The organism is Halorubrum sp. FL23 (genome assembly GCF_052439115.2).
Classification (GTDB): Archaea; Halobacteriota; Halobacteria; order Halobacteriales; family Haloferacaceae; genus Halorubrum; species Halorubrum persicum.
Map to the genome: position 1 here is coordinate 115344 of NZ_JBQVRO020000001.1, position 51950 is coordinate 167293.

Sequence of the window (51950 nt, forward strand, 5' to 3'; positions counted from 1 at the left end):
GAACTCGAAGATCGTCTCCATCGAGGACACCCGCGAGGTGGAGCTTCCCCAGCGAAACTGGATCGCCTCCGTCACGCGCCCCTCCTTCTCCGACGACGACAAGGGCGACATCGACGAGTTCGACCTGCTGGAGGCCGCGCTCCGCCAGCGCCCCGACTACATCGTGATGGGCGAGATCCGGGGCGAAGAGGGGCGCACGGCCTTCCAGGTGATGTCGACCGGCCACACCACCTACACGACGTTCCACGCCGACACGGTCGGCGAGGTGCTCAAGCGGTTCACCACCGACCCGATCAACGTCTCGAAGACGATGTTCACCGCGCTCGATCTGGTCTCGGTCCAGACCTCCACGCGGGTGCAGGGGAAGAAGGTGCGCCGGAACAAGTCGCTGACCGAGATCAACCACTACGACGCCGAGAACGACGAGATCAACGTCCAAGACGTGTTCCAGTGGCAGGCGGAAACCGACGAGTTCCTCCAGATGGGCGACTCGAACACCCTCGAAGACATCATGTTCGACCGCGGCTGGAGCCGCGAGACGCTGGACGAGGAGCTCCGGAAGCGCCGCGTCGTGTTAGCGTACCTCATCGACCGCGGGCTCAACAGCTACGCGCAGGTCGCGGCGACGTTCCAGGCGTTCATCAACGACCCGGAGACGGTGCTCGCGCTGATGGCGAACGAGGAGCTGGAGCGGTCGCTCGAGGACCTCCGCGAGATGGAGTCGGTGCTGATCAACGTCGACCGCGACAAAGAGGAGATGGTGCCGCGACCGGAGCCGGACGAGGCGGGCCGGGAGGAGGTCGAGGGGATCCTGGAGTCGGCCGAGGACCTGTTCGCGGAGTACCGCGGTCGGATGCCCGACTCCGTGGCCGACGCCCTCCTCGATGTCGCGCCGGCACCCGACGTCGAGGCGGAGCCCGGCTCCGAGCGCGAGGCGCTCGCGCAGGCGGCGGACGAGGCCGCGGCGGCGGACGCCGACGCGGACGAAAGGGACAGTCCGGACGACGCGGACGACAGCGCGGACGACGCGGACGACGCGGACGAAAGGGACAGTCCGGACGACGCGGACGACACGACCGACACGGACGGAGCGATCGACTTCGACGAGCCGTTCGACGGCGGGATCGACGTGCTCGATTCGGCTCCGGAGCGGGAGTCGGAGCCGGCTCCGGAGCCTGTTTTAAACGGCATCGACGCCGGCGACAAGACGGCTGTCGACGGCATCGATTCCGAGGAAGGTGGAAGCGCAGCACGCGGCGGTGAGGATGACGACGCCGAGAGCGCTGGTGAGAGTGAGGACGCCGAAGGTGACGGCGAGGAGAGGCAGGACGAGGAGGGGGAGGGCCGCGACGAAAGCATCGACGACTGGGGCTTCGGGTCCGTCGAATCCCCGGAGGAGCGGTAGTCCCGTGGTCCGAGCGAGGTGGGTCGCGTGAGTCTCGACACGGGGGTCGGCGACGGCTCCGTCGACGGCAACCTCCTCGCGGGACTGTTCTATCCCGTCTTCGAGCTGATATTCGACGAGGACGGCGACTTCGTCGGCGACGTGGAGCGGAAGCTCGCGGAGGCGCGGATGCCGGATCAGGTGGAGATGTACGTCTCGCGCGCGCTCGGCGTCGGTCTGATCGTCGGCGGAGCCCTCTGGGCGCTCGGGACGCTGACCGGCTACGGGGTGTTCTCGCTCGGGCTGATCGACCCCGAGGCGCTCTCGCTCGGCGTGCCCGCGCCCACGCCGGCGGTCCAGTCGTTCCTGCGTTCGCTCGTCGTCCCCGCCGCGGTCCTCGTCAGCGGACTCGTGTTCGGGGCGATCGGGTTCGCGATCGGGTTCGGCGGCGTGATCGCGATCCCCTACTCGCGGGCGTCGGCGCGGGAGCGCGAGATCAACCTCCTGCTCGCGGACTCGGTGTCGTTCATGTACGCGCTGTCGGTCGGGGGGCTCAATCAGCTGGAGATCCTCCGCGCGATGGCGACGGCGGAGGACACCTACGGCGAGGTGTCACGCGAGTTCCAGAGCATCGTCAACGAGACGGAGTACTTCGGCACCGACTACCGGAACGCGATCCGCCAGCAGTCGATGGAGACCCCCTCCGACGAGCTCTCGCAGTTCCTCGCCGACATGCTCTCCATCGTCAACTCCGGCGGCGACATGGAGAGCTTCCTGAAGGACAAAAAGGAGAAACACCTCCGCACGTCGAAACAGGAGCGCGAGATGACGCTGGAGACGCTGGAGCTGTTCGGCGAGATGTATATGACGCTGTCGCTGTTCCCCCTCCTCCTCATCATCATCCTCGTCATCATGGGGATGATGGGCGAGTCGGACGAACGCCTGCTGTACGCGACGGTGTACCTCCTCATCCCGCTGACGGGCGCGGGGTTCCTGGTGCTCGTCTCCACGGTGAAGCAGGACGAGCCGGGCGACGGCTATCTCCGCCCCGACGGCGGCAGCGAACGACTCCAACAGACCAGTCAAGAGGGGCTGCTCCACTTCGGACTGATCGAGGGGTTCGTCGGCCGGTTCGGCGTCTTCGATCGAATCCGCGACCGCGAGGGGACGTACAAGACCAAACAGATCATGTCGGCGCCGCACGTGTTCCTCCGGGACAACCCCCTCTACACGCTCGCGCTGACCGTGCCGGCCGCGCTCGTCGTCGTCGGCGTCGCGGTCGCCTCGGGGAACGCGCCGACGACCGTCGACGGCTGGATCGCCCGTCCGGTGTGGTCGACGTTCATCTGGGTGTACCTCCCCGCGTACCTCGTGATGGGACCGCTCGCGGTGTTCCACGAGTGGAGCCAGCGGTCCAAGCGGGCGATCACGGGGAAGCTCTCTGAGAGCCTCCGAAAGCTCTCCTCCGCGAACGACACCGGGCAGACGCTGCTCGAATCGGTCCAGACCGTGTCGGAAACGTCGACCGGAAAGCTCGCCGAGGAGTTCGAGGTGGTCCACGCGAAGGTGAACTACGGGATGAGCCTTCGGGACGCCCTAGTGGAGTTCAACAACTCCTACGCGGTCCCCCGGCTCGCCCGGACGGTGAAACTCATCTCGGAGGCGCAGGAGGCGTCCTCACAGATCACGGACGTGTTGACCACGGCGGCGCAGGCCTCGGAGAACCAGGACGACATCGAGCGCGAACGGATCTCCCGGACCCGGATGCAGGTGGCGATCATCGTGATGACGTACGTCACGCTGCTGGGCGTGATGGCCATCCTCCAGACCCAGTTCATCGACGTGATGGGCGGGCTCTCCTCGCAGGCGGACGGCGGGAGTACGGGCGGCGCGGGCTTCGGAGGTGGCGGCGGCGTTGACCCGGGGGTGCTCTCGCTGCTGTTCTTCCACGCCGTGACGCTGCAGGCGATCCTCTCCGGATTCATCAGCGGATACATCCGGAACGCAGACATCGTCTCCGGCGTCAAATTCGCCGTGGTCCTGATGACGCTCGCGCTGGGGGTGTGGATCTATGTGGGATGAGGGGCGCCGCGCGCAGACGCCGATCGATTTCGCGGTCGGTGCGAGCGTGTTCCTGCTGACGCTCGCGTTCGTGGTCGCCTTCGTCCCGACCGTCTTCGACCCCTTCTCGGGCGCGGCGACCGCGTCGCCGGTGGTGAGCGACCGCGTCGCGGCCGGTCTCGCGGGCGACCTGCTGGCCGCGTCGCCGACGGAGCCGGGCGTGCTGTCCCCCGCGTGCACCGCCGCCTTCTTCGAGGGCAACGCCACTCTCGGCAACGTCTCCGGCTGCCCGGACGGGGTCGACGACGACGCCGCGACGCAGTTCGGGCTCGACGAGGAGGTGTTGGTCGTGATCCACGCGCTGAACGAGTCGGCGCCGACCGGCAACGCCTCCTCGACGGTCGCAGTCGAGACCCGACACGCGAGCCGGGACGTGACGCTGAACCGAACCACCGACGACCCGAGCGGCCTCGCCCGGCGGGACGTCAGTGTCTCGCAGCGGGTCGTCTCGATCGACGGTGACCAGTACCGGCTCACCGTGCAGGTGTGGTGACGATGCCCCCGAGAGACGACCGTGGACAGGCCCACACGCTGGAGGCGTTCGCCGCCGCGATACTGATCGTCGCCGGGCTGACGTTCGCGCTGCAGGCGACCGCCGTCACGCCCCTCTCGGCAAGTACGTCGAACCAGCACTTGGAGAACCAGCAGCGCGCGGTCGCGACCGATCTGTTGGAGACGAGCGCCGCCAACGGCGACCTCGAGGCCGCGCTGCTCAGGTGGGACCCCGAAAGCGAGTCGTTCAGGGCGGACGGGAGTTCCGGACCCTTCACCGCGGGCGGACCGCCGAACGCGTTCGGCGAGGCGTTGAACCGGACGTTCGGCGAGAGACGGATCGCGTTCAACGTCGAGCTCCGGCACGGCCGGTGGTACAAGGAGTCGACCCGGCTGGTGTATATGGGCTCGCCGAGCGACAACGCCGTGACGGCGACGCGGACGGTCGTCCTCACCGACGACGCGAACCTCACCATGCCCGCCTACGAGGAGACGACGCTCCGCCAGGTCGCTGCGAACGCGAGCCAGAAGTTCTACTTAGAGGACCCCGACTCCCGGCCGATCTACCGCGTGGAGGTGCGGATGGCCGTCTGGCAACTATGATTCCGACATCCGAGAGCGACGGGGCCCGCGAACGCCTCCGCGACGCCGACCGCGGACAGCTGTTGTTGGTCTCCGGACTCGTCGTGGCCGTCTCGCTCGTCGCGCTCGTGGTCCTGCTGAACGCGAGCATCTACTCGGAGAACGTCGCGACCCGCGGCATCGAGGCCGCCGACGGGGAGGCGCTGGAAGTCCGCGCCGCCGTCGTCGAGGAGACGGGCGCGCGCATCGACACCGCAAACCGGAACGGGGCCACGACCGGTTCGGAGATCGAGACCGGGATCGAGGAACTCAACCAGAATCTGTCGGGGCGGTACGCGAGACGGGGCGGTATCGCCGTCGTCGAGCCCGTCGCCACCACGCCGGGATGGTACCTCTCCGGTCCCGTCGACGACTCGACGACCATCCCCGACGTCAACGGGGCCCGGTCGTTCTCGATCACCAACGAGAGCGCGCTGCCGCCGACGGACACGGGGAACGCGAGCAGCGAGGCGGTTGCCGTCGTCTTCAACGACTCCGCGACCGGGACCACTCACGAGCGGTACCTGTACGCAGAGGGGGACGATGTCGTGGTCGCCGGGGGGAAAAACGGTTCGACGCCGATCGAACGGTGTCGATCGCCGGCGACCGGCGACGCCGTCACGCTCGCTGTCACCGGCGACCGCTTCGACGGTGACCCGTGCCCCGGCGTCTGGCCGGCGGGGCTGAGCGACGGGTACGACGTCGAGTTCGAGAACGCCGGCGGCGCCGGCGTGGAGGCGACCGCGACCGTGGATACGGGAACGGATCCCACCAGCGCCACCGCGCTGACGGTGCGAGACGCCGTGTACGACGCGACGATCGATTTCCGGTACCGAACCGCCGATCTCCGGTTCAAGACCAGGATTCGGGTCGCTCCGGGTGAGCCCGATGCGTGACCGATGGCACGGCGGGCGACCCCGCTTCGCCCGCGACGAGCGCGCGGTGAGCGTCGTGGTCGGCTACGTGCTGACGCTGGCGATCGGCGCGGTGCTGCTCTCTGGCGTCGTCATCGGGATCGGCGGGGTCGTCGACTCGCAGACCGACCGGGTCGTGCGGGGGGACCTCGAAGTGACCGGCCAGACGACGGTCGCGAACCTCGAGAGCGCGGACCGCCTCGCGCGCGCGGCGGTCGTCGACCGTCCGCCCGGTGCCGCCGACTCCACGACCGTCTCGGTGGGCGTCGACCTCCCGAGGCGGCTGGCGGGGCGCTCGTACCGGATCGCGGTCGACGACGACGCCGTGACGCTGCAGACCGACGATCCGGAGATAACGGTCGAGATCCCCCACGCGGCGACGCTACCCGTCGCGGAGACGAGCGTGCGGGGCGGCCCCGTCCGGATCCGGTACGTCAGCGACGACGCCGGCGGTCCCGAACTGGAGGTGAGTGAGCGATGAGCGGGCGCCGGGATCGAACCGTCTCGGTCGGCGGCTCGTCCGCCGGGCGCTCCCTCGCGGGAGACGAGCGCGGCGTGAGCGACGTGGTCGGCTACATCCTCGTGTTCTCGCTCATCACGATCACGATCGGCACGGTGTTCGCGGTCGGGATCACCGGCGTCGAGGACCGGCGCGAGGCCGAGCGTATCGACAACGTCGAACGCGCGTTCGAGGTGTTCGACGACAACCTCCGGGACATCCAGCGGTACGGCGACCCCAACCGAGCGACGGAGCTCCGGTTGGCCAGCGGCACGCTCTCGGTCTCGGGGGAGACGCGCTTCGTGCTCGCGGACACCAACGACTCCGACGACGTCGCCAACGGGACCATCGCCGAGTGGACGTCGAGGCCCCTCACGTACCGGGACAGCGGGACGACGATCGCCTACGACGCCGGCGCGCTGGTTCGCGGCGACGGCGACGGCTCCGTGATGCTGTCCGACCCCCGCTTCGTCGCCGCCGACAACCGGACGACGATTCCCATCGTCGGCCTCGTCCGCGGCCCCGGCAGGGAGCGCGTCGCCGGCGAGGACACCGTGCAGATCACGGTGGTCGAGGACGCGACCGCCGACTCGGAGACGGAGCGTTTCGGCGGCGGCGGCGATCCCCTCTACCTCTGGGTCGAGACCGAGCAGCCGGACGCGTGGAGCCGGTACTTCGACGAGGCGGACGGCTTCGATAACGCGACGCCCGGTGGCACGGACGGGGTCGCCGTGGCGAAGCTGCGACACTCCGAGACCGTGTACGTCCGAGAGACCGTTCGGGTCGTCTCGCTGCGTCGGTGACAGGCCGTGTCGGAGTCGACGGGTCAGCGTCCGACCTACTCGCTCTCGACCTTTACTTGGTGTTTAGAGACGTGGAGGTGACTCACCACGGGCACCGCTTCGCCCTCGAACGGCTGGAGGTTCCGGAGCGACTCGTCGTAGTGGAGGTCGAGGTCGGCGTCGTTGAACGCGAAACTCCCCGAGGTGAACGAGCCGTTGAACGTCATGGCATCAGTGAGCGTCACGCTACTCTCCGGAGCGTACAGGACGCCGGTGAACGCGACCCCGTGGTCCCCCTCGCCGTCGATCGCGATGTCGTCCGCGCTCGAGTACACCCAGAGGTTGCGCGCGACGCCGCCGTCCGCCGCGAGACGCGCTTGGCCGGTGACGTTGATCGTGTCGGTGTTGTACAGTTCAAACCGTGTGTCCGTCGTGATCGGCGCGTCGTCCACGGAGATCGTGCCGTCAACGAGCAGTTCGTTCGGGTTCCCCGCTGCCGCTCCGTCGGTCGACCGGATCGCCCCCGAACCCTGAACGGTGAGGTCGCCCTCGACGAGGACCGTCGCGCCGTCCTCGATCTGGAGCGTGCCGTCCGAGACCGTGACGTCACCGGTGAACGTGGTGCTCGTGTCGATCACAACCGTGGAACCGTTGTCGAGATCGAACCCGCTCTCGCCCGAGCCGGTCGCGTCTCGCGCCTCGTTCATACGCGCCGTTATCGCCCCGGAGACGGGAGTGACACCGCCGAGGTCGCTACCGATCCGCCGTTCGCCCGTCACGGTCAGCTTGTCCGACTGCCCGTTCGGTATCTTGTACGACTCGGCGACGAGGTCCCCGCGGATCTCGATGGATTCGGTGTTCCCGCCCCCACCTGCGGTGAGGTGGAAATCGCTGGCCGCCTGGATCACCGCGTTATCGCTCGCGCTCCCCTTCCCGGGGTACGGCCCGTCGGCTGAGTCGTAACTGTCGGCGTACAGAGTGTTTATCCCGCCGAATTCGAGCCGCGGCGCACCGATCGCGGAGGCGCTCGCGCTGACCGCGGGGTGAACGGTCCGCGTCCGGAGCGCGACCTGGACCTCGGTCGGCGACAGCTGGGTGACGTTCGCCCGGGTCCGGGTCTCGAAGAACCGTCCCCACCCCTCCGCGTACTCGCTCTCGACGGTGATCGTGACGTTCCCGCCGAGCAGCGGGTTCGAGACGTTCTCCGACGGGAACAACCCCACCGGATGTCCCCCGGTCACGACCGCGGAGTCGTCAAGGAGCCCGTCCCCGTCGACCGTCACGAGCGGGAGCGTGAGCGTGTCGCCCCGGTAGTGGAACTCCGGCGGGGAGATCATCCACGACCCCTCGCCGTTCGAGCGCCAGACGCCGCCGCCCTGATACGCCACGCGATCGTCGCCGCGCTCGTAGACGACGGCCCCGAGCGTGACGTTCTTCGTCACCGTTTCCGTTCCCCCGGTCTCGGTTTCCGCCTCTACCTCGATCCGCATCACGCCCGCGTCGCCGTCGGCGCGCACGTCGGCGCTTCGACCGGGATCGAGCCGGACGCGCTGGCTCGTCGACCCGCCGTGAGCGACGAGGCTGGCCTTCGAGTCCACCTGCGTCATCGACCCCTCGATCCGTTCGATGTCGGCGGACGCCTGCGCGTCCGCGAGCGCGTTCGCCCCGATCCCGGCCGTAATACCGACCGCCGTGATCGTGAGCCCCAGCAGCAGGACGGCCCCGATCACCTCGCTCTGCGCGCGCTCGGGGCTGTTCATGGGGTGAGATACGTCTGGAGACGTAATAAACGTCGACGTCCGAGTATCGAAGTTGAGACCGATTCGTCCCCGAACGCACCACTGAAGCCCGCGGCACCGCACGGTTCGGGTATGACCGAGGAGCTGTATCTCGCGGACGACACGGTCACGACGTTTCGAGCCACCGTCGAGCGCGTTCTCTCGGACCCGAACCGGGTCGTCCTCGACCGGACGCAGTTCTACCCGACCGGCGGCGGCCAGCCGCACGACACGGGGACGCTCCGGGTTGCGGACGGTGACGCGGGCGGGGACGGTGACGCGGACGGCGACCCCGCCGACCGCCGCTGGCGCGTCGTCGACGTACAGAAGCGAGACACGATCTACCACACCCTCGAACCGGCGGCGGGCGCGGGCGACGCCGTCGACCTCCCCGATCCCGGAACGCCGGTCGTGGGAGAGATCGACGCGGCGCGGCGGCGGGTTCACTCTCGGTATCACACCGCACAACACCTGCTCTCGGCGCTGCTGCTGAACGAGTTCGTCGCGCAGACGACGGGGAATCAGCTCTACGACGACCACGCGCACCTCGACGCGGCTTACGAGCGCTTCGACGACGGCGACCTCGCCCGGATCGAAGCCCGGCTCAACGAGTTGGTGGCCGACGAACGCCCCGTGACCAGCTACACGATGGACCGCGAGGCGGCCGAGGCGACGCTCGACACCGACCGCACGCGGATCGACCTGCTCCCGGACTCGATCGCGGAGCTCCGGATCGTCGAGATCGGTGCAGCCGGGGGGACGGCTATCGACGGCGACGAGGAGCCCTACGACCGCACCGCCTGCGCGGGGACGCACGTCGGCAACACGGCCGAGATCGGGGAGATCGTCGTCACCGGTCGGGAGACGAAGGGCGGCGACGAGGAGCGCGTCCGGTTCGCGCTCGCCGAACACGTCGACGACGGGGAGTGAGGGGCAAAGCCGAGCGGAGACGACGGGGAGCGAGCGGCGGAACCAAACGGAGACGACGGGGAGCGAGCGGGACCGCGAGGGCGACGCACTGGCGCCAGCGATCCCGCCGTTTATATACGATCCGCGGCTGGTTCCGCCATGAAGTTCTGCGACGAATGCGGCTCGATGATGATGTCCGGCGAGGGCGAGGACCACTGGGTGTGTAGCTCCGAGGACTGCGACAACGAGCTCGGCCGCGAGGACGACGACGACGAGTGGACCACCGAATCGCAGGTCGAGTCCGAGGTCATCGACGTGAGCGACGCGGAGGACAAGGGGCTCCCGAAGACGACCGCCCACTGCCCGGAGTGCGGAAACGACCGCGCGTACTGGTACATGCAGCAGATCCGCTCGGCCGACGAGTCCGAGACGCGGTTCTTCGTCTGTACCGAGTGCGAGCACAAGTGGCGCGAAGACGACCACTGAGCGGCATTTCCTTTTAACTACCTCGGCGGAGAACGCCGCGCATGGACCCGCCCGTCGTTCCCCGCGAGCGCCTCGACGGCTGGCGGCGCGTCGACGAGGTCACGGAGCGGGCATTCGCCGCCGGTCCCGTCTCCGTCGACGCGAGCACGGTGCGGTACGAGCGCGACGCGAGCGAGCCGCCGCGCCCCTTCTGCTTCGCGAGTCGGCTGGAGATCCGGCCGCCGAGCGCGCCGAACTCGGCTCTCACCGCGCTCGTCGAGCGGCAGGCGCGCTCGGGATTCCGCGAGCGCCTCGCCGAGCGCGACATCGAGCGAGTCGAACACCGCGGCGACCGAGCGATCGCGATCGACGATCCGACCGCGTCGCGGGCGACCCTCTCCACGTTTCGCGGCGTCGCGCGCGTCGCCGACGGAGACGGCCAGCGCGTCCCGATCGAGGCGCTGCTCGCGGTCTGGACGGCCGGCGAGTATCTGCTCGGCGGGGGCGCGTATCCGCTCGGTGAGGCGTCGTACCCCGCCGGGGAGGGCCCGGCGGACGCGCGCCGGGAGCTGCTGGGGATCGTGCGCGGGGTCGAGCCGCCCGACGGCCGATGCGAGACGGACTAACAGGGCACCGCGCCCGCGCTCGATTCGATCGGCGACCCGTCGTCGCGGTACGCCGGCTCACCGACCGACCCGTCGAACATCGGGAGCCGCAGCTCGTAGGCGTACAACACGTCGAACGCCGCGAACGGATCCACGCCGTTCGCGATCGCCTCGCGCGCGGTCAGCCTGACGCCGGCGCCGAGCGTCACGATCGGGTCGCCGCCGATGGCCCCCGACGCCTCCATCCCGAACTCGTTGCCGGCGGCCGGATCGGTCACCACGGAGAGGTGGACGAGCGCCTCGATCGTCGCCCCCTCGTCGCCGATGGAGATCGGGTACCCCTCGCCGGCGAAACACTGCGTCGGCGGTGCGATGCGGTCGGCGTCCCCACCAGCCGAGCCGCTCGGCGGCGCGTCGCCACCGGTCGTTGCGGCCGCAGCGCCGACGGCCCCCGCGCTCGCGACGGTCGCCACGACGAGGAGCAGCGCGACCGAGATCGCGGCGCGGGCGGTGAGTCCGGACGGAGCGCGGCGCGTCATCGACGGGGGCTACGACCGACCGGATAAAAACGGCGCGCTCCCGGTTATCCGGTCTGATACTCGACGGAGAGGGCGCACCCGCGATCCGGGTCGCGTCGGTCTCGCGCTCACGCCGCTTCGAGGAGCCCGTCGACGAGCAGTTCCGCGGAGGCGACGTTCGTCGCGAGCGGCACGTCCTTCACGTCGCAGACCCGCAGGAGCGCGGAGATGTCGGGTTCGTGGGCCTGCGCCGTGAGCGGGTCGCGGAGGAAGACGACGCCGTCGATCAGGTCGTCGGCGATCATCCCCCCGATCTGGAGGTCGCCGCCGTACGGTCCCGAAGCCTGTCGGTTCACCGTCAGTCCCGTTTCGTCGGCGATGCGTTTGCCCGTCGTACCGGTGGTGACGAGCTCGCACTCGCCGAGCGCGTCGGTGTGTGCGGTGACGAACTCGACCATCTCGTCTTTCAGCTCGTCGTGGGCGATGAGCGCGATTCGCATACGTGACGTACTCGACCGGGGTTCTTAAAATATCACGCAGAGTCGGAAGCGAGACCGACCGCCGCCGCAGACCCGGCCCGCCGGACATCAGTCGTCCGGCGTGCGCGGTCGTCGAGGGCGTGACGGTGCCGCCAGACGTGACGGAGTCAGTCGCTGGGCATCTCGGAAAGGCCGACCGATGCGAACCGCCCGGTACGGCCTACTTGAACCGGAACGTCTCCAGGTTCTTCGGGGCGAACGTCCGCATGTTGTAGTCGTGGTACAGCGCGGACGAGAGGTCCTGGACGGACCGCTCGTCGCCGTGGACGCACAGCACCTTCTCGGGGCGGGGGTTCATCGTCTTCACGAAGTTCTCCAACCCCTGCCGGTCGGCGTGTCCGGAGAAGCCGTCGACGACCTCGGTCCCCATCTCCAGGGTGAGCGTGTCGCCGCGACCGCCGCCGCCCCAGCCGTCGACCGGAATCTCGTCCCAGCCGTTCTGGATCCGGCGACCGAGCGTCCCCTGCGCCTGGTACCCGACGAAGACGAGGTTCGAGTTCGGGTCGGAGCCGATGTGGCGCAGCCACGACATGATCGGCCCGCCCTCGATCATCCCCGACGTGGAGATGACGATACACTCGTCGCCGTCGGCGACCTCCTGTCGTTCGTCCTCGCCGCCGTCGATGTGGTTGAACTGGTCGGCGAGGAACGGGTTCTCGTCGTCGTGGAAGATCCGGTCGCGGAGGTCGTCGCGGAGGTACTCGGGGTACGTGGTGTGGATCGCGGTCGCCTCCCAGATCATCCCGTCGAGGTGGACGGGCATCTCCGGGATATCGCCGTTGCGCATCGCCTCCTCTAAGACGAGCATGATCTCCTGAGATCGCCCCACCGCGAACGCGGGGATGACGACCTTCCCGCCCTCCTCGTACGTCTCGTTGATGACCTCCTTGAGCGCCTCCTCGGAGTCGGCCTGATCGGTCTGGTAGTCGTCGCGGCCGCCGTAGGTGGACTCCAAGACGAGCGTCTCGACGCGCGGGAAGTCGTTGACGGCGCCGTTGAACAGGCGGGTGTCCTCGTAGTGGATGTCCCCGGAGAAGGCGACGTTGTAGAGGCCGTCGCCGATGTGGAAGTGGGTGACGGCGCTGCCGAGGATGTGGCCGGCGTTGTGGAACGTGAGCTTCACGTCCGGCGCGATGTCGGTCACGTCGCCGTACTCCAGCGGGATCGTGTGTTTGATCGCCTCGCGGACCTGCGACGACTCGTACGGGGGCGTTCGCCCGTCCTTGGCGGCGACGTCGAGGTAGTCGAGGGTGAGCAGCCCCATCAGGTCGCGGGTCGGCTCCGTCGCGTAGATCGGGCCGTCGTAGCCGTACTTATACAGGAGCGGGATGAGCGCCGAGTGGTCGAGGTGGGCGTGCGTGAGGATGACCGCGTCGAGGGTCGCGGCGCCCGCCCCGAGCGCCTCGGGGACCTGGAGGTACGGCACCTCGCCCTCGGCGCCGGGCTTGTCGCCGCAGTCGATGAGGATGCGCGTCTCGGGCGTCGAGAGGATGAAGGCCGCGCGGCCGACCTCGCGACAGCAGCCGAGCGTCGTGATCCGGACCCACTCGTCGTCGGACATCTCCTCGCGGTGGATCTGCCGACCCACGCGTTCGAGGATGTCGCGCCGCTCCTCGCGTTCGTTCTTCAGGAAGCCGCGCACGTTCGAGACGGTGGAGGACTCGATCGGGGGCGTGCGAACGACCTCGGGGGTCCAGCCGACCTCCTGCGTGATCTCTCGGAGCGTCGAGCCGCGGCGACCGATCACCATCCCGGGCTTTTCGGCCTCGATGACGACCTCGCCGGTGTCCTCGTGGAAGTCGAGGTCGGTCACGCCGGCCTCCTCCGGGATCACCGAGCGGACCTCTTCCTCGGCGCGTGCCGGGGGAGAGAGCGCGCTCGGGTCCGGACGGACGGTGATCCGCTTCCGGAGCTTGGAGGCGAGCCGGCGGATCAGATCGCCGTCGCCGGCGAACCGCTTCGGGTCGCGCGTGTACACGACCAGTTCCGGTCCCTCGTATTTCACGTCGGTGACCGTGATGTCGTTCGGAATCTCCTGTTCGATCTCTGATTTCAGGGTATCGAGTTGCTTATCGACTTGACTCATATCTCACCGCGGGTCGTCGCGATCGCCGTCGCCGTCGGGTCGTGTCGCGTTTCGGGACGCGGCTCGGCGCCGGACGGGCGACCGTGACGGGGTAGGCATAGTGGTAGTAGTACTGTCCGTAGGTGGTACCGTGCGGGAACAGCCAGCGAAAACCCGCTTGCCTGATGATAAGCCCGGTCGTTATAAAACCCTTCGCAAATGGCAAACCCCCCGCCTCCGAAGCCCCACACATGCACATCACGCCCGAGAGGGTCCGCGACGAACACGCGTGGGTCCGCGAGCGATCCCCGGTCGTCGTCCCGGTCATCAACGACACGCGCGAGCGGCTCGGCCGCCTCTTCGAGACCGACGTGGACTCCGTCACCCCCGAGGCGTACCGCCGCGAGGTCGACGCGGTGTTCGCGGACGGCGAAGTGGCGGTGAACGTCGCCGGCTGCGTCGCCGTGCTTCGCGACCTCGACGTGGCGGGGGATTACCCGGGGTTCGTCGTCGACGAGGTGCTCGGCCGCGAGCTGGCCGCGACCGTCGCCGGCGGGCGCCCGCTCTCGCTGCTCGCGCAGGCGACGTTCCACCTCGTCGACGTGCGGGTCACGGAGGACGCGACCGCCGACGCGGCGGGCGCAGCGGGCGCCGACGACCTCGACGCCGCGCTCGCGGCGGGGTTCCAGACGCGGCTCCCCGGCTGGGAGTGGCGGGAGGAAGAGAGCCCGTTCGCGGTCGCGGCGGACGGGGACGCGTAGGAGTCAGCTCGTGAACGTCCGGACGAACTCGTACCCCCGATCGAGGAGCGCGTCGGGGAGGAACCGCGCGAGCACGCCGACCCGGGCGGCGGTGCCGGGCTGGACGCGGGCGGGCGGCTGCGTCGCGCTCGCGGCGTTGACGATCGCGGCGGCGACGACCCCGGGCTCGACGGCACCGGGGCCGTCACCCCCGAGCAGCTGGGTGTCCTCGAAGATCGCGTAGAACTCCTCGTAGGCGCCGGAGCGGTCGATCCCCGACTCGTCGGATGCGATGCCGTCGGCGTCAGCCTCGCTCCCGCCGTCGGTCGCCCCGCCCGCCTCTCGCTCCGCGCGCTTCGAGAAGTTCGTTCGCACGGGGCCGGGTTCGACGACGACCACGTCGATCCCGTACTCCGACACCTCGTTGCGGAGGGCGTCCGACAGCGCCTCGATCGCGAACTTCGAGCCGCTGTACACGCCGCCGCCGGGGAACGACACCCGCCCGGCGACCGAGGAGACGTTGACGATCGTGCCGTCGCGCTCCCGGCGCATCCCGGGGAGGACGGCCTTGATGAGCCGGTGCGGGCCGTACACGTTCACGTCGAACTGCTCGTGGACCTTCGCGGTCGGCACGTCCTCGACCGGGCCGAACTGGCCGTAGCCGGCGTTGTTGATCAGCGCGTCGATCGCGCCCTCCTCGTCCAAGATACGGTCGACGACGCGGTCGACGTCGCTCTGGTCCGTGACGTCGAGCGTCGCCAGCTCGCAGCCCGCCTCGCCGAGCGTCTCGATGTCCGCGGGGTTCCGCGCGGTCGCGTACACGGTCCACCCCTCGTCGAGGAACGCGCGCGCCGCGGCGCGACCGATGCCCGAGGAACAGCCGGTGATGAGTACCGTCTTCTGCACGCGTCGTGGGTCGGTCCCCGACGGCATAACTCTCCCGACCGTCGACGGAAATCGGCTCCGAAAAACGAAACGCGCGACCGCGGACCGCCCGCCGTCGCGTTACTCCTCGTCGTCTGCGTCGTCTGCGTCGTCGCCCCCGGCGCCACCGGACTCGTCGTCTTCCGCCTCCTCGTCCGTCGCGAGCAGGTCGCGCTCGGCGAGGATCGCCTCGATCTCGTCGGGCGACCGCTCCGTGTACTGCTCGTCGTCGACCGCGATCGTGGCGACGCCGACGCCGTCGGGCGACAGTTCGCCGTCGTTCGACTGCGCGAGCGTGTCGAGCGCGAGCGCGATGGCCTCGTCGATCGAGAGCCCCTCCTCGTACTCCGCTTCGAGGTAGTCGCGGAGGTCGCTCCGGTCGGAGCCGATCGAGAGCGCCTGCCACTCGTAGGGGGTGCCGGAGGGATCGGTCTCGAACAGGCGCGGCTCGCCGTTCTCGATCCCGCCGACGATCAGCGCGACGCCGAAGGGGCGCGCGCCACCGACCTGCGTGTACTGCTGGATGTGGTCGGTGATGTTCTTCGTCAGGGTCTCGATGCCGATCGCCTCGCCGTAGCGCAGGCGGTTCACCTGCGCCTGCCGGCGCGCGAAGTCGATGAGCTGACGGGCGTCGGCCACGTGGCCCGCGCTCGCGACGCCGACGTGGTCGTCGGCCTTGTGCAGTTTCTCGATGCTTTCCGGCTCCATCAGCGGGGACCGCGCGCGCTTGTCCGCCGCGAGGACGACGCCGTCCTCGGCGCGGATGCCGACGCTCGCGGTCCCGCGTTTCACCGCCTCCCGGGCGTACTCGACCTGGTAGAGTCTGCCGTCGGGAGAGAAGATGGTAATTCCTCGGTCGTACGCCTGCTGTTGGGATTGGCCCTGCATGATATCACTCGGTGTCGAACGCCGCCGCGCCGACGTACCCCGACTCGGTCCGCACGTCGTACGCGTCGCCACGCACTATCGCGGACCGCTCGGCGCCTTCGAACGCGACGTCTCGCTGTGTCGAATTAGCGCTCGCGCGACCCATATATCTTTCCTCACAGGCACGCACCGTCCCCGAAATCCCGCGAACGCGGATCCCGACGGGGTCGCCGTCGACCTCGGCCACGCAGCCGATCGCCGCGCGCGCGTCGTCGACGTGGCCGTGGCGGGCCCGGACGATCGCCTCTCCCTCGCCGCCGTCGTGCGAGAATGACAGCAGCGTGAGGTCGGCGTCGGCGCTGCCGGCGTCGCCGAGGAGGTTGCCGGCGGCGTACCACAGCGCTCGCTGGAACCCGCGGCGGCCGATCTCGGCGTCGGGCCACGTCTCGATCCCGACCGCGAGGTACCGCCAGCGCGGCCGGAGGTGTTTGGGGAGGTGTTTCACGGCGGAGTCACGCCCCGCGTCCCTCGACCGAGCCCGTCTCCGCCGCGTCGGCCAGCGCCGCGCCGCGCTCCGCGACGATCACGGCCACCTGATCGTGGACGCGCTCGACCGCGGTCACCGCGAACCCCTCGACCGTGAACGCCTCGACGAGGGTGCCGACGGTCGCCGGGTCGTCGACCTCCGGCCCGTAGAAGGGCGCCTCAGGGTCCGGCTCCTCGAAGAAGGCCACGTCGCCGAGGACGATACGGCGGGCGCCCGTGGCGGCCATCTCGCGGATCGCCGCGCGCTTCTCGTCGTCCGCGAGGTGGTGGAGCGCGAAGTTCGAGGTGACGACGTCGACCCGCTGGTCGGGGTCGACCTCGGGATCGCGGAACTCGCCGTACGCGAACGCGACGTTCGCGAGGCCGCGCTCGTCGGCCTTGCGGCGGCCCTCCTCCATCATTCCCTCGCTGATGTCGCGGGCGAGCACGCGCTCGGCGTCGGGGGCGAGCGCGAGGGCGATGGCGCCCGTGCCGGCGCCCAGATCGAGGACGACGTCGTCGGCGTTCGGCGCGGCGTAGTCGACGACGAGGCTCGCGCAGGCGTGGTACTCGTCGCTCTTCGAGTCGTCGTACTCGGCCGCCTTCTCGGAGAAGCGCGCGGCGTGCTCCTCAACCGTCTTCTTCATACCTGCCCAGTCGGACCCCCGGCTCTATGAAGGCCCCGGAGCGACGGTCCCGGTTGCGCTCCGCGATCTCGCCCCACGCTCGGAGCCCCGCCTCGACCCACTCCGGGTCGAAGCCGACCGCCTCGGCGGCGGCGACGACCTCGCGCGGCGCCCGGAGCTCGAGGTGCGACCGCGGGTTCGCGCTGACGACGTGAGGCGCGTCGTAGTAGGTCACGATCTCGCGGAGCTTCCGGAGGTCCGCCAGCGCGCGGACCCGCTTCCCGCCCGTCGCGCGGAACAGGGGCCCGAGGTCGAACTCCACGTGGACGTCGTTGTCGCGGGCGGCCTTCGCGAGGACGTGGTTGAAGTCGCCCGAGCCGTCCATCGGGCGGACTAACACGTCGACGCGGGGCTCCTCGACCGCGAAGCGGTTGAGGCCGTCGTCGCCGCCGACGAGACAGACGACCGTGCGGCTCGACCGGTAGTTGCCCACCGCGCCCGAGGCGCTCGTGGCGTCGTCGGCGTCGATCTCGACCGCGTCGACGACGTCGACCCCGTTCGCCTCGCGGAGCGCGGCTGCCTCGCGTGACCGGTCTTCGGCGGCGTTGCCGCCGACCGGATCGAGCCCTTCCCGCGTGCGGACGACGACCCCGTCGTAGCCGTACCGCGCCGCGGTGGCGGCGTGGCGGGCGGCGGTCGCGTCGCCGTCGGGGCGGGCGTGGACGGCCTCGTACATGTCCGCCCGTTTCGGCTCCGGGGGTATCGAGGTTGCGCTTCGCCGACGGCTTTTTGAACCGCTCTCCGGAACGGCTCGCATGGCCGCGGAGTTAGAGGAAAAGACGGACCGCTACGAGGGGATGCTCGCCGACGCCCTGGAGGTCGCGGAGCCGCGCCCGCCCGCCGACACCCCGCTCGGCGAGGCCGCCGCCGACGTGCTGGAGATGGCCGAGTCGTACCTGGACGACGGGAGGCATTTCCGCGACGCCGGCGACCCGGTCAACGCGCTCGCGTCGTACTCGTACGGCTACGGCTGGCTCGACGCCGGCGTCCGGATGGGGCTGTTCGCCGTTCCCGACGACACCGAACTGTTCACCACGTGAGCCGCTCACCTCCCGGCCCCCCTTTGCGACGTATAAACCCCGCGACGCCCCTCGTCGCTTCCGGGCGCGGGCGCTTTTTACGTCGAGCGCGTCAACGGAGAGTCACACATGACTGACGCGCTGTTCGTCGTGAGCGAAGAGGGGTACTGGGCCGAGGAGTGTATCGAGCCGCTGACCACGCTCGAAGCCGAGGGCGTCGACGTGACGGTCGCGACCCCGTCCGGGTCGCCGCCGGCCGTCGACGAGCGGTCGCTCGACCCGGAGGCCGCGGGCGGCGAGGAGCGGGTCGCGGAGCTCCGTGAGGTCGACGAGGAGCACCCGAAACTGAACGATCCCGAGCCGATCGCGACCGTCGCGGCCGAGGAGTACGACGCGGTCGTGTTCCCCGGCGGTCACGGCACCGTCTGGGACGTGAACCAGGACCGGCACGCCCGGCAGCTCCTGCTCGACGCGGTCGCGGGCGAGGAGAGCGTCGCGCTCGTCGTCTGCCACGCGGTCGGCATCCTCGCGTTCACGCGCGAGGCAGACGGGACGCCCCTCGTCGAGGGACGCTCCGTCACCGGCTTTCCGAACGCGTGGGAGGAGGACATCGTCGACGACGACGACGTGATGCCGGACGGCCGAAAGCTCCCGTACTGGGTGGAAGACGAGGTCGTCCTCGCGGGCGCCGACTGGGACGCCGAGCTCGGCGCCGACACGAGCGTCACGGTCGACGGCGACCTGATCACCGCGCGCGGCCCGGGCTCGTCGGCCGACGCGGCGCAGACGCTGCTCGACGCGCTGTAGGGAGGGACGAACGCGGCGTACGCGTCAGCGAATCACGAACGCCGGCTCCTCGATCCGCTCGCTCTTACACTCCGGGCACCGCGAGGGCTCGTTGATCGGGTCGTCGAAGCCGTCGAAGCCGCAGTCGCGGCACGCGGGCGGCGCGACGAGGAGTTCCTCGTCGGCGCCGTCGTCCGCGACCGACCGCGAGACGTGTTCGACGTGGTCGTACACGACGGGCGTCGGCAGCGACAGCGCCTCCCCGAGGTCGCTCGCGGTCGCCGGTTCCTCGCGGAGCGTGTCGGCGATGCGCTGGCGGGTCGTCTCCATGGGTCGATTTTGGGGGGAGTAGATAAAACGTCGACGGCGATTTCGCCGGCGTCCCGCCTCACTCGTCCGTGGTCGGCGCCAGCACCACGAGCGCCGCGGCGTCCTCGGTCGCGGTCGGCTCGACCGCCGTCTCACCGTCGAATCGGACGATCTCGCCGGCCTCGACGGCGTGTTGTTCGCCGTCGAGTCGGAGCGCGAACGCCCCGCTCAACGCGTGGAACAGCACCGTCCGGTCGGGATGGGTGTGCTCGGGGACGCTCTCTCCGGCGTCCAGCGACAGCCGAACCGTCTTCGGCTCGCGTCCCGGGAAGACCGCCGCGTGCGGCTCGCCGTCGAGGCCCGCGAGCCGCACGGTCTCCGGACCGGACGCGGGCTCGACCTTCGGGAACTCGGCGACGAACCGAGACGCCTCCTCGCGCTCGACCGCGTAGCCGTCCGCGTCGAACGCGGGTTCCTCCGCCGCCAGCTCGCGGTAGAGCGGCGTCGGCTCGTGGTCGTTGACGACGGTGAGCGTCTCGCCGGGATCGAGGTCAGCAAACGCGGTGCGTATCCGGTCGTGTCGCTCGCTCGGCGGGAGCTGCCTGACATCGAGTTCGGACATCACGCGTCACTCGCCGTCCGGGGACGATGGGTCGTGTCGCGAACACGTTCGGCTCTCCCGCTCTCCGGCTCTCAGTCGTGGACGGCGGAGCTATCGCCGTCGTCGCCGTCACCGTCGACCAGCGCCGCGATCCGGTCGCCGATCCGCGCCATGGTCGCGTCCGAGAGCCCGTGGCCGTCGCCCTCGTCGATCCGGAGATCGACCGCCGCGCCGCCCCGGCGGAACGCCGCCGCGGTCGCGCGAACGCGCTCGGGCGGGACGTACGGGTCGCCCTCGCTGCTGTCGATCGCGACCGGCGTTCCCGCGAGCCCCCCGTTCTCCCCGTCGTCGGCCACCGAGCACGGGATCAGGTCGCCTCCCGGGAGCGCCGCGGAAACGACGAACGCGCCGCCGTACCGCCGCGGACGACGGCGGAGGAACTCGCTCGCGACGGCGCCGCCCTGCGAGACGCCGACGAGCACGACGCGCTCGGGCGGGATCCCGATCTCGGCGGCGGCGTCGACGGCCGCGGCGACGCAGTCGACCGCCGAGGTCAACGCCGGCTCGTTGGCGGCGATCGGTGCCTCATGGCCCGCCGGGAACCAGTTCGAGCGGACCGCGTTCGGGGCGATCAGCGCCGCGCCCGGCCGGTAGAACTCGTCGGCGAGGCGGAGCAGCCCGTCGGCGGTCCCGCCGCGACCGTGGACGAGCACGACCGCGACCGACGCGGCCGCGGCCGGGGCGCCGCCCGTCTCCAGCGTGGCGTCAGCGTGGGGGCCCTCGACGCCGGAGAGCGCCCGCGTCATCGTGGTCGGGAACGGTCGCCTTCGATGTCGAAGTCGGGGAGCTGGCTCTCGATGAGCTCGCGGTCGTCCTCGAACCGCGGCGGGAGGTACAGCTCCGTCGCGTGACCGGTCGCGTCGGGGTCGGCGAGCCCGGGAGCCCGCGGCCCGTCGGGCGTCGGCGCCTCCGTCGCGAGCTCGACGAGGAGCCCGCCGGGGCCGCGCACGTATAGCGAGCGGAAGAAGTGGCGGTCTTTCACCCGCGACACGTCGTAGCCGCGCTCGCGGAAGAGGTCGTGCCAGTCGAGCAGCGCCTCGCGGTCGGGGACGCGCACCGCGGCGTGATGGAGCGCGCCCGGCCCCTCGCGGAGGTACGGCGCGTCCCGGTCGAGGAGGTCGACGACCGTCGCGCGGTCGCCCGGGGCGCGGTAGCGGATCCGGTCGCCGGCCTCCACCTCGTACTCGAAGCCGAGCGTGTCGAGGACGCTCGCCGTCCCGTACGGGTCGGCGGGGAGCGCCGTGACGCCGTACAGCCCGCGGATCGCGGCCGATTCGGGGACCGAGTCGGCGTCCGCGGCCGCCTCCTCATCGCCGAGCCACGGGTCGCCGCCCGCGTCGCTCTCGACCAGTTCGACGCGGGTACCGGAAGGGTCGGCGACCGAGAGCGCGGCGTCGCCGAACCGATCGGACGCCGGGAGGTCCTCGACCGCGACACCCCGATCGGTCAGTCGGTCGCGCCAGTAGCCGAGCGAGTCGGGCGGGACCGCGAAGGCGACGGCGGCGTACCCGGGCTTCCCGGCGCGTCCGGAGTCGCCGTGAGGGTCCGGGAAGACGGTGAACACGGAGCCGGGCGAGCCCGTCGCGTCGCCGAAGTAGAGGTGGTGCTGGTGGATATCCTCGTAGTTCACGGTCCGGCGGAGCAGCCGGAGTCCGAGGGTCTCAGCGTAGAACGAGGCGTGAGCGCCGGCGTCGCCGACGATCCCCGTCACGTGGTGGAGGCCCGGGGTGTCCGAGAGCATGCCCGAACATGATCGCGCCGACGCAAACCGATGTCGGTGGGGACGGTCCGGGGTCGCGACGACTCACGCCATCAGCAGGAGCCGCATATTGCTCGCGGTGAGGTAGGTGCCGACGATCGTCAGCAGCACCGGCGGGAAGTAGTAGAGGAGACCGTCGCCATCGCGGGCGCCGCTGACGCTGATCCAGAGCATGACCAGGTAGACGGCGATCTTCAGGGCGACGAGGCCGCCGAGCCCGAACGAATCGAGCGCGAACGCGACCACCGGATTCGCCTCTTGAATCGTCGGCACGTACTCCAAGAAGGCGATCGTCGAGACCACGTCGCCGACGCCGTACGTCGCCGTCGCGGCGATCCACAGCCAGTAGAACTCCTGTGGCCGCTGGAGGTAGGCCGGGCGTCGGCGCCGTCGGTTTCGGGACCGGGACACGCCTCGTCATGTCGAGGAGACGACCTGAATCTATCGGTTCGAAACGGGGGCGCGGGCCGAGAAGCGCGTCGTTTCCGGATCGTTCAATGGCGCCCGCGCGGAGGGATCGCTATGGGCACGCCACTGGAGCCGCGGGAGGAGCAGGTCGAGGAGGTCCTCGACCGGCTCTACGAGGAGTACCCCGATTCGACCATCTCGCTGAACTACTCGAACCGGCTTGAGCTGCTCATCGCCGTGATCCTCTCCGCGCAGTGCACGGACGAGCGCGTGAACGAGGTGTGCGCCGACCTGTTCGAGACGTACGAGACGCCCGAGGAGTACGCGAACGCGCCACAGGAGGAGCTCGCGGAGGCGATCAACTCGATCACCTACTACAACAGCAAGGCGGAGTACATCCGGTCGTCCTGCGCCGACATCGCCGAGAAGCACGGCGGCGAGGTTCCGGACACGATGTCGGCGCTGACCGATCTGGCGGGCGTCGGCCGGAAGACCGCCAACGTCGTGCTCCAGCACGGCCACGACGTTGTCGAGGGGATCGTCGTCGACACTCACGTCCAGCGGCTCACTCGCCGACTCGCGATCACGGAAGAGGAGAGTCCGACGAAGATCGAACAGGACCTCCTCGACGTGGTCCCCGAAGACGACTGGCAGCAGTTCACGCACCTCATGATCGACCACGGCCGCGCGACGTGCACCGCGATCAACCCGGACTGCGGCGACTGCGTGCTCGCGGACATCTGTCCCTCGGAGAAGGGCGACGGCGACGTGGACCTGGCGAGCGGCGAGGCGTGGTGAAACGGGCGACGCACGGGCAGCGTGGCCGAGAAGCGACGAGACGCGACGGTTCGGCTGAGTGGAGTATTTAAAGACCCAACCGACCGGGGGAAGTCGCCGATCCCTTCCACCGGAAAGGGAACTCGCTTCCGTGTTTATCACTGCAACCGGTGTATCCGTAAGTGAGGAGAAACACAATGTCCACAAAAACCACAAACGAGTTCGGCGGAGAGATCGGCGGCGTCACGCTTCTGGGCAAGGCCCACTCGCTGTCGGCGCTGTTCATCGTCATGCTCCGGGCGACGATCGGCGGGATGATCCTGTTTGCCGGACTCGGGAAGATCACCGGGGAGGCGTTCGACGCGAGCGGCTACCTCGTCCACGGCGTCGACGCGGCGAGCCCGGTGAGCGGGCTGTACGCCGCCATGGGCTCGACGGCGTGGTTCGTCGAGTTCGCGAACGTCTTCGTCCCGGCCACGCAGCTGCTCATCGGCATGGCGCTCATCGCCGGGGCGTTCGTCCGGCTGGCCGCGCTCGGCGGCGCGATGCAGATGACGCTGTTCTACCTCGGCGGGTGGAGCGGCGACGCGCTCGCGCTGTTCGACTCGACGCTGGTGTACGCGGTCGTGTTCCTCACGGTCGCCGCGTTCGGCGCGGGCCGCGTCCTCGGCCTCGACGCCTACATCGAGCGGCTCGAGGTGGGCGGGCAGGCGCTGGTCGAGAAGTTCCCGGTGCTCCGCTACGTCCTCGGGTGAACTGAGGCGCGTCGCGAGGGCGTCTGACGAGTGACCGCTCGTCGCCGGCTCGGTTTTCACTACCTGTTGCGGGCTCGTTTTTCGCTGTCTGTCGTCAGCTCGTTTTACGCTGCCTGTCGTCAGTTCGTGTTCGGCTACCGCCTCCAGCCAGCCACCTCGCGCAGACACGGATTCGGTTCGGCGTGTCTGCCGAACCGGTCAACGGGCCGCAGCCGTCGACTCCGAGCGCGCCGGGTCACGGGCCGCGGCCCGTCGTCGACGTCGAGAGCGACAGGTAGGCACATAACCCGAGAGGCAGACGGGACGAGGTGATGACCCGCACTGAATCGCCCGGGGGCGATCGGAACGCCGACATCGATGACGTGCTGACCGAGTTGGACGAACTGGAGGAGATGGTCGACAAAGACGAGGAGTTACAGCAGGTCCGAGAGACCATGCGGACCGCGCGAAAGGTCCGTCCGAGCGGCGTCATCGGCCGATTCCGGACGCAGTTCGGCCTCCGTGACGCCGGCGAAGCGCTGGTGGGAAGTTTCGTCTTCGGCCTGCCGATGATCGTCGAGGACGGCGCGCTCGACATCGGCCGGTTCATCGCCGAGCGGCCGCTGGCTCTCGCCCTCACGCTCCTGTTCGGCGGGGCGGTCGTCTTCGGGATACTGCGCGCCGGCGAGTTCGAGCGCGTCGTCGAAGACCGGATCGGGGGCGTCGTTCCCCTGCGACCCGTCGCGATCGTTACCATCGCGAGCGGGTTGGCCGTCGCGTTGATGACCGGTTGGGGCCGGGTCTCGTGGAGCGAGCCGACGGTCGCGGGCGCACAGACGCTGCTGATCGCCATCGTGATGAGCGTCGGCGCCTCCGTCGGCGACATCCTCCCGGAGAACTAACTGCGGCGGGCCGGGGTGGCCGACCTCGGAGGCGTCCGCGCGGAGTGGGTGGAGTATCGCGGGACGGAGCGAAGGGGCGTGAAACGGCACAGAGCGAACGGGAGTGAAACGGCACAGAAGGGTGTGAGGTGGCGCAGATCTGCGGACCGTTTCGCGTTCGACGACGGCGTCACCGCGCCGCTTTCGGGTTCCAATCCATATAAGACCGCGCGGCCGGTACGGAGCGGTAATGGAACTCGGTTCGCGGGACGCGTTCGCTCGGATGGGGACCCTCGGCATCGAGGAGGAGTTCTACATCGTCGATGCCGACGGCCGCCCGACCTCGGGGACCGACGATCTCGTCTACGGCCGCGATCCGCCGGCTGCGGTGCCGGAGGGGTTCGACCACGAGCTGTTCAAATGCACCATCGAGGCGCAGACGGAACTGATCGAGGATCCGTCGAACGCGGGCGACGCCCTCTCGACGGTGCGGGAGGCGCTCGTCGACCACGCCGCCGCCGACGGCTACCGGATCGCGGCGGCGGGCCTCCATCCGGCGGCGAAGTGGCGCGAGCTGGATCACGCCGAGAAGCCGCGCTACCAGGCGCAGTTGGACCGGATCCAGTACCCGCAACACCGCAACACCACGGCGGGGCTCCACGTCCACGTCGGCGTCGACGACGCGGACAAGGCGGTGTGGATCGCCAACCGGCTCCGGTGGCACTCACCGATTCTGCTCGCGCTCTCGGCGAACTCACCGTTCTGGAACGGGTTCGACACCGGGCTCGCCTCGGCTCGGGCGAAGATCTTCGAGAACCTCCCGAACACGGGGATCCCGTCCGCGTTCGACGACTTCGACGCCTTCCAGCGCTACGAGCGCCGGATGGTCGAACGGGGCGCCATCTCCGACCGCGGCGAGCTCTGGTTCGACGTGCGCCCCCACACCGGCCACGGCACGGTCGAAGTGCGCGCGCCCGACGCCCAGCGCGACCCGGCGGTCACCCTCGCGATGGTCGAGTACGTCCACGCCCTCGTCGTCGACTACGCCGAGCGCTACGCGGACGGCGAGTCCCCGCCGACGCTCCGCCGAGAACTGTTAGACGAGAACAAGTGGCGGGCGATTCGGCGCGGCCACGACGCCTCCTTCATCACCCGAGACGGCGAGGAGACGGTCTCGCTGGGCGACGTGGTCGCCACCGAGTGCGATCGGCTCGGGATCGACGGGATCCGCGCGGTGTACGACGCCGAGAGCGGCAGTCGGCGCCAGCGCCGGCTCCGCGACGAGAGGGGCCTCGACGCGCTCTGCGAGGATCTCGTGTTGTCGCCGTGAGCGGGAGGGCAGGACGCGGTTCGTGTGAGCGAGAAGCCGGAACGCGTTCCGTTGGAACCGAAACGACGAGAAACGCTTTTGGGCGCGCGGACCCCAAATTCCGGTATGACTACAGACGATCACGGCGACGGCGCCGACGACGAGTCGCCGACCGATCGAACCCGCGAGGAGCTCCGGAAGACCAAGGAACGGCTCGGAGAGGGCGCGGACAAGGCCGTCAAGGGGTTCGACGACAACGTCGTCGACCTCCTGTCGTGGCTGCTCGACACCGAGACGCGCGCGCGGATCTACGTCTTCCTCCGCGACAACCCAAACAGCACGAGCGACGAGGTCGCCGACGGCACCGGCCTCTACCCGAGCACGGTCCGCGAGGCGCTCGCGGAGCTCCACGACGAGGGAACCGTCGAACGCGACAAGCGCGAGGCCAGCGGCGCCGGCAACAACCCCTACGAGTACGAGGCGATCGCCCCGAGCGAGCTGGTACAGGGCGTCGTCGGCGACGTGCAGCGGGAGCTCAACGCCGTGTTCAACCTCGATCGGCGGCTCGGCGGCGAGTCGCCCGACGGCGACGCGGAGCCGGTCCAGATATCTGTCGACGGCGACGACGGCGAAGTAGACGGCGACGGCGACGACGGCGAAGTAGACGGCAACGCCGACAGCGACGACGGCGAAGGAGACGCCGACAGCGACGACCGGTAGGGCGCACTCGTTCGCTCCCGCTTCGAGACGTTTTAAGTCCCGTCCGCGCAATCAGTGTGCATGAACGTCGCGCTGGGTGGTACGTTCGATCCCGTTCACGACGGCCACCGGAAGCTGTTCGAACGGGCGTTCGAGCTGGGTGACGTGACCGTCGGACTCACGTCGGACGAGCTCGCGCCGAAGACCCGCCACGTCGAGCGGTACGTCCGCCCGTACGACCGGCGCAAGCGCGACCTCGAAGCCGAGCTGTCCGGGCTCGCCGACGAACACGACCGCGAGTTCGAGGTCCGCAAGCTGACGGATCCGACCGGCATCGCGGTCGAGCCCGAGTTCGACGCGCTGATCGTGTCCCCGGAGACGAGAGACGGCGGCGACCAGATCAACGAGATCCGCCGAGAGCGCGGCCACGACCCCCTCGAACTCGTCGTGGTCGACCACGTCCCGGCCGAGGACGGCGAACGCATCTCCTCGACCCGGATCGTCGCCGGCGAGATCGACGAACACGGCAACCTCACCCCCGAACGGGAGGGGCGGGGCGCGACTCGCCCGGAATGACGACGGACGACGGATCCGGGCGCCGCGCCGCCCGCGTCGCGCTCGGTGAGACGGGGTTCGAACGCGCCGCCGTCTGGAGCGCGGTCGGCTTCGCGGTCTCCTACGTCGCCTTCGACGCGGTCTCGATCGCCACCGCGGCGGCGGCCTCGCTCGGTGCGACGGGCGTCCCGCAGAGCCTCGCCGCTCCCGTCGCCGGGGGGATAGCGGTCCTGACCGCGATCGGCGTCGCCGCCTTCGCCGCGGTCGGCGGGGGCGTGCTCCCCGCGGCCCTCCTCGCGTACGGCCCCTTTGCAGCGGTCCTCCTGCGGACGGTCGGCCCGGCGCCGTACACGCTCCCGTTCGCCGACCCCGTCCCCTTCCTCGCAGCGCTGATCGAGCCGCTGGGCGTCGCCTCGGCAGGCGCGGTCGCGGTCGGCGCCGCCGGCTACGCGGTCGGGCGCGTCGTCAGCGGAATCGGCGACGGTCCGACCGGGAGCGATTCGTCCCCCGCCGACGGAAGCGCAGGCGCGGACGACTGAGTCGCACCGTCAGTCGTCGTCGAGCGCGCCGTTGAGCACCTTCGCAGCGACGAGGATCGGGTCCCACACCGGCGAGAACGGGGGCGCGTACGCGAGGTCCAACCGCTCGACCTCCGGAACGGTCATGTCCGCCTCCAGCGCGGTCGCGAGCGTGTCGATCCGGATCGCGGCGCGGTCGGGGCCGACGATGCTCCCGCCGATGAGCCGCCCCGTGTCGCGGTCGGCGACGAGCGTCACGTCGGTCGGCGCCGCGCCGGGGTAGTAGCCGGAGCGCGAGCCGGCAGTCACCGTCTCGCGGACCGGGTCGAACCCCGCTTCGCGGGCCGCCGCCGCGTCGATCAGACCGACTCGGCCCGCCTCCATGTCGAACGCCTTCACGGCCGCGGTGCTGGCGATCTCACCCACCGGCGAGGGGTCGCCGGCGACCGTGGCACCGACCGCTCGGCCGGCCCGGTTGGCGGTGAGCCCGAGCGGCATCCACGCCTCCTCGCCCGTGACGGCGTGGATCGCGGTCGCGCAGTCGCCCGCGGCGTACACGTCGGGGAGGCTGGTCCGGCCGTACTCGTCGGTGCGGATCGCGCCGCCGGCGCCCAGGTCGACTCCCGTCCCGTTGAGGAGTTCGGTGTTCGGTTGGATCCCGACGCCGACGACCGCGAAGTCGACCGGGAGCGTCTCCACACCGTCCGCGCCGTCGAAGGCGATGCCCTCGATCCGGTCGTCGCCGACGAGCCCGTCGACGGGGGCGTCCGTGCGGACCGTCACGCCCTTCTCCGTCAGTTCGGTCTCGACGCGCTCGCCGACGGCTTCGCCGAAGTCCGAGAGGAGGTGTCCGGAGCGGTGGAAGAGATGTACGTCGAGCCCGCGCCCGACGAGCGCCTCGGCCATCTCGATCCCGACGTAGCCGCCGCCGACGATCGCCGCCGTTTCGGGGGCGGGCATCGAGGCGTTGCGGTCGACGCGCTCGCGGTCGACCGCGCTCACGTCGGCGCGGGCGGGGTCGTAGGCCTCCGGCTCGGCGATGTACGCGTCGATCGCGGCCGCGGCGTCCATGCTGTGGAGCGTGAAGGCGCCGTCGAGCCCGCGCACGTCGAAGGCGCCGGTCGACGCGCGGCCGCCCGTGGCGACGAGCAGGTCGCCGTAGCTCTGTTCAAGAGTGTCGCCCGCGGCGGTCTCGACGGTGACCGTGTTCGCGTCCGGATCGACGCCGACGACCTCGTGGCCGCGCCGGAGGTCGATCCCGCGCTCGTCGACCTCGCTCGGCGAGAGCGAGAGGAGGTTCGACATGCGCTCGATGCGCCCCTCGATGAAGTACGGCATTCCGCAGTAGGCGTACGAGATCCATCGTCCCTTCTCGAAGACGACGACCTCGCGGTCGGGCGCTTCGCGGCGACACTTGCTGGCCGCGCTCAGCCCGGCGGCGTCCGCACCGACGACGACGAACGGGTCGCTCATGGACGGGTCGACGGTAGGCGATGATAAAAATCCACGCCGACGGGGCGACGGGGGAACTCGGCTACCTGTGAGGAGCCCGGCTACGTGTCGTCGTCCCGCAGTCGCGACAGCGTCTCTCGGGCGTTCTCGACGGCGGCCTCCTTCTTCGCCGGGTACGCCTCGACCTTCGCGCGGACGGTGACTCCGGGGCCGAGCCGGACCTCGCCGCGAAACGCGGCCTGCTTGTCGACGCGGAGGAACAGCGCGCAGTTGTCGTCGACCCGCTGGTCGAGCTCGTCGATCACGCGGTCGACCTCGTCGAGCTCGGAGAGTCGGTCGAGGACGTGACGCATTCCGTCGGCGTTCTCGATGCGAGCCGAGAGCACGGCGATCCGGTCGCCGTGGTGACCGACGTTCTCGACGCGGTCCAGCTCGACGTCTTCGGGGAGGAACGTCCGGAGGGCGTCCGCGACCCGCTTTTCGTCCTCGGTGGCGTACGCGAACGCCCGGAGGTCGACGTAGTGGAAGGGGACTTTGGCCATGCGGGTCGGGAAAAGGAGTTACTCCTCGCTCTCGACGGCGTCGAGGGCGTCCTCGGGGACGCCGGTCTCCTGCCCGTCCTCGAAGCTGACCGTGTAGGTCGCGTCGCCGAACATCGTCTCCATCACCTGCGTGATCGTGCCCGCCTCACCGTCGTAGTCGCTGTGTTTGTCGTGGAGGACGACCTCGTCTTCCTTCTCGAAGCTCATGCGCGATCGTTCCGCTGGCACGGTTAAAAGCGCCCGGATTCGCGGCGATCGGCGGGAGCGGTCGGCGGCGAGGAGAACGCCACACCACCCGCCCGCTCCCGTCACCACGCCGCCAGAAGCACCGTTCCGATCGACACCATCAGCACGACGGCGACGACCGCGGTGACGATCGCACTGTCGAGCGCGAGCGCGACGGCGACGCCCGCGGCCAGCGCGAGGAACGCGGCGATCGCCCCGGGAACGCCGCCGCGCTCGATCAGCCGGTCGACCGCGTTCGCCGCGCGCTGCGAGGGCGGGACCTCCGGCGGGCGCTCCGGGGGTTTCGTGAACGCATCGTCGACCACGACCTCCTCGGGGACGGTCTCTTCGGGCGGTTCGAGCCGAAGGTCCACGTACCGGGTCTCCGAGCCGTAGCCGGTGACGATCTTCAGCTTTCCCCGAACCGGCTCCGACGCGTCGTCGACGGAGACGTGGACGTGTTTCGTGGCCTCGTCGTCGACGAAGTGGTTCGTCTCAGTCACCGAAGCGACCCGGTCGAGGTCGTCGTCGAAGTGCAGGTGGACGTGCGTAGAGCGGCCCGCGTTCTCGAGCGCGACGGCGAACGGGCCGGTCGTTTCGAACCGAGCGGGCGCCCGGATCGAGTGGACCGCGTCCCCGTTCAGTTCGACGGAGAGTGTCGACACGCTCGGGTCGACGCACTCACACTAAAAAAAGATGCAGTACGGAACGGGCGGTCGGCAGCCGGGGACGGGAGCGGCGTCTGCGCCCTACGCCGTCGCCTCCTCGCGCATGTCCGGCGGGAGGAGGTTCGGGATGCCGTCCTCGATCGGGTAGGCCTCGCCGCACTCGGTGCAGGTGAGCGTCCCCGCGAGGATCTCCTCGCCGTCCCGATCGTCGACGTCGAGGTCCAAGTCGGCCTTGTCGAGCGGGCAGCAGACGACGTCCATCAGGGATTCCTTCATGGCGCGTCGTTCGCGCGGACCGATAAAAAAGCGTGCGGGTTGGGGAGCGCGGCGACGGGGCGCGTTCCAGTCGCGTCCGGAGCGACGCTCCTCGATGGCAACGACTTTGCCGGTCGGTCACCCCCGGCGAGGTATGGGGATCCCGTCGGAACGGATCGACCGGCTGTTGACGCTCGCCCGCGAAGCCGTCGTCGACGGCGAATACGACCGCGCGCGGGAGTACGTCGCGCTCGCGCGGCGGATCGCGGAGCGGAACCGCTGTGGCGTCCCGGCCGAGTTCTCCCGGAAGACCTGCGACGACTGCGGCGTCTACCTCCGACCGGGGAAGACGAGCCGGGTCCGGCTCCGACCCGGCCGGGTGGTCGTCCGCTGTCGCGAGTGCGGAGCGACCGCGCGATACCCGTTCGACTGATTCGGCCCGACCTCGCGAAGCGCCTCCGGCCCCGAAGCGTCCTCGGCCACCGAAGGGCCACCGACCGCCAAAGCGTCAGCGTTTATGGCCCCCCCCGCGTTCCCGCGACAATGAGCGTTCCCTGCGTCGCGGTCGAGCGCGAGCGCGGCGAGACGGTCCGCGAGCGGCTCGCCGACGCCGACGCCCTCGACGGCGACCACGAGATCGCGGTCGACGGCGACACGATCTACATCCCCGTCACGGACCCCGACGCGGCTCCCGCCGACCTCGCCGCGACGATCGTCGAGCGCGACGCCGCCGAGCGCGACCGTCCGCGGACACCCGCCTCGATCCTCGGCTACGAGCCCTCGCTGGAGCGGCTCGGCGACATCGTCATCGTCGACGAGGACGACGACGAACGCGCCCGCGAGATCGCCGAGGCGGTGATGGCCTCCGACGTGCCCTGCGAGACGGTGCTCAACCGGGCCTCCCCGATCGAGGGCGAACTGCGCGTCCGGCGCTGGGACGTGCTGGCGGGGAACGGCACCGAGACGGTCCACCGCGAGTACGGCCACGAGTTCCTGCTGGACGTGGCTGAGGTGTACTTCTCGCCGCGGCTCGCCACCGAGCGCCACCGCGTGATCGAGCAGGTCGGCTCCGACGAGACCGTCGTCGACATGTTCGCCGGCGTCGGGCCCTACGCCGTCCCGATGGCCGCCCGCGGAGCCGACGTAGTCGCCTGTGACCTCAACGAGCACGCGATCGAGTACCTCCGGGAGAACGCCGAGCGCAACGGGGTGGCGGACCGCGTGACCGCGATCGCCGGCGACGTGCGGGAGATCGCCGCCGACCACGCCGGGAGCGCCGACCGACTCGTGATGAACCTTCCGCACTCCGCCGACGAGTTCCTCGACGCCGCCGTCCGGCTGGCGGGCGACGACTGTGTCGTCCACTACTACGACATCCAACACGAGGACGACCCGTTCGGCCCCGGAACGCGGGCGATCCGCGCGGCCGCCGGCGATGCGTACGACGTGACCGTCGAGACCGAACACGTCGTCCGGTCGTACGCCCCCCACGAGTACAACGTGTGTCTAGATGTCAGGCTGACGCGAGCCTGAAGCGCGTCCCCGCCGGTGTGCACCCCACGTCGCCCACACCTGCGAACAGTCACCGAACACCTCGAGAATTCGTGCGTCGGTGGTCCGTAAGGAGTGGCACGGGCGTAGTTTTGCTAGAGTGACATCTTTATGGTACTGTAACCCGTGGTATCGTGTATGAGTGATAGTGCGGACCCCGAAGAGCGCATCGATGAGACGACGACGTGGCCGGACCTCGCCATCGGCCTCTACGATCGGCTGACGGGCCGCAACGCGGAGATCGTCTACGAGTTCGAGGAGATGACCGTCGATGTCCCGAGCGGCACCGGCGACGACGTCGAACACGCCAACTGGCGCCTCGACGGCACCGTTCGGGTCACGACCCGTGAACGAGACTGACGCGCGGGCACCGCTCTCAGTTACCACAGACGACCTGACGCTTACCGTCGAGGGCGTCGATCTCGACGTTCGATCGACTGGAGACCGCCTGTTCGTCGAGGTGCAGACGGTCCGCGACGCGATCCGGGTCGCTCGGAGCCTGCCGGACGACGCTGACGCCGGTGGCCTCGCCGCGTTGTTGACCGGGACGGACCTCACCGCCGAGATCCGTGTCCGGGGGCGAACCGTCGCGCTCGTCGGCGCCGACGCCCGCCCAGGAGCGGTCTCCCGCGAGCTCGGGACCGCGCCGGCGGAGGTTCGACTCGCTGGTGGGTTCGGAGCCGCGGTGAGCGGGCTCTCGGCGGTCGTGAGTGCGCTCCGGCGGCGCTTCTAGGAGGGGGGAACGCCTCGACGGACTCTCCGCCTGATTCGGACGCCCCGATCGCCGGCGACCGCTGGCGAGGTGGCGCGTCGGTATCGACAGCATGACCGCCGTCCCGACCCGCTGCCGGGTCGGGACGGCTACGGGCCCGTCACATGACAAGAGTCTACGGCCGTGAGGGGGTCGGGGCCAGAGGCGATTTCGCGCTTGGCACGTCGGAGACGTGAGCTACACGTCGGCCGTGTCGGATCACTGATAGTGGTGACAGTCGCGCCGGGTCGCGGTGGGGGTCGCGACCGGCGGGACGAGCGACGCCCGGTACGGGCTCCGACCGGGCAGACACCGTCGGGGGAGTTGATCCCCGCCATCACGGCACACGACCGGTGTGGTCACGTCTCAGATGAAGCCCGAACAAGTATATATGCTTTTTCCTTATATTCCTGTGACGATCGCTTACTGTGCACTGTGTTCCAACCGATAACCAGAGTATTTCAAAACGAACGCAAACTCTGGTTCGGTCGCGATCGACGGGCCGGAACCGGGAGATGTCGCGTGATCTCGCGGACCGTGGCGTCGCGGTTTCGGAACCCTTATTTTTCCGTTCGGGAATGGTAAGATGCGCGCCGGGGTAGCTCAGCTGGCAGAGCGATTCCTTCGTAAGGAATAGGTCGAGGGTTCAAATCCCTCCTCCGGCTTTCTGTCCGGTTCGCGTCTCTCGCCGAACCGATCGTTCGTTCACAGAGCGCCCGGTGCCTGATTATACTCTGTAAAGAATATTAGGGTTGTTTCTATGACACTCGGTATCGTATGTCATCATATGCGACCAGAATCAGAGGTGAGCGGTCAAGAACTGTACGAGTGTTTCAAATGCGGTGCGCGCTCGGAGACGAGCGGCACCTGTGAGTGCGGCGGCGACCTCCAACATCTCGGGCGGTCACGAGATCTGTAACGAGAGCGCTACTCCTCGTCGTCGTCGCGCTCGGTCTCCTCGCCGGCGTCCGCCGCCGCGTCGTAGTCGGGGAGCGAGAGAACGTTCTCCCGCCCGAGCCGGAACCCGTCGAGGTCGTCCTCGTCGCGGAGTCCCGTCACCACCTGGCTCGTCTTGGCGGCGGTCCAGTCGAGCTCCTCGGCGACCTGCTTCTGTTTCATCCGCCCGCCGTTGGCTTCGATGAGCCGGAGCACCTGCTCCTCGTTGCTCAACAGGTCGTCGTCGATCGGCGGCGCCGAGTCGGCGTCGGCCTCGCCTTCAGCCCCGCTCTCGTCGCGCTCGGTTCCATCCTCGGAGCCGTCGTCTCCGCCGGCATCGGTCGCGGCCGTCGCGGCCGCCGCGCCCTCGGAGGCCTCCGCGTCGTGCTCGTCGCCCGAATCGGTCGCCGCCGAGTCAGCCGTCGCGGTCGGCGCGTCCGACGAGCGTTCGGGCTCCGACCCGCCCCACGGTCGGCGCCGGTAGCCGACGACCGCGACGACCGCCGCGAGGAGTCCGACCGCGGCGAAGACGAACGGGCCGGCGGCGCGGCCCTCCGGCTCGATCGCCACGCGCGGCTGGCCTTCCGTGAAGTCGACCGGCCCCTGCCAGACGACCGCGCTGTCGCGGGTCTCGGTCGGCGTCGGCGACGCGTCGCCGAGCCGGTAGCCCTCCTCCCACGAGACGATGAGCGACGTGGTTTCGTCGAGGAACAGCGCGTCGATCGCGTCGCCGACGACGAGTCGGTCCCCGTCGACGGCCGCGAAGTTGCTCCACTCGAACCGGTACGTGAGCACGCCGTACGACTGCGGGAGTTCGCGCCGCTCGGCGGTCACCGTGACGTTCGTGACGTTCATCTCCCGGCCCGTCGCGTTCTCGGCGGTGGCGGCCGTCGCGCGCATGCGCTCGCCGAACCGCCCCGTGTACGCGTCCGGGTCCGACTCCACGTCCGTTCGGAGTTCCTCGAAGGCCTGCTCTTCGTCGTCGTTCGCGAGCCGGACGCGGTACTGCGTCTCCCAGACGGCGTCGCCGTCGGGTTCGACGGTGGCCTCGATCAGGATGTCGTCCGGGCTGACATCCATCTGTCCGAAGCCGCCGGCGGGGACACCGGCCCCGCTCTGTGCGGCTCCGATCGACGCGAAGCCCGCGCAGGCGACGACCGCGACGACGAGGAGCACCGTTCGCTGCACGGACGGATAGTTACGAGGCTCCGATAAATCGCTTCCCATCTCAGGAGTGCGGACGGTCGTGAGGCCGGCCCCCGCGCGATCCTCCGATTGGGCGCGGGTGACTGCCGATTCGCTCGCTCGCGGTCATCCCGCGGCGGGACCCGATCGACCCGCGCCTATCCATCGATACCGACGACGCGTCTGAGGAAGTCCGCCCCGTCCGTCAGCGGCCCGGCGAGACGCTCTGTGACCGGACCGACGGCGATCACGGTGTCGGTGCCGGAGTCCCGTCCGTTGCCGCCTGATCGGTCGCTGCCGTCAGCGCCGGGACCGTTCCCGGTACCGCCCGATCGGTCGCCGCCGTCAGCACTGGGACCGTCCCCGGTACCGCCCGATCGGTCGCCGCCGTCAGCGCCGGGGGTGCTCTCGCTCCCACTCGGTCCGTCCTCGCCGTCGCCGCCGTTAGCGCCGTCTCCGCCATCAGCGCCGTCTCCGCCATCAGCGCCGTCTCCGCCATCAGCGCCGTCCCCGCCGGGCGCGGACGGGTCGTCGCGCGGGCTCGTCGCGTTCCCGTCACCGCTTCCGACCCCCTGACCGGCGCCGCTGCGCCCGTTCGCGCCGTCTCCGTCCTCGCCCGTCGGATTCCGGACCGCATTCGTCGAGTCGTCGGTGGCGTTGCCGTCGGCGTCAGTCCCGTTGCCGCGGTCCCCCGGTCCGTTGCCGGCTCCCGGTCCGTCGCCTGGACCCGAACGGTCGTCAGCTCCCGGTCCGCCCCCGCGCTGGGGGCCCTCACCGGCGCCCGCGCCGTCCGGCGGACCGCGTCGGTCGGACGCCAGCGGACCGCCCACGCCGTTGCCGGCGACGCCGCGAGCGATGGCCGCGACCTCGGGGCCGCTCGCCTCGCTCGCCCGCTCGCGGAGCTCAGTGATCCGCTCCTCGTTGAGCCCGCGGTTCGCTCTCGCCGCCTCCGGGAGGTCGCGGGCGACAACGGCGCTCCGGTTCGCCTCGCGCTTGATCGTCTCGGCCCGAGCGCTCGTCTCCGCCATGCGGGCGGCGAACGCGCCCTGACTCAGCTCGCCGGCCTCGCGGCGGTCGCGGAGCTCCCGCTGGCGCCGCTCGATTTCGGACAACCGCTCCGCCGTTCCGTTCAGCCGCCCGGCGACCAGCGCGGCCCGCTCGTCGGGCGCCTCCGTCCGGTTGAGCGCGACCTCGAACGCGCGGGAATCGACCTCGCCCGAGATCTCGGCCTGCTGGACCCCGATCACGCCGGAGAACCGCTCTCCGGGGCTGATGTCGGTCCCGTTCGCCGTCTCGTTGCCCCCGTCCGTCCCGTTCGTCGCCACCGGGTCGTCCTGCGCGACTGCGGTCCCGACCGGACCGGCTGCGGCGAGTCCGGCCACGCCGACCAGCACGACCGCGACGGCGACGAGCGCGATCCTCCGATTCATTACCTGACGGTACGCGACGTATCCGTATATATACCCATCTCCGTTAAGCCGGATCAACGCGGATTAAACGCGAGACTGCGAGGGGGAGGCTCTCCCGCCCGGCGTCAGTACGACTTCGCGAAGTACGCCGTCCGCTCGGCGTCGTCGTCGCAGATCGCGCAGGTCTCGTCGTGGTCTCCCTCGGCGAGGGGGTCCTCCTCGTCGAACGGGACCATCACGATCTCGGCGGCCATCGGCTCCTTGATCGGCGCTTCGCAGTCCTCGTCGCCGCACCACGGCGCCTTCACGTAGCCGCCGTGCTGGCCCAGCGTACCGAGGATGTCGGCGCGGTCGTCGGCCTCCCGCACCTCGCCGTCGAGGGTCTCCTCGGCGGCGGCGTACAGCTTCGCGTACACCTCGTCGAAGTGGTCGTGGACCGTCTCGACGACCCCGTCGCGCTCCTCGACGACGCTCTCACCGTCGGGACGGTGGACGAGGGTGAGCTCGCCGTCCTCCACCTCGTGGGGACCGATCTCGATCCGGAGCGGGACGCCGTTGAGCTCGTGTTCGTTGAACTTGAAGCCGGGGTTGCGCTCGTCGCGGTCGTCAAGCTCGACGCGGATCCCCGCGTCGTCGAGGTCGTCGGCGACGCCCTGAGCGTACTCCAGCACGTCGTCTTTCGTGTCCTCCTGCCAGATCGGGACGACGACGACCTGCTCGGGGGCGACGCCGGGCGGGAGCACGAGCCCCTGCTCGTCGGAGTGCGTCATGATCAGCGCGCCGAGCGCGCGCCACGAGAGCCCCCACGAGGTGGTGTGAGCGAGCCGCTCTTCCTCGTCCTCGTCGGAGAAGGTGATGTCGAACGCCTCGGCGAACGACTGCCCGAGGTGGTGGGAGGTACCCGCCTGCACCGACTTCCCGTCGGGCATCAGCGCCTCGACGGTCGTGGTCGTCTCCGCGCCGGGGAACTTGTCGTGGTCGGGCTTTTGGCCCTTCAGCACGGGCATCGCCAGGAGGTCCTCGTAGACGGAGGCGTACTGGTCGAGCCGCGTCATCGTCTCCTCCCAGGCGTCTTCGGCGCTCGCGTGGGCTGTGTGGCCCTCCTGCCAGAGGAACTCCTTCGTGCGGAAGAACGGCTTCGTCTCCGTCGCCTCCCAGCGCACGACCGAGCACCACTGGTTCACGCGCAGCGGGAGGTCGCGGTGGCTCCGGACCCACTGGCTGATGTACGGGGTGATGATCGACTCGGAGGTCGGGCGGACCGCGAGCCGCTCGTCGAGCTCCTTGTTGCCCGCCTCGGTCACCCACGCGACCTCGGGGTCGAACCCTTCGACGATGTCCTTCTCCCGTTCGAGGTATGACTCGGGGATGAACATCGGGAAGTAGGCGTTCTGGACGCCCGTGTCCTTGAACTTCGCGTCGAGGAACCCCTGCAGTCGCTCCCACACGGCGTACGCGCGCGGACGGGTGACGATGAAGCCGCTCATCCCCTCGGGGCCGTAGTCCGCCAGCCCCGCCTTCTGTACGACCTCGGCGTACCACTCGCCGGTGTTGTGTGACTTGGACTCGGTGATCCCGAGCTCCTGGTCGTCGTCGCTCATTGTCCAGTGAAGGGTGGGTCGCGTGCTTAAAACGTCCGAAGCCGCGCGGCCGGGGGACGCCCTCGACGGGTCGTTTCAGACCGCCGGAACACGGAGAAACGTTAACCCCGCCCGAGCGCCTACGGCCGACATGGACCTGACGGGGCTCCGCCGACACACGCCCAACGAGGTGACCCGAGCGCGTCGCGAGGCGGCCGTGCTGGCACCGGTCATCAAGCGGGGCGGCGAGGCCCACATGCTGTTCACCAAGCGCGCGGCCCACCTTGGGAGACACCCCGGACAGATGAGCTTCCCCGGCGGCGGCCGCGAGCCGATCGACCGCACCCTGACGGACACCGCGCTCCGCGAGGCCAACGAGGAGGTCGGCATGCGGGCCGACGAGGTCGACGTCGTTGGGCGGCTCGACGACACCCGGACCTCCTCCGCCTACCGGATCCGCCCCTTCGTCGGAGTCGCGCCCGACCGCGAGTACGTCCCCGACGAGTCGGAGGTCGCCGAGGTGGCCGTGCTGCCCGTCAGCGGGCTGACCGACCCCGCGAACTACGAGACGGAGCGTCGCACGGGTCACCCGGAGTACGGCGATCACCGCATCCACTTCTTCCACGTCGACGGCTACACCGTCTGGGGCGCGACCGGCCAGATGGTCGTGCAGCTGCTGGAACGGACGACCGACTGGCGCGCGCCCGAGGAGGTCGATCGCGTGGTCGGCGCAGACGCGGAGCTTCCGATCTGAGACCGAGAGCGGCGTCCCGCCCGGTCAGTCGGCGGACTCGACTGCCAGCCGCAGCGCGACCGGCGCGCCCTCGGCGAGCGCGGCCACGAGGTCCCGGTCGAGATCCGCGGCGGCGCCGTCGCCGTCGACGAAGATCGTGCGCTCGTCGTCGGTGTAGTCGCTGGTCCGCCCGACCATCGACCGATCGTCGAGGAGCGTGAGGTCGGGGTCGCCGCGGCCGACGATCTCGTCGACGTGGGCGGGGGAATCGATGTCGACCGCGTCGTCGGTCGGCTCGCCGACGGCGACCGTCGCCGTGATCGTCGCGGTCGCGTCCCGACACGCGTCGCGGAACGCGGCGGAGAACTCGCGCGGCGTGCGGTCGGCCTCGACGCCGACGATGCAGTCGCCGGCGGGGGTGAGCCAGTCGTCGGTCGTGAGCTCGAGGGTGCTCGCGTGCTCGGCCGTGACGTGCTCGTGGCCGACGGCGCGGACGACCTCGACGAGAGCGTCGTCGCCGGGGTCGCCCGCGGACTCGGCGTCGTTCGGACCGGCGTTCTCGGCGTCGCTCATGCAACCTCGGTCCGCGACCCCGCGCCAAGTGCCCGTCGCTTCAGACGTCGGCCCCCTCGGCGAGCGCGGGGATCAGCCGGGCGGGGTTCTTCGCGAACACGCGGCGCATCAGATCCTCGGAGACGTCGAGGGTGAGCACCTCCATCACGCCGACGTTCGGATGCACGTCGGGCGCGCCGGAGCCGAAGAGGACGCGGTCGGGGTGTTCCAAAACTCCCCGCTCGAGCACCTCCCGATACCGCACGGCGCTTGTCTCGACGTACAGTCGGTCGTACTCCGCCAACAGGTCGAGGGTCTCGTTCATCAGGTCGGCGTCAAGGGGGTAGCCGCCGAAGCTGGCGAGCACGATCGATATGTCGTAGTCGAGCAGTTCGCGCTCGACCGCCGCGGGCGGGAACTCCGTGCCGGCGTGGACGATCACCGGGAGATCCGCGGCCTCCAGCCGGGTGAGCACGTCCTCGTTCGGGAGCCCGTCGACGTGCGGGACGAGGGTGAACCCGTGGAAGCGGTCGTCGTAGGAGTACTGCTCGACATCGTCCGGGCGCGCGTGGTGGTCGTCGCGCTCGGCGCGGAGGTTCCTGACCGCGGAAACGGGACCGCTTCCCGGATCTCGAGGGCCGTTGAGCCGCGCGAACGCGACGAACGGCCGGTCGATCGAGAGCCGCGCGACGGCGTTGTTCGCCCGGAGGTAGCTCTGTTCGGGCGCGCGCCGCCCCGGGCTCGCGACCGCGCGGACGACGCCGGCCTGCAGCATCTCACGTTCCAGCAGCTCGGGAGAGATGTCCCGCCCGTGGGTCGCTACCGACGACTCGTCGGGGTCGAGCGTCGCGCGGGTGTCGACGATCCGGAAGTCGTGCTCCAGCCCGAGCATCTACCGGCCAGTCTCGGGCGATCCGCATGTGCCTGTCGGTCGCACGGCGGTCGTCGAACGGGTCGAAGAGCTGGCCCGCGAGGCCGACCGTGACTCCCTCACCGCCTCCTGCGAGTGGCGCAACGACGGCGCGCGACGCTTCTACCGCGGCGCGGGCTTCGAGCCGAAGCCGGTGACGTACGCGCGACCGCCGGAGTGAGTCGGGGTCCGCCGACGGCGACACCCGCCGCAGCCCCGATTACGGCCCCGCGGTCGAGACGATCTTCACCACGTCGCCCTCCGAGAGCTCGTGCCCTTCGCCGATCCGGCGCGAGGAGCGGGCGTCGACCGCGTGGAGGTACCCCTCACCGATGTCGGTGTGGACCGCGTACGCCAGGTCGGGCGGCGTCGCGCCCGACGGGAGGAGAAACGCGTCCGGGAGGACGTTTCCGGTCCCGTCCGTCCACTTGGAGGCGTCCTGCACCGGGTAGACGGTGATCCGGTCGAGCAGGTCGTACACCGCCGCGTTCAGCGCGGTCTGGACCCCGGTGCCGCCGTGGTCAGTCATCGCGCCGCGGATCGCCTCTAACCCCTCGCGCTGGCCGTCCGAGACGTCGCCGACCACGTCGAACCCGTCGTCGCCCGGATCGTAGTCGACGACGCCGGCCTCAGCGGCGCGGCGCAGGCCGAGCTCCCCGTCGGCCGTGGCCGGCACCACCGGCTTGTCCGTCCCCTCGCGGAGCCGGTCGATCGCCCCCTCGGGCGCGGCGTCGACCTTGTTGGCGACGACGACGATGGGTTTGGTCCGGCGCCGGATCGCCCGCGCGAGGTCTTCGCGGTCGTCGTCGGTCCACTGCTTCGGGTCGTCGGGGTACTCCAGTCCGCGGAGGACCGCCGTCACGTCGTGTTCGGTGGCGCCGAACCCCGTGAGCAGATCGGTGACCGCCGCCTCGAGATCGAAGTCGGGCGAGCGCGACTGGCGCTCGACGCCCTCCCAGTTGCGGTCGACGATCCCCGCGAGCCACAGGTCCATCTCCTCCTCGATGAAGTCCACGTCGTCGAGGGGGTCGTGCGCGCCGACCGCCACGGGCTCGCCCTCCGCGTCGGTCGCCCCCGAGGCGTCGACGACGTTCAACACCACGTCCGCGTTCGTCAGCTCGTCGAGGAACTGGTTACCGAGGCCCTTCCCCTCGTGGGCGCCCGGAACGAGCCCGGCCACGTCGAGGAGTTCGACGGGGACGTACCGCTTCCCGGCCCGGCAGTTCTCGTTGCCGCAGCGCTCGTCGCGGTCGAGACAGGGGCACTCGGTGCGGACGTGAGTCACTCCGCGGTTGGCGTCGATCGTCGTGAACGGGTAGTTCGCCACGTCGACGTCGGCCATCGTGGCGGCGGTGTAGAAGGTGGACTTGCCGGCGTTCGGCTTGCCCGCCAGCGCGACCGTGATCATGGTGGTGCGTCGCGGCCGCGCGAAAAGCGCCTTTCGGTCGGGCCTCGCGGTGACCGACCGTGTCCGACCGAGCTCGGTTACTTCGGACCGAACCCGGTTACTTCCGCGCGACGATGCGGAGCACGTCCTCGTCGGCCAGTTCGTGTCCCTTGCCGACCTGCTGGTCGTCGTGTTTCGCGCTGGGGCCGGAGACGCGGGCGAACTTGAACCGGTCGTCGAACTCCCCGCCGATCTTCGCGCAGGCGTCGCCGACCGTGTCGCCCTCGAAGAGGACCAGCGGCTCCTCGTAGTCCACGCCGCGGCCCGGCTTGTCCATGTAGATCCGGATGAGACCGAGCTCCTCCCAGAGCCGCTCTTTGAGCCCGTCGAGCCCGCGCTCCTTCGCGGCGGAGATGAAGATCACGTCGTCGGGGTCGAGTCCGCGCTCGCGGAGCTCCGCCTCGACCGTCGGGAGGTACTCCTTGTCGATGAGGTCGGCCTTGTTGACGGTGACCATCGAGGGGAGGTACTCGCGGTTGTCCATCACGGCGTCGACCAGCTCGTCGATCGTGAGGTCGTGGGGGATCGTCACCTTGGCGTTGACGTAGCCGTACTCGCGGAGCACCTGTTTGACGGTGTTCTCGTCGAGGCTCACGTCGTCGCTCATCGTCACCCCGATCCCGTCCTTGTGGGTCTTCCGGATGTTGATGTTGGGCGGCTCCGTGTCGAGGCGGATGTTGGTGTTGTACAGCTCCTCGCTCAGCCGGTCGTACTGCTCGATCTCGAACACGGAGAGGACGTACACCACGAGGTCCGCGGTCCGGACGACGGAGAGCACCTCCTTGCCGCCCCCGCGTCCCCCCGCGGCGCCCTCGATCAGCCCCGGCACGTCGAGGATCTGAATGTTCGCGCCGCGGTACTGCAGCATGCCGGGGTTGACGTCGAGGGTCGTGAACTCGTAGGAGCCCACCTCGCTGTCGGCGTTGGTGAGGGCGTTGATCAGGGTGGACTTCCCCACGCTCGGGAACCCGACGAGCGCGACCGTGGCGTCCCCGTGTTTCTCGACCGCGTACCCGTGGCCGCCGCCGGCGGAGGACTGGTTCTCCAGTTTCTCCTTTTTCTCCGCGAGCTTCGCCTTCAGCCGCCCGATGTGTGCCTCGGTGGACTTGTTGTAGGGCGTCTCGGCGATCTCCTCGCGGAGGTCCTCGATCTCATCCTCCAGTCCCATTGACCTACAGTCGGCCGTTCGACTCGTTAAAGGTGTTCTTTCCGCCTCACGATCGCGTCGCCCGCCCTCGGTGGCGTGATTTTCGGCGGACGCCCTCACGCCCGGACCGCGACCGCCCCACGGCGACCGGATCCGCCGGCGGCGGGCCGGCGTCGATTCGGCAATCTTTCGACACGATTATACCGGTTTACTGCGACGGACGACACGTCGAATGCCCGATCCGTCGAGTCTCCGTGACAGCACGCAGATCGTCCTCCCGCGTCGCGCGCTCGACGGGCTGCGGGACGGCATCTGCGATCGGTTCACCGTGACGGTGGTCGAAGGCGACGACCACTACCGGATCATCGGGAGCCCCGTCGAGATCAAGGCCGCGAGCGACTTCCTCGCCCGGAACGGCGTCGCGGTCGCCTGATCACAGCGGTTCGTGACGGGCGCTTCGAGAAAGCAGACTCGAGAGAGCAGACTGTTCCGGCGGACGGCGGTCCGGCCCGAAGTCGGTCGTCCCCGTTCGGATCCGGGAGTCCCCGCTCGGATCCCGACCGCCGCCTGACCGGCTATCCGGAGAGTTCGGTCCGACCGGCTAGCCGAAGAGACCGATGAGCAGTTCGGCCGCGATGAGCACGAGAAACACGAGCCCCGACGCGAACGACCCGGCGGCGACGCCGTGGGCGTTGCCGAGGCCGCGACCGCGGGCGCCGAAGTAGGCGCCGAGGAAGACGAATCCGGTCAGCAGGATCCCGACGGCGACGTACACGAGGGTGAGGAGGCTGCCGGACAACCCTTCCGGCAGTCCGAAGTTCCCGACCGCGAGGAGCGCGACCGCGCCGATCCCGACGGTGATGGCGACGAAGGAGACGGCCCACGTCACCGGCTTTCGGGCGATATCGCCGAGGACGCCGGTTATCGCGTCGTACCTGCTGACTGACTCGGCACCGGGAGCGGTGCGTTTCCCGCCGATCTGTGCGACGGCGACGAAGGTGCCCACGACGAGCAGCCCCATCAGTGCCGTGCTCAAGAGCGTGAGTGAGACCATGGTGAGTTCGTTGTTAGGCGGTCCGTTCCCGCGTACAAATAGCCTTCGTATGTTCCGCCGATTCGTGTGTTTCGTCGAGCGACTCTCCAGCCCCCGTCTCGTCGACCCGTTCGATCACCCGGTCAAGCGTCCCGTCCCGACACGTCGTGACCGCGGGTCTCTTCCCCCGAGCACTGCCGTCCTTCCGACGGCCAAGCGGTTCGCCGCTCGGTCGGTTCACACAAGAGTTAACTGCGCCTTCGCTAAGGGACGTACAAGAGCAGAGAGACGAACATGATAGATTCACTCATCCTGCAACAGGGGAGCGACTGGCGCGCACAGGCGGAGGTCTTTGACGAGATCTTCTTCGTCTTCCTCGCGTTAGGGACCCTCATCGGAACCATCGTCGTCGCGTACACGCTGTGGAACGTGTACAAGTACCGCGACGACGGCGGCGAGCCGAAGGAGGACTTCGACGCGCCGGAGGTCGGCGAGCTCCCGACGGGACAGGGCGGTCCGAAAGCAAAGAAGCTCTTCCTATCGTTTGGGTTGAGCGCGATCGTGGTGATCAGTCTCGTTGTGTACGCGTACGGGATCCTCCTCTACGTCGAGGAGGGGCCCGACTCTCCCGAGGAGAACATCGAGATCATGGTCGAGGGGTACCAGTACGGCTGGGATTACGAGTACCCGAACGGTCACACCGAGAGTGGTGAGATGGTCGTTCCCGCCGACACGCGGATCGACATCACGGTGACCTCACGGGACGTGTGGCACAACTTCGGATCGTCGGAGCTACGGATAAAATCCGACGCCATTCCCGGAGACACCAACGAGAACTGGTTCTCTGTGAGCTCCGAAGAGGTCCAGGCGCAGGGCGGCGAGGCGACGTTCATGGTCGAGTGCTTCGAACTCTGCGGCCCCGGTCACTCGGCGATGAAGAGCCAGATCACCGTCATCCCCGAAGACGAGTGGGAGACGTGGTACGAGGGGACCGGCGGTAACTCCTCCAGCGTCGAGGGCGGCGTGACCGCCGACGGCGCCGCAAGCATTAACGCCGCCGCCATCGGAGGTGTGAGTGCATGAGCGAGCTTCCGCCGACGACCTCGGTCAAGCGCTGGTTCGTCACCACGAATCACAAGGACATCGGGATCCTGTACACGATCACCGCGCTGTTCTTCCTGCTGTTCGGGGGGGTGCTCGCGCTGCTGATCCGGATGCAGCTGTGGGACCCGACGAGCCAGATCCTCTCCGGGCTGGCGTACAACGAGGCCGTCACCGCACACGGGCTGATCATGGTGTTCTGGTTCCTCTCGCCGTTCGGATTCGGCTTCGCGAACTACTTCGTGCCGCTCCAGATCGGCGCTGACGACCTCGCGTTCCCGCGTCTGAACGCGCTCTCCTACTGGATGTACCTCTTCTCGGGCATCCTGCTGGGAATCAGCTTCTTCCAGGGCGGAACGCTCAGCGCCGGGTGGACGATGTACGCCCCGCTCAACATCCCGATGTATACGCCAAGCATCGGGTCGACCGGGGCGGTGCTCGCGCTGTTCATGTTCGTCGTCGGCATCACGGCGTCGACGGTGAACTTCCTCACGTCCATTCACCACTCGCGCGCTGAAGGGATGGGGATCATGGACATGCCGATGTTCACCTGGTCCATCCTCGCGACGGTGTGGATGATGCTGTTCGCGTTCGCGGCGCTGCTGGCGGTCGGACTCATCCTCGCGTCCGACCGCGTGCTCGGGAGTGTGTACTTCTCCGCGACCGAAGGGGGATCCCTGCTGTGGGGCCACCTCTTCTGGTTCTTCGGTCACCCCGAGGTGTACATCGTCTTCTTCCCGGCGCTCGGCGTGATGTTGGAGCTGTTCCAGACGTTCTCCGGGCGGCGGCTCGTCGGCCGGAAGTGGGTGATCATCTCCATCTGTCTGATCTCGGTCCAGTCGTTCCTCGTCTGGATGCACCACATGTTCCTGACGACGATCAACCTCGAGATCAAGACGCTCATGATGGCGACCACCATCGGGATCTCGCTACCGTTCGACCTCGTGGTGTTCTCGCTGATCTACACGCTGATCAAGGGTCGCATCCAGTTCACGACGCCGTTCCTCTTCGCGTTCGGGGCGCTGCTGCTGTTCATCCTCGGCGGCATCACCGGGGTGTTCCTCGGCGCGATCGTGCTCGACTACGAGTTCCGCGGCACCTACTGGGTGGTCGCGCACTTCCACTACGTGATGTTCGGCGGTGCGACGGCGCTGTTCGGCGGGGCCTACTACTGGTTCCCGAAAGTGACCGGGAAGATGTACGACGAGCTGCTCGGGAAGATCCACTTCGTGATCTTCTTCATCAGCTTCAACATGGTCTACTTCTCCATGTTCCTCGGCTGGGAGACCCCCCGCCGGGTGTTCGAGTACAACCCCGAGTTCCAGATCTACCATCAGTTCGGGACGATCGGCGCGTTCGTGCTCGGACTGTCCTTCTTCATCATGTTCTACAACTTCGCGAAGTCCTACGTCTCCGGCGAGCCCGCCGGGGACAACCCGTGGGACTACTCGCGGACCGCGGAGTGGGCGGTCTCCTCGCCCCCGCCGCTGGAGAACTGGCCCAACCGCCCCTCGTACGCCTCGGGCAAGCTGGAGTTCGTGAAGGATTACGTGCCTGACGGCGGCCCGGCGGTGAAGGCCGACGCCGAGGGCAACGCCGCGACGGACGGCGGCGACAGCCACGAAGAGCACATCTCGGAGTACCCGTACTGGGACAAACACCCGAGCCACGCGAGCATCTGGCCGTTCGCGATCTCGCTGGCGCTCGGGACCGTGCTGCTCGGCCTCTCCGGGTTCAGCGAGTCGCTGTCGTTCGTCCTCGGCGACTCGATAGCGAGCACCACGCTCAACGTCTCGAACCCCGTGTACCCGATACTCGTCGTCGTCGGACTGGTCGGAATGGTCTGGTCCGGCGTGAAGTGGGGGCTGCAGGACTTCTACGCCCCGCCGAACGAGTTCGCCGAGCGGTGGCCCTTCGAGGGCGTCGAGAAGGTGAAGCTGGGGATGTGGTTCTTCCTCGCGTCGGACGTGATCGTCTTCGGCGCGTTCCTCTCCGCGGCCATCTTCGTCCGGTACAACGCCGGCTGGATGACGTGGGAGCCGCTGACGGAGTCCCTCCCCGGCCTCATCAACACGTTCGTGCTGATCACCTCGTCGTTCACCGTGATCCTCGCGCTGGTGGCGGCTCACCGTAAGAGCCGGCAGGGGCTCCTCGCCTCGCTCGGCGCGACGATCGCGTTCGGCTTCGTGTTCCTCGCGATCAAGCTGTGGGAGTGGAACCACGAGATCTTCGACCGCGGCGTGACGATCAACGCCAACGCCCACGGCGATCCGGTCCAAGCGTCGATCTACTACGTGACGACGGGGCTCCACGGGATCCACGTGGTGATCGGCCTCCTGATCGCCATCTACCTGTTCGTCCGGGCGTATCAGGGCCACTACCTGGACGACGAGCGGCCGATCGAGTACTTCGGCCTCTACTGGCACTTCGTCGACATCGTCTGGGTGTTCATCTTCCCGCTGTTCTACCTCTTCTGAGGGGACGGCGGACGCCACGGCCCGGCTTTTTTCGACGACGCTGTTACGGCTCCAGCGGATCCGCACACCACTGACAGAATTCCAGCTTTGCGTCCGTGTCGCGGCCGCAGTGCGGACACGAGACGGTCGAATCACCCGGTCCGGACGAGTCGGGCTCGTCGCCGTCCTGCGTCGCTTCGTCTCGGCTGGACTCGGACGCGTCCGGGGCGGCGTCAGTCGACGCCGCCTGGCGCTCGCGAGCGCGGTTGTTCCGGACGGCGAGGACGTACGCGTCGACGACGCTGGCGCCGACAGCGACGAGCGCCGGGGCGAGCGCACCGATCGGCGGACGGTCGCCGGCGACGAGCTGATCGATCGCCCCGTCGGGGACGAGGAACACGAGCGTCGCCGTGACTACCGCGTACCACCCGAAGGCCCGCGCCCACCGGCGGAGGTAGGCGTGACCGAGTCCGGACACCAGAAGCGCCAGCGCCGCCGCGAGCCACGGCCGACGCCGGCTGATATCGGGATCGCTCATGTCGTCGCGGACGAGCGCCAGCGCCGAGAAACTACCCCTCCCTCGGAGCGTTTATGTGGCCGAGACGCCGAAGGTGAGTATGTTCGGCGTGCCGACCGGAGAGTTCCTCATCGGGATCGGGTTCGCGGTCGCCGGGGTCGGGACCTGGTTTGTCGGGCTCGGCGTCGCATACCTCCTGTACCGGCGGTGGCGCGGTGACGGGCCGCGCGCTGACGGCGAAGACGGCGGAACGGCCGACGACGAGCCGCGACCGGAGAACTGATCGCCCGCTTCGGTTCGGGCACGCTTTTGAGTCTGCTTCCCGGAGGATCTGTATGACCGACACGGCGCTCGTCATCGGTGGGACGCGATTCATCGGTCGGCACACCGTATCCGATCTGCTCGCGAACGGCTACGAGGTCGGGATGCTGAACCGGGGGACCCACGAGAACCCGTTTGCCGACGACGATCGGGTGACACACGTCGAGGGCGACCGGAAGAACGAGCGGGACCTCCGGACCGCGAAGCTCTCCGTCGACCCAGATATCGTGATCGACTGCGTCGCCTACCAGCCGGGCGACGTGGAGGCGGCCACGGAGGTGTTCGCCGACGTTGAGGGGTACGTGTACATCTCCTCGGGCGACAGCTACGCGGCCGAGGAGATCCCCAAGCGCGAAGGAGAGACCCCGCTTCGCCCGTGTACGCCCGAGCAGGCGACCGACGACGAGCCGGACACCTACGGGAATCGGAAAGCCGAGGGCGACCGTGCCGTGTTCGCAGCCGCCGAGGAAGGGGTCAACGCGATGGCGGTGCGCCCGTGTATCGTCTACGGGCCGAACGACTACACGGAGCGGCTCGACTACTGGATCGATCGGGTGCTCTCTCACGACCGCGTCGTCGTCCCCGGCGACGGGCAGAACCTCTGGCACCGCGCGTACGTCGAAGACGTCGCGAGCGCGCTCCGGATCGTCGCCGAGCGCGGCGAGGCGGGACGGGCGTACAACGTGGGCGACCGCCGGGCCCTCACGCTCGAAGAGACGCTGGAGACGATCGCCGACGCGGCCGGCGTCGACTGCGATGTCGTCACGGCGAGCGCCGACGCGCTGGCGGCCGGCGGTCTCGAGCCGGACGACTTCGTGTTGTACCGGGAGTATCCGCACCTGCTCGACACGTGCGCGCTCGCCGCCCTCGGGTGGGGGTCGACGCCGGTCGAGGAGGCGATGGCGCGGACCGTCGCCGAGCACCGTGACGCCGATCGCGACGGGAGCGAGTGGGATCCGGGACGAGAGGCCGAGGAGCGCGTGCTGGGCGTGAAAGAGACGCTGTAGCTCGGACCGGGAGGCGCGCGTCAGTACGCCGCGTCCCACCGGGCCGGCTTGCGCCGGTTCCCGCAGTCGCGGCACTCCATCCGGTCCATCGTGTCGATGGCGACGTTCGTCCCCTCGCAGTTCCCGCAGAGGTAGCCGTAGCGCTGCGACAGTTCGGCGTCGGCGTACGCCACGTAGAACGGGGCGTGGGAGCCGCGGTCGCTCTCGTCGAAGGCGACGTGGACGGTCTCGCCGTCGTCCGTCTCGTACGTGCCCTCGGAGATGCCGGTCAGCCGTCCGATCTGTTTGCGGTACTCCCGCTCGTCGAACGTCTCGTCGCCGACCTCCACCGACCGCTCGCCGTCGAGGTCGTACCCCTCGCGCTCGTAGAACGCCGTTCCCGCCTCGTTGGCGACGAGGACGCGCGCTTCGATGCGGTCGACGTCCGCCGCGCGCAGGTCCGACTCCACCTCCTCGAGGAGCGCGGACCCGATCCCCGACTCGCGGTGGTCCGGGTGGACGTGGAGCCAGTCGATCTCGCCCACGCGCTCGCGCCGACCGACGACGTAGCTCTCGGCGAAGCCGACGACCGACCCGTCGACGACGGCGACGGGGAACACCGTGTCTTCGTCGCCGATGTCCGCCCCGAGGTCGTCGGGATCGTACCACTCGTCGACCGCCTCCGCGAGCAGGGTCTCGTCGACCGCGTGACCGTAGGAAGCGATCAGCGATTCGCGCGCGACCGTCCGGATCGCGTCGATGTCGTCGAGCGTTGCCGTTCGAGTATCCATACCAGTTCATTCGCGCGGGGCCACAAAAAACACACAGGCGGGACGGGTCGAGAACGGAGAGGGGGTCGAGGTCGAAATCGGAACGAGAACGGACACAGACGCGAGGGCGCCGGAGCGCCGCGAGCCGGTCTACGAGATGGAGTACGTCGCCGCGGCCATCAGCAGCATGGTAAGCGCGAGGGCGAGCGACATCACGTAGGTGAGCGAGCGGTTCTCCCACCGGAGGTGCTGGAAGTAGGCGACGATGAGCAGCGTCTTGACCGTCGCGATCACCAGCGTTCCGCCGAGCGCCTGGGCGTAGGTGAAGTTGAGGAACTCGGCCTCGAAGAGGACGAAGTTGAGCGACGCCGCGACCAGGAGCGCGACGTAGATCGCCGTGTACAGTTTGAGCGAGTCGTCCGACATTGCTTGCCTTCGCCTTCGTCCGTACGCTTAAAGAATTAACCATCCGGGGGGCGTTACCGCGCCGGCCACGCCGGCCACACCGACCGTGCCGGCTGCGGCTCCCGAAACGCCTATCCGCGCGACGCACCCACCTCACACCGGTCGCAGTTGCCGACCGGTATCATCGTGGACCCGCTCGAACCGACGGACGATCTGCTCGAATCGCTGTACGTCGTCAACAAGGTCGCAAAGCAGTTCGCCGACGAGGCGAGCGCCGCCTACGAGCGCGGCGATCTCACCGAAAGCAACGTCCGGTCGGCCCGCAAAGACGCCCTCTACCGAACGAAGACGGCCGTCCTCTCTCGCGTCGTCGCCCACGATCCGTCACGCGTTTCCGGGGAGTACCACGCGATCAACGGCGACGTGTGGCTCTTTCTCGACGTCGACGGGTGGAAGTTCCATCAGCCGGCGTACGCGATCGGCGGCGAGCTCACGGACGCGATCGACATCGCGAACGCCCGGTCGGACCCCCTCGACGCGCCGTACGTCCGCGATTCGGCCGTCGAGCGCTCGGACCGCACGCTGGCGGAGGCCCTGTCGCGGCTGGCCGACGCCGGCGTCAACGCGAACGACCACCTCGCGCGCCCGACGGTCACGAGCGAGCACGACCGGATCGTCGACGTGCGGTGGTCGTTCCTCCCGTAGCCGTCCTCTTTCTCAGCCGGGCGGCGCTGGCGTCCGACCCGAGAACGGTCGCACCGCTGCCGGACCGGCGCGCCGTAAAAATCGAACCGCAGTCAGGGGCGTTACGCCTCGACGACTTCGATGGCACCGAGCATCCCGACCGCTTCGTGGGGGGTGCAGTAGTAGAGCTGAATCCCGGTGTTGTCGAACGACTGCTCGAAGGTATTGCCTTCCTCGCTCACGGCGTCGCCGCTCTCGAAGTCGGACTCGGAGTCCTCGGCAGAGGCCACGTTGTGCGCGCCGCCCTGCCCCGTCCACTCCCAGACGACGGTCGTGCTGGAGTCGATCCGGATCGCGGGCGGCTCGAACGCCAATCCGTCGCTGCCGCCGCCGACCGCGACGGTGACCTCGTCCTGTCCGGTGTAGTCCATGATCTGGCCCTCGTACAGCCGGGCGTCGGCGAGGTACTCGTCGATCTCGCTCGG

At 69.3% G+C, this 51950-nt stretch carries 64 protein-coding genes and 1 tRNA gene (2 of these 65 cut by a window edge); 34 read left to right on the forward strand and 31 right to left on the reverse strand.

Going from position 1 to position 51950, the window contains the following annotated elements; all coding sequences use genetic code 11:
• The 7 genes in view from ACT4MF_RS00505 to ACT4MF_RS00535 are tightly spaced (at most 27 nt apart) and all read left to right on the forward strand, a layout consistent with a single transcriptional unit that may run on beyond the window.
• On the forward strand, nt 1-1405 hold the 3' end of the coding sequence (locus tag ACT4MF_RS00505; protein ID WP_444681439.1) for an ATPase, T2SS/T4P/T4SS family. The gene continues 2255 nt to the left of window position 1, outside the view; the window shows 1405 of its 3660 coding nt (coding positions 2256-3660); its start codon lies off the left edge, out of view; the stop codon is at nt 1403-1405.
• A 27-nt stretch (nt 1406-1432) separates the two neighbouring features.
• Nucleotides 1433-3466 carry a type II secretion system F family protein gene (locus ACT4MF_RS00510; RefSeq protein WP_444681440.1) on the forward strand — a complete coding sequence of 678 codons (2034 nt, stop codon included), beginning with the start codon at nt 1433-1435 and terminating at the stop codon, nt 3464-3466.
• Nucleotides 3456-3998, forward strand: a complete 543-nt coding sequence (locus tag ACT4MF_RS00515; RefSeq protein WP_444681441.1) for a DUF7287 family protein — start codon at nt 3456-3458, stop codon at nt 3996-3998. The genes ACT4MF_RS00510 and ACT4MF_RS00515 overlap by 11 nt, the downstream gene beginning before the upstream one ends.
• Nucleotides 3999-4000: 2 nt before the next feature.
• Entirely contained in the window at nt 4001-4600 is a 600-nt protein-coding gene (locus ACT4MF_RS00520) for a DUF7288 family protein (protein ID WP_099256384.1), read from the forward strand.
• A complete protein-coding gene (locus ACT4MF_RS00525) occupies nt 4597-5514 on the forward strand; it encodes a DUF7261 family protein (RefSeq protein WP_444681442.1) in 918 nt (305 codons plus the stop codon). The genes ACT4MF_RS00520 and ACT4MF_RS00525 overlap by 4 nt, the downstream gene beginning before the upstream one ends.
• Entirely contained in the window at nt 5507-6013 is a 507-nt protein-coding gene (locus ACT4MF_RS00530) for a DUF7266 family protein (protein WP_444681443.1), read from the forward strand. The genes ACT4MF_RS00525 and ACT4MF_RS00530 overlap by 8 nt, the downstream gene beginning before the upstream one ends.
• A complete protein-coding gene (locus ACT4MF_RS00535) occupies nt 6010-6834 on the forward strand; it encodes a DUF7289 family protein (protein WP_444681444.1) in 825 nt (274 codons plus the stop codon). Before ACT4MF_RS00530 ends, ACT4MF_RS00535 begins: the two co-directional genes overlap by 4 nt.
• Nucleotides 6835-6869: 35 nt before the next feature.
• On the opposite strand, the gene ACT4MF_RS00540 is transcribed toward ACT4MF_RS00535, so the two are convergent.
• Nucleotides 6870-8573, reverse strand: a complete 1704-nt coding sequence (locus ACT4MF_RS00540) for a DUF7289 family protein (RefSeq protein ID WP_444681445.1) — start codon at nt 8571-8573, stop codon at nt 6870-6872.
• A gap of 111 nt (nt 8574-8684) precedes the next feature.
• Between ACT4MF_RS00540 and ACT4MF_RS00545 the strand changes: the two genes are divergently transcribed.
• From ACT4MF_RS00545 to ACT4MF_RS00555, 3 genes are all read left to right on the forward strand, one after another.
• Entirely contained in the window at nt 8685-9521 is an 837-nt protein-coding gene (locus tag ACT4MF_RS00545; protein WP_444681446.1) for an alanyl-tRNA editing protein, read from the forward strand.
• A 138-nt stretch (nt 9522-9659) separates the two neighbouring features.
• Nucleotides 9660-9986, forward strand: coding sequence for a transcription factor S (locus ACT4MF_RS00550; protein WP_008004030.1), 327 nt, complete (start codon nt 9660-9662; stop codon nt 9984-9986).
• A 41-nt stretch (nt 9987-10027) separates the two neighbouring features.
• Complete coding sequence (locus ACT4MF_RS00555; protein ID WP_444681447.1) at nt 10028-10591, forward strand: DUF6517 family protein; 564 nt, start codon at nt 10028-10030, stop codon at nt 10589-10591.
• Here the strand turns inward: ACT4MF_RS00555 and ACT4MF_RS00560 are convergent.
• The 3 genes from ACT4MF_RS00560 to ACT4MF_RS00570 all read right to left on the reverse strand — a co-directional run bounded on the left by ACT4MF_RS00560 (nt 10588) and on the right by ACT4MF_RS00570 (nt 13713).
• Nucleotides 10588-11109 (reverse strand): DUF7332 family protein, encoded by a 522-nt coding sequence (locus tag ACT4MF_RS00560; RefSeq protein WP_099256392.1) that lies wholly within the window; start codon nt 11107-11109, stop codon nt 10588-10590. The genes ACT4MF_RS00555 and ACT4MF_RS00560 overlap by 4 nt on opposite strands.
• Nucleotides 11110-11216: 107 nt before the next feature.
• On the reverse strand, nt 11217-11588 hold the full coding sequence (locus ACT4MF_RS00565; RefSeq protein WP_099256393.1) for a methylglyoxal synthase: 372 nt from the start codon (nt 11586-11588) through the stop codon (nt 11217-11219).
• A gap of 199 nt (nt 11589-11787) precedes the next feature.
• On the reverse strand, nt 11788-13713 hold the full coding sequence (locus tag ACT4MF_RS00570; RefSeq protein ID WP_099256394.1) for a beta-CASP ribonuclease aCPSF1: 1926 nt from the start codon (nt 13711-13713) through the stop codon (nt 11788-11790).
• Nucleotides 13714-13943: 230 nt separating this feature from the next.
• Here ACT4MF_RS00570 and ACT4MF_RS00575 point away from each other — a divergent pair, with 230 nt between their 5' ends.
• Nucleotides 13944-14453: a DUF7984 family protein gene (locus tag ACT4MF_RS00575; protein ID WP_099256395.1), complete on the forward strand. Its 510-nt coding sequence runs from the start codon at nt 13944-13946 to the stop codon at nt 14451-14453.
• A 3-nt stretch (nt 14454-14456) separates the two neighbouring features.
• Here ACT4MF_RS00575 and ACT4MF_RS00580 read toward each other — a convergent pair whose 3' ends face one another.
• From ACT4MF_RS00580 to ACT4MF_RS00600, 5 genes are all read right to left on the reverse strand, one after another.
• Nucleotides 14457-15365, reverse strand: coding sequence for an SDR family oxidoreductase (locus tag ACT4MF_RS00580; RefSeq protein WP_099256396.1), 909 nt, complete (start codon nt 15363-15365; stop codon nt 14457-14459).
• Nucleotides 15366-15437: 72 nt separating this feature from the next.
• Nucleotides 15438-16244 carry an archaeal proteasome endopeptidase complex subunit alpha gene (gene psmA / locus ACT4MF_RS00585; RefSeq protein WP_444681448.1) on the reverse strand — a complete coding sequence of 269 codons (807 nt, stop codon included), beginning with the start codon at nt 16242-16244 and terminating at the stop codon, nt 15438-15440.
• A gap of 4 nt (nt 16245-16248) precedes the next feature.
• Complete coding sequence (locus ACT4MF_RS00590; RefSeq protein ID WP_099256398.1) at nt 16249-16728, reverse strand: Rpp14/Pop5 family protein; 480 nt, start codon at nt 16726-16728, stop codon at nt 16249-16251.
• A gap of 7 nt (nt 16729-16735) precedes the next feature.
• Nucleotides 16736-17395 (reverse strand): class I SAM-dependent methyltransferase, encoded by a 660-nt coding sequence (locus ACT4MF_RS00595; protein ID WP_444681449.1) that lies wholly within the window; start codon nt 17393-17395, stop codon nt 16736-16738.
• A complete protein-coding gene (locus ACT4MF_RS00600) occupies nt 17379-18110 on the reverse strand; it encodes an RNase P subunit p30 family protein (RefSeq protein WP_444681450.1) in 732 nt (243 codons plus the stop codon). Before ACT4MF_RS00600 ends, ACT4MF_RS00595 begins: the two co-directional genes overlap by 17 nt.
• Before the next feature lie 79 nt (nt 18111-18189).
• On the opposite strand from ACT4MF_RS00600, the gene ACT4MF_RS00605 reads away from it, so the two are divergent.
• Both ACT4MF_RS00605 and ACT4MF_RS00610 read left to right on the forward strand, forming a co-directional pair.
• On the forward strand, nt 18190-18474 hold the full coding sequence (locus tag ACT4MF_RS00605; RefSeq protein WP_099256401.1) for a DUF357 domain-containing protein: 285 nt from the start codon (nt 18190-18192) through the stop codon (nt 18472-18474).
• A gap of 108 nt (nt 18475-18582) precedes the next feature.
• Nucleotides 18583-19260 (forward strand): type 1 glutamine amidotransferase domain-containing protein, encoded by a 678-nt coding sequence (locus ACT4MF_RS00610; protein WP_099256402.1) that lies wholly within the window; start codon nt 18583-18585, stop codon nt 19258-19260.
• 24 nt (nt 19261-19284) lie between these two features.
• Here the strand turns inward: ACT4MF_RS00610 and ACT4MF_RS00615 are convergent, their stop codons facing one another.
• From ACT4MF_RS00615 to ACT4MF_RS00635, 5 genes are all read right to left on the reverse strand, one after another.
• Nucleotides 19285-19569, reverse strand: coding sequence for a transcriptional regulator (locus ACT4MF_RS00615; RefSeq protein ID WP_444681451.1), 285 nt, complete (start codon nt 19567-19569; stop codon nt 19285-19287).
• Between the two features lie 58 nt (nt 19570-19627).
• Entirely contained in the window at nt 19628-20170 is a 543-nt protein-coding gene (locus ACT4MF_RS00620; RefSeq protein ID WP_099254917.1) for a DUF2249 domain-containing protein, read from the reverse strand.
• 71 nt (nt 20171-20241) lie between these two features.
• Nucleotides 20242-20955 carry an alpha/beta hydrolase gene (locus tag ACT4MF_RS00625; RefSeq protein ID WP_099254918.1) on the reverse strand — a complete coding sequence of 238 codons (714 nt, stop codon included), beginning with the start codon at nt 20953-20955 and terminating at the stop codon, nt 20242-20244.
• Nucleotides 20952-21950 (reverse strand): VOC family protein, encoded by a 999-nt coding sequence (locus ACT4MF_RS00630; RefSeq protein ID WP_444681452.1) that lies wholly within the window; start codon nt 21948-21950, stop codon nt 20952-20954. Before ACT4MF_RS00630 ends, ACT4MF_RS00625 begins: the two co-directional genes overlap by 4 nt.
• 63 nt (nt 21951-22013) lie before the next feature.
• Entirely contained in the window at nt 22014-22379 is a 366-nt protein-coding gene (locus tag ACT4MF_RS00635; protein WP_099254920.1) for a DUF5658 family protein, read from the reverse strand.
• Nucleotides 22380-22490: 111 nt separating this feature from the next.
• Between ACT4MF_RS00635 and nth the strand changes: the two genes are divergently transcribed.
• The 7 genes from nth to ACT4MF_RS00670 all read left to right on the forward strand — a co-directional run bounded on the left by nth (nt 22491) and on the right by ACT4MF_RS00670 (nt 27870).
• Nucleotides 22491-23174: an endonuclease III gene (gene nth / locus ACT4MF_RS00640; RefSeq protein WP_099254921.1), complete on the forward strand. Its 684-nt coding sequence runs from the start codon at nt 22491-22493 to the stop codon at nt 23172-23174.
• A 176-nt stretch (nt 23175-23350) separates the two neighbouring features.
• Nucleotides 23351-23908 carry a DoxX family protein gene (locus ACT4MF_RS00645; protein ID WP_099254922.1) on the forward strand — a complete coding sequence of 186 codons (558 nt, stop codon included), beginning with the start codon at nt 23351-23353 and terminating at the stop codon, nt 23906-23908.
• A gap of 311 nt (nt 23909-24219) precedes the next feature.
• Nucleotides 24220-24789 carry a hypothetical protein gene (locus tag ACT4MF_RS00650; RefSeq protein ID WP_245851550.1) on the forward strand — a complete coding sequence of 190 codons (570 nt, stop codon included), beginning with the start codon at nt 24220-24222 and terminating at the stop codon, nt 24787-24789.
• 229 nt (nt 24790-25018) lie between these two features.
• Nucleotides 25019-26098: a glutamate--cysteine ligase gene (locus ACT4MF_RS00655; RefSeq protein WP_099254924.1), complete on the forward strand. Its 1080-nt coding sequence runs from the start codon at nt 25019-25021 to the stop codon at nt 26096-26098.
• Nucleotides 26099-26203: 105 nt separating this feature from the next.
• A complete protein-coding gene (locus ACT4MF_RS00660) occupies nt 26204-26797 on the forward strand; it encodes a winged helix-turn-helix domain-containing protein (protein ID WP_099254925.1) in 594 nt (197 codons plus the stop codon).
• 60 nt (nt 26798-26857) lie between these two features.
• On the forward strand, nt 26858-27352 hold the full coding sequence (locus ACT4MF_RS00665) for a phosphopantetheine adenylyltransferase (protein WP_444681453.1): 495 nt from the start codon (nt 26858-26860) through the stop codon (nt 27350-27352).
• Nucleotides 27349-27870: a hypothetical protein gene (locus ACT4MF_RS00670; RefSeq protein WP_099254927.1), complete on the forward strand. Its 522-nt coding sequence runs from the start codon at nt 27349-27351 to the stop codon at nt 27868-27870. The genes ACT4MF_RS00665 and ACT4MF_RS00670 overlap by 4 nt, the downstream gene beginning before the upstream one ends.
• 9 nt (nt 27871-27879) lie before the next feature.
• Here the strand turns inward: ACT4MF_RS00670 and ACT4MF_RS00675 are convergent, their stop codons facing one another.
• The 5 genes from ACT4MF_RS00675 to ACT4MF_RS00695 all read right to left on the reverse strand — a co-directional run bounded on the left by ACT4MF_RS00675 (nt 27880) and on the right by ACT4MF_RS00695 (nt 31012).
• Nucleotides 27880-29322 carry an FAD-dependent oxidoreductase gene (locus tag ACT4MF_RS00675; protein ID WP_444681454.1) on the reverse strand — a complete coding sequence of 481 codons (1443 nt, stop codon included), beginning with the start codon at nt 29320-29322 and terminating at the stop codon, nt 27880-27882.
• Nucleotides 29323-29402: 80 nt separating this feature from the next.
• A complete protein-coding gene (locus ACT4MF_RS00680; protein WP_099254929.1) occupies nt 29403-29843 on the reverse strand; it encodes an RNA-binding protein in 441 nt (146 codons plus the stop codon).
• A gap of 18 nt (nt 29844-29861) precedes the next feature.
• Entirely contained in the window at nt 29862-30050 is a 189-nt protein-coding gene (locus tag ACT4MF_RS00685; protein WP_099254930.1) for a DUF1918 domain-containing protein, read from the reverse strand.
• Nucleotides 30051-30151: 101 nt separating this feature from the next.
• The gene (locus tag ACT4MF_RS00690; protein ID WP_444681455.1) at nt 30152-30733 is read right to left on the reverse strand and encodes a DUF7524 family protein; all 582 of its coding nucleotides are present in this window, start codon (nt 30731-30733) and stop codon (nt 30152-30154) included.
• Nucleotides 30734-30817: 84 nt separating this feature from the next.
• Nucleotides 30818-31012: a methytransferase partner Trm112 gene (locus ACT4MF_RS00695; RefSeq protein WP_180271742.1), complete on the reverse strand. Its 195-nt coding sequence runs from the start codon at nt 31010-31012 to the stop codon at nt 30818-30820.
• A gap of 133 nt (nt 31013-31145) precedes the next feature.
• Between ACT4MF_RS00695 and ACT4MF_RS00700 the strand changes: the two genes are divergently transcribed.
• The 6 genes from ACT4MF_RS00700 to ACT4MF_RS00725 all read left to right on the forward strand — a co-directional run bounded on the left by ACT4MF_RS00700 (nt 31146) and on the right by ACT4MF_RS00725 (nt 34212).
• Nucleotides 31146-31424, forward strand: coding sequence for a ribonuclease P protein component 4 (locus ACT4MF_RS00700; protein WP_099254932.1), 279 nt, complete (start codon nt 31146-31148; stop codon nt 31422-31424).
• A gap of 110 nt (nt 31425-31534) precedes the next feature.
• Nucleotides 31535-32524 carry a class I SAM-dependent methyltransferase gene (locus tag ACT4MF_RS00705; protein ID WP_444681456.1) on the forward strand — a complete coding sequence of 330 codons (990 nt, stop codon included), beginning with the start codon at nt 31535-31537 and terminating at the stop codon, nt 32522-32524.
• A gap of 156 nt (nt 32525-32680) precedes the next feature.
• Nucleotides 32681-32902, forward strand: a complete 222-nt coding sequence (locus ACT4MF_RS00710; RefSeq protein ID WP_099254934.1) for a hypothetical protein — start codon at nt 32681-32683, stop codon at nt 32900-32902.
• Entirely contained in the window at nt 32889-33275 is a 387-nt protein-coding gene (locus tag ACT4MF_RS00715; protein ID WP_444681457.1) for a peptide ABC transporter ATP-binding protein, read from the forward strand. Before ACT4MF_RS00710 ends, ACT4MF_RS00715 begins: the two co-directional genes overlap by 14 nt.
• Nucleotides 33276-33885: 610 nt before the next feature.
• Nucleotides 33886-33958, forward strand: a tRNA-Thr gene (locus ACT4MF_RS00720).
• Nucleotides 33959-34080: 122 nt separating this feature from the next.
• The gene (locus tag ACT4MF_RS00725) at nt 34081-34212 is read left to right on the forward strand and encodes a rubrerythrin-like domain-containing protein (RefSeq protein WP_444681458.1); all 132 of its coding nucleotides are present in this window, start codon (nt 34081-34083) and stop codon (nt 34210-34212) included.
• 8 nt (nt 34213-34220) lie between these two features.
• Here ACT4MF_RS00725 and ACT4MF_RS00730 read toward each other — a convergent pair whose 3' ends face one another.
• The 3 genes from ACT4MF_RS00730 to proS all read right to left on the reverse strand — a co-directional run bounded on the left by ACT4MF_RS00730 (nt 34221) and on the right by proS (nt 38424).
• Entirely contained in the window at nt 34221-35417 is a 1197-nt protein-coding gene (locus ACT4MF_RS00730; protein WP_444681459.1) for a helix-turn-helix transcriptional regulator, read from the reverse strand.
• A gap of 155 nt (nt 35418-35572) precedes the next feature.
• A complete protein-coding gene (locus ACT4MF_RS00735) occupies nt 35573-36844 on the reverse strand; it encodes a hypothetical protein (protein WP_099254937.1) in 1272 nt (423 codons plus the stop codon).
• 104 nt (nt 36845-36948) lie between these two features.
• A complete protein-coding gene (gene proS, locus ACT4MF_RS00740) occupies nt 36949-38424 on the reverse strand; it encodes a proline--tRNA ligase (RefSeq protein ID WP_444681460.1) in 1476 nt (491 codons plus the stop codon).
• A 130-nt stretch (nt 38425-38554) separates the two neighbouring features.
• Between proS and ACT4MF_RS00745 the strand changes: the two genes are divergently transcribed.
• The gene (locus tag ACT4MF_RS00745; RefSeq protein WP_099254939.1) at nt 38555-39157 is read left to right on the forward strand and encodes an NUDIX hydrolase; all 603 of its coding nucleotides are present in this window, start codon (nt 38555-38557) and stop codon (nt 39155-39157) included.
• A 24-nt stretch (nt 39158-39181) separates the two neighbouring features.
• Here the strand turns inward: ACT4MF_RS00745 and ACT4MF_RS00750 are convergent, their stop codons facing one another.
• Entirely contained in the window at nt 39182-39709 is a 528-nt protein-coding gene (locus ACT4MF_RS00750; RefSeq protein WP_099254940.1) for a DUF371 domain-containing protein, read from the reverse strand.
• A 40-nt stretch (nt 39710-39749) separates the two neighbouring features.
• On the reverse strand, nt 39750-40580 hold the full coding sequence (locus ACT4MF_RS00755) for an amidohydrolase family protein (protein ID WP_099254941.1): 831 nt from the start codon (nt 40578-40580) through the stop codon (nt 39750-39752).
• A gap of 28 nt (nt 40581-40608) precedes the next feature.
• Between ACT4MF_RS00755 and ACT4MF_RS00760 the strand changes: the two genes are divergently transcribed.
• Nucleotides 40609-40779: an N-acetyltransferase gene (locus tag ACT4MF_RS00760; RefSeq protein ID WP_245851552.1), complete on the forward strand. Its 171-nt coding sequence runs from the start codon at nt 40609-40611 to the stop codon at nt 40777-40779.
• A 39-nt stretch (nt 40780-40818) separates the two neighbouring features.
• On the opposite strand, the gene ACT4MF_RS00765 is transcribed toward ACT4MF_RS00760, so the two are convergent.
• Complete coding sequence (locus tag ACT4MF_RS00765; protein WP_099254942.1) at nt 40819-42006, reverse strand: redox-regulated ATPase YchF; 1188 nt, start codon at nt 42004-42006, stop codon at nt 40819-40821.
• Nucleotides 42007-42103: 97 nt separating this feature from the next.
• A complete protein-coding gene (locus tag ACT4MF_RS00770; RefSeq protein ID WP_444681461.1) occupies nt 42104-43213 on the reverse strand; it encodes an OBG GTPase family GTP-binding protein in 1110 nt (369 codons plus the stop codon).
• Nucleotides 43214-43424: 211 nt separating this feature from the next.
• Here ACT4MF_RS00770 and ACT4MF_RS00775 point away from each other — a divergent pair, with 211 nt between their 5' ends.
• Nucleotides 43425-43625, forward strand: coding sequence for a VNG_1110C family protein (locus tag ACT4MF_RS00775; RefSeq protein ID WP_444681462.1), 201 nt, complete (start codon nt 43425-43427; stop codon nt 43623-43625).
• 168 nt (nt 43626-43793) lie between these two features.
• On the opposite strand, the gene ACT4MF_RS00780 is transcribed toward ACT4MF_RS00775, so the two are convergent.
• A complete protein-coding gene (locus tag ACT4MF_RS00780; RefSeq protein WP_444681463.1) occupies nt 43794-44246 on the reverse strand; it encodes a hypothetical protein in 453 nt (150 codons plus the stop codon).
• 273 nt (nt 44247-44519) lie between these two features.
• Between ACT4MF_RS00780 and coxB the strand changes: the two genes are divergently transcribed.
• Both coxB and ACT4MF_RS00790 read left to right on the forward strand, forming a co-directional pair.
• Nucleotides 44520-45308: a cytochrome c oxidase subunit II gene (coxB, locus tag ACT4MF_RS00785; protein WP_099254946.1), complete on the forward strand. Its 789-nt coding sequence runs from the start codon at nt 44520-44522 to the stop codon at nt 45306-45308.
• Nucleotides 45305-47803, forward strand: coding sequence for a cbb3-type cytochrome c oxidase subunit I (locus tag ACT4MF_RS00790; protein WP_444681464.1), 2499 nt, complete (start codon nt 45305-45307; stop codon nt 47801-47803). Before coxB ends, ACT4MF_RS00790 begins: the two co-directional genes overlap by 4 nt.
• Before the next feature lie 43 nt (nt 47804-47846).
• Here the strand turns inward: ACT4MF_RS00790 and ACT4MF_RS00795 are convergent, their stop codons facing one another.
• On the reverse strand, nt 47847-48320 hold the full coding sequence (locus ACT4MF_RS00795) for a DUF7575 domain-containing protein (RefSeq protein ID WP_444681465.1): 474 nt from the start codon (nt 48318-48320) through the stop codon (nt 47847-47849).
• Between the two features lie 79 nt (nt 48321-48399).
• Between ACT4MF_RS00795 and ACT4MF_RS00800 the strand changes: the two genes are divergently transcribed.
• Together ACT4MF_RS00800 and ACT4MF_RS00805 are read left to right on the forward strand one after the other, a co-directional pair.
• Nucleotides 48400-48582: a hypothetical protein gene (locus tag ACT4MF_RS00800; RefSeq protein ID WP_099254949.1), complete on the forward strand. Its 183-nt coding sequence runs from the start codon at nt 48400-48402 to the stop codon at nt 48580-48582.
• A gap of 52 nt (nt 48583-48634) precedes the next feature.
• Nucleotides 48635-49627, forward strand: a complete 993-nt coding sequence (locus ACT4MF_RS00805) for an NAD-dependent epimerase/dehydratase family protein (protein WP_444681466.1) — start codon at nt 48635-48637, stop codon at nt 49625-49627.
• Between the two features lie 20 nt (nt 49628-49647).
• Here the strand turns inward: ACT4MF_RS00805 and ACT4MF_RS00810 are convergent, their stop codons facing one another.
• Nucleotides 49648-50397: a GNAT family N-acetyltransferase gene (locus tag ACT4MF_RS00810; RefSeq protein WP_444681467.1), complete on the reverse strand. Its 750-nt coding sequence runs from the start codon at nt 50395-50397 to the stop codon at nt 49648-49650.
• A gap of 129 nt (nt 50398-50526) precedes the next feature.
• Nucleotides 50527-50802, reverse strand: a complete 276-nt coding sequence (locus ACT4MF_RS00815) for a cytochrome C oxidase subunit IV family protein (RefSeq protein WP_099254952.1) — start codon at nt 50800-50802, stop codon at nt 50527-50529.
• 165 nt (nt 50803-50967) lie between these two features.
• Here ACT4MF_RS00815 and ACT4MF_RS00820 point away from each other — a divergent pair, with 165 nt between their 5' ends.
• Nucleotides 50968-51486, forward strand: a complete 519-nt coding sequence (locus ACT4MF_RS00820) for a hypothetical protein (RefSeq protein WP_099255057.1) — start codon at nt 50968-50970, stop codon at nt 51484-51486.
• Nucleotides 51487-51587: 101 nt separating this feature from the next.
• On the opposite strand, the gene ACT4MF_RS00825 is transcribed toward ACT4MF_RS00820, so the two are convergent.
• A protein-coding gene (locus tag ACT4MF_RS00825; RefSeq protein ID WP_444681468.1) for a halocyanin domain-containing protein crosses the window boundary here: on the reverse strand, nt 51588-51950 show its 3' portion. The gene runs 201 nt beyond the window's last position; the window shows 363 of its 564 coding nt (coding positions 202-564); its start codon lies off the right edge, out of view — the gene reads right to left on this strand; the stop codon is at nt 51588-51590.

What these genes read in the sequence shown, in the direction of transcription:
- ACT4MF_RS00610 (WP_099256402.1), top strand. Translation starts at nt 18,583, where the DNA reads ATGACTGACGCGCTGTTCGTCGTGAGCGAAGAGGGGTACTGGGCCGAG.
- ACT4MF_RS00565 (WP_099256393.1), bottom strand. Translation starts at nt 11,588, where the DNA reads ATGCGAATCGCGCTCATCGCCCACGACGAGCTGAAAGACGAGATGGTC.
- ACT4MF_RS00795 (WP_444681465.1), bottom strand. Translation starts at nt 48,320, where the DNA reads ATGAGCGATCCCGATATCAGCCGGCGTCGGCCGTGGCTCGCGGCGGCG.
- proS (WP_444681460.1), bottom strand. Translation starts at nt 38,424, where the DNA reads ATGAGCGACGACGACCAGGAGCTCGGGATCACCGAGTCCAAGTCACAC.
- ACT4MF_RS00520 (WP_099256384.1), top strand. Translation starts at nt 4,001, where the DNA reads ATGCCCCCGAGAGACGACCGTGGACAGGCCCACACGCTGGAGGCGTTC.
- ACT4MF_RS00570 (WP_099256394.1), bottom strand. Translation starts at nt 13,713, where the DNA reads ATGAGTCAAGTCGATAAGCAACTCGATACCCTGAAATCAGAGATCGAA.
- ACT4MF_RS00665 (WP_444681453.1), top strand. Translation starts at nt 26,858, where the DNA reads ATGAACGTCGCGCTGGGTGGTACGTTCGATCCCGTTCACGACGGCCAC.
- ACT4MF_RS00555 (WP_444681447.1), top strand. Translation starts at nt 10,028, where the DNA reads ATGGACCCGCCCGTCGTTCCCCGCGAGCGCCTCGACGGCTGGCGGCGC.
- ACT4MF_RS00650 (WP_245851550.1), top strand. Translation starts at nt 24,220, where the DNA reads ATGACCCGCACTGAATCGCCCGGGGGCGATCGGAACGCCGACATCGAT.
- ACT4MF_RS00645 (WP_099254922.1), top strand. Translation starts at nt 23,351, where the DNA reads ATGTCCACAAAAACCACAAACGAGTTCGGCGGAGAGATCGGCGGCGTC.
- ACT4MF_RS00560 (WP_099256392.1), bottom strand. Translation starts at nt 11,109, where the DNA reads ATGACGCGCCGCGCTCCGTCCGGACTCACCGCCCGCGCCGCGATCTCG.
- ACT4MF_RS00515 (WP_444681441.1), top strand. Translation starts at nt 3,456, where the DNA reads ATGTGGGATGAGGGGCGCCGCGCGCAGACGCCGATCGATTTCGCGGTC.
- ACT4MF_RS00530 (WP_444681443.1), top strand. Translation starts at nt 5,507, where the DNA reads ATGCGTGACCGATGGCACGGCGGGCGACCCCGCTTCGCCCGCGACGAG.
- ACT4MF_RS00700 (WP_099254932.1), top strand. Translation starts at nt 31,146, where the DNA reads ATGGGGATCCCGTCGGAACGGATCGACCGGCTGTTGACGCTCGCCCGC.
- ACT4MF_RS00770 (WP_444681461.1), bottom strand. Translation starts at nt 43,213, where the DNA reads ATGGGACTGGAGGATGAGATCGAGGACCTCCGCGAGGAGATCGCCGAG.
- ACT4MF_RS00810 (WP_444681467.1), bottom strand. Translation starts at nt 50,397, where the DNA reads ATGGATACTCGAACGGCAACGCTCGACGACATCGACGCGATCCGGACG.
- ACT4MF_RS00620 (WP_099254917.1), bottom strand. Translation starts at nt 20,170, where the DNA reads ATGTCCGAACTCGATGTCAGGCAGCTCCCGCCGAGCGAGCGACACGAC.
- ACT4MF_RS00550 (WP_008004030.1), top strand. Translation starts at nt 9,660, where the DNA reads ATGAAGTTCTGCGACGAATGCGGCTCGATGATGATGTCCGGCGAGGGC.
- ACT4MF_RS00695 (WP_180271742.1), bottom strand. Translation starts at nt 31,012, where the DNA reads ATGAAGGAATCCCTGATGGACGTCGTCTGCTGCCCGCTCGACAAGGCC.
- ACT4MF_RS00745 (WP_099254939.1), top strand. Translation starts at nt 38,555, where the DNA reads ATGGACCTGACGGGGCTCCGCCGACACACGCCCAACGAGGTGACCCGA.
- ACT4MF_RS00615 (WP_444681451.1), bottom strand. Translation starts at nt 19,569, where the DNA reads ATGGAGACGACCCGCCAGCGCATCGCCGACACGCTCCGCGAGGAACCG.
- nth (WP_099254921.1), top strand. Translation starts at nt 22,491, where the DNA reads ATGGGCACGCCACTGGAGCCGCGGGAGGAGCAGGTCGAGGAGGTCCTC.
- ACT4MF_RS00755 (WP_099254941.1), bottom strand. Translation starts at nt 40,580, where the DNA reads ATGCTCGGGCTGGAGCACGACTTCCGGATCGTCGACACCCGCGCGACG.
- ACT4MF_RS00775 (WP_444681462.1), top strand. Translation starts at nt 43,425, where the DNA reads ATGCCCGATCCGTCGAGTCTCCGTGACAGCACGCAGATCGTCCTCCCG.
- ACT4MF_RS00575 (WP_099256395.1), top strand. Translation starts at nt 13,944, where the DNA reads ATGCACATCACGCCCGAGAGGGTCCGCGACGAACACGCGTGGGTCCGC.
- ACT4MF_RS00540 (WP_444681445.1), bottom strand. Translation starts at nt 8,573, where the DNA reads ATGAACAGCCCCGAGCGCGCGCAGAGCGAGGTGATCGGGGCCGTCCTG.
- ACT4MF_RS00750 (WP_099254940.1), bottom strand. Translation starts at nt 39,709, where the DNA reads ATGAGCGACGCCGAGAACGCCGGTCCGAACGACGCCGAGTCCGCGGGC.
- ACT4MF_RS00710 (WP_099254934.1), top strand. Translation starts at nt 32,681, where the DNA reads ATGAGTGATAGTGCGGACCCCGAAGAGCGCATCGATGAGACGACGACG.
- ACT4MF_RS00815 (WP_099254952.1), bottom strand. Translation starts at nt 50,802, where the DNA reads ATGTCGGACGACTCGCTCAAACTGTACACGGCGATCTACGTCGCGCTC.
- psmA (WP_444681448.1), bottom strand. Translation starts at nt 16,244, where the DNA reads ATGCAGGGCCAATCCCAACAGCAGGCGTACGACCGAGGAATTACCATC.
- ACT4MF_RS00595 (WP_444681449.1), bottom strand. Translation starts at nt 17,395, where the DNA reads ATGAAGAAGACGGTTGAGGAGCACGCCGCGCGCTTCTCCGAGAAGGCG.
- ACT4MF_RS00725 (WP_444681458.1), top strand. Translation starts at nt 34,081, where the DNA reads ATGCGACCAGAATCAGAGGTGAGCGGTCAAGAACTGTACGAGTGTTTC.
- ACT4MF_RS00580 (WP_099256396.1), bottom strand. Translation starts at nt 15,365, where the DNA reads ATGCCGTCGGGGACCGACCCACGACGCGTGCAGAAGACGGTACTCATC.
- ACT4MF_RS00660 (WP_099254925.1), top strand. Translation starts at nt 26,204, where the DNA reads ATGACTACAGACGATCACGGCGACGGCGCCGACGACGAGTCGCCGACC.
- ACT4MF_RS00545 (WP_444681446.1), top strand. Translation starts at nt 8,685, where the DNA reads ATGACCGAGGAGCTGTATCTCGCGGACGACACGGTCACGACGTTTCGA.
- ACT4MF_RS00735 (WP_099254937.1), bottom strand. Translation starts at nt 36,844, where the DNA reads ATGAATCGGAGGATCGCGCTCGTCGCCGTCGCGGTCGTGCTGGTCGGC.
- ACT4MF_RS00780 (WP_444681463.1), bottom strand. Translation starts at nt 44,246, where the DNA reads ATGGTCTCACTCACGCTCTTGAGCACGGCACTGATGGGGCTGCTCGTC.
- ACT4MF_RS00685 (WP_099254930.1), bottom strand. Translation starts at nt 30,050, where the DNA reads ATGAGCTTCGAGAAGGAAGACGAGGTCGTCCTCCACGACAAACACAGC.
- ACT4MF_RS00675 (WP_444681454.1), bottom strand. Translation starts at nt 29,322, where the DNA reads ATGAGCGACCCGTTCGTCGTCGTCGGTGCGGACGCCGCCGGGCTGAGC.
- coxB (WP_099254946.1), top strand. Translation starts at nt 44,520, where the DNA reads ATGATAGATTCACTCATCCTGCAACAGGGGAGCGACTGGCGCGCACAG.
- ACT4MF_RS00765 (WP_099254942.1), bottom strand. Translation starts at nt 42,006, where the DNA reads ATGATCACGGTCGCGCTGGCGGGCAAGCCGAACGCCGGCAAGTCCACC.
- ACT4MF_RS00630 (WP_444681452.1), bottom strand. Translation starts at nt 21,950, where the DNA reads ATGCTCTCGGACACCCCGGGCCTCCACCACGTGACGGGGATCGTCGGC.
- ACT4MF_RS00805 (WP_444681466.1), top strand. Translation starts at nt 48,635, where the DNA reads ATGACCGACACGGCGCTCGTCATCGGTGGGACGCGATTCATCGGTCGG.
- ACT4MF_RS00600 (WP_444681450.1), bottom strand. Translation starts at nt 18,110, where the DNA reads ATGTACGAGGCCGTCCACGCCCGCCCCGACGGCGACGCGACCGCCGCC.
- ACT4MF_RS00680 (WP_099254929.1), bottom strand. Translation starts at nt 29,843, where the DNA reads ATGGCCAAAGTCCCCTTCCACTACGTCGACCTCCGGGCGTTCGCGTAC.
- ACT4MF_RS00605 (WP_099256401.1), top strand. Translation starts at nt 18,190, where the DNA reads ATGGCCGCGGAGTTAGAGGAAAAGACGGACCGCTACGAGGGGATGCTC.
- ACT4MF_RS00525 (WP_444681442.1), top strand. Translation starts at nt 4,597, where the DNA reads ATGATTCCGACATCCGAGAGCGACGGGGCCCGCGAACGCCTCCGCGAC.
- ACT4MF_RS00535 (WP_444681444.1), top strand. Translation starts at nt 6,010, where the DNA reads ATGAGCGGGCGCCGGGATCGAACCGTCTCGGTCGGCGGCTCGTCCGCC.
- ACT4MF_RS00705 (WP_444681456.1), top strand. Translation starts at nt 31,535, where the DNA reads ATGAGCGTTCCCTGCGTCGCGGTCGAGCGCGAGCGCGGCGAGACGGTC.
- ACT4MF_RS00625 (WP_099254918.1), bottom strand. Translation starts at nt 20,955, where the DNA reads ATGACGCGGGCGCTCTCCGGCGTCGAGGGCCCCCACGCTGACGCCACG.
- ACT4MF_RS00655 (WP_099254924.1), top strand. Translation starts at nt 25,019, where the DNA reads ATGGAACTCGGTTCGCGGGACGCGTTCGCTCGGATGGGGACCCTCGGC.
- ACT4MF_RS00800 (WP_099254949.1), top strand. Translation starts at nt 48,400, where the DNA reads ATGTTCGGCGTGCCGACCGGAGAGTTCCTCATCGGGATCGGGTTCGCG.
- ACT4MF_RS00790 (WP_444681464.1), top strand. Translation starts at nt 45,305, where the DNA reads ATGAGCGAGCTTCCGCCGACGACCTCGGTCAAGCGCTGGTTCGTCACC.
- ACT4MF_RS00670 (WP_099254927.1), top strand. Translation starts at nt 27,349, where the DNA reads ATGACGACGGACGACGGATCCGGGCGCCGCGCCGCCCGCGTCGCGCTC.